Origin of the sequence: Streptomyces sp. (assembly GCF_035645055.1) — a bacterium.
Classification (GTDB): Bacteria; Actinomycetota; Actinomycetes; order Streptomycetales; family Streptomycetaceae; genus Streptomyces.
In genome coordinates this window covers 167,363-222,388 of the sequence record NZ_DASQNH010000031.1, presented here as the reverse complement: position 1 = coordinate 222,388, position 55,026 = coordinate 167,363, and the positions used below count along the sequence as shown (strand labels likewise).

50 protein-coding genes (1 of these 50 running past the window's edge) are annotated in these 55,026 nt (G+C 72.0%); 33 read left to right on the top strand and 17 right to left on the bottom strand.

Annotated elements, in window-relative coordinates:
* The 6 genes from sucB to VE614_RS10680 form a co-directional block, all read left to right on the top strand.
* Positions 1–1,039: 2-oxoglutarate dehydrogenase, E2 component, dihydrolipoamide succinyltransferase (sucB, locus tag VE614_RS10705; protein ID WP_324935090.1), on the top strand; the 1,039-nt coding region annotated here is incomplete at its 5' end.
* 242 nt (positions 1,040–1,281) lie between these two features.
* Positions 1,282–1,905 (top strand): GntR family transcriptional regulator, encoded by a 624-nt coding sequence (locus VE614_RS10700; RefSeq protein WP_043500230.1) that lies wholly within the window; start codon positions 1,282–1,284, stop codon positions 1,903–1,905.
* A gap of 42 nt (positions 1,906–1,947) precedes the next feature.
* Positions 1,948–2,991, top strand: coding sequence for an ABC transporter permease (locus tag VE614_RS10695; RefSeq protein ID WP_324935088.1), 1,044 nt, complete (start codon positions 1,948–1,950; stop codon positions 2,989–2,991).
* Between the two features lie 270 nt (positions 2,992–3,261).
* Positions 3,262–5,964 (top strand): pyruvate dehydrogenase (acetyl-transferring), homodimeric type, encoded by a 2,703-nt coding sequence (gene aceE / locus VE614_RS10690; RefSeq protein WP_324935086.1) that lies wholly within the window; start codon positions 3,262–3,264, stop codon positions 5,962–5,964.
* A 62-nt stretch (positions 5,965–6,026) separates the two neighbouring features.
* Entirely contained in the window at positions 6,027–7,013 is a 987-nt protein-coding gene (locus VE614_RS10685) for a helix-turn-helix transcriptional regulator (RefSeq protein WP_324935084.1), read from the top strand.
* 49 nt (positions 7,014–7,062) lie between these two features.
* Entirely contained in the window at positions 7,063–7,581 is a 519-nt protein-coding gene (locus tag VE614_RS10680) for a DUF4240 domain-containing protein (protein WP_324935082.1), read from the top strand.
* A 63-nt stretch (positions 7,582–7,644) separates the two neighbouring features.
* On the opposite strand, the gene VE614_RS10675 is transcribed toward VE614_RS10680, so the two are convergent.
* Positions 7,645–8,541, bottom strand: coding sequence for a peptidoglycan recognition protein (locus tag VE614_RS10675; RefSeq protein WP_324935080.1), 897 nt, complete (start codon positions 8,539–8,541; stop codon positions 7,645–7,647).
* Between the two features lie 187 nt (positions 8,542–8,728).
* On the opposite strand from VE614_RS10675, the gene VE614_RS10670 reads away from it, so the two are divergent.
* Positions 8,729–9,913: a MarP family serine protease gene (locus VE614_RS10670; protein WP_324935078.1), complete on the top strand. Its 1,185-nt coding sequence runs from the start codon at positions 8,729–8,731 to the stop codon at positions 9,911–9,913.
* 48 nt (positions 9,914–9,961) lie between these two features.
* On the opposite strand, the gene VE614_RS10665 is transcribed toward VE614_RS10670, so the two are convergent.
* A complete protein-coding gene (locus VE614_RS10665) occupies positions 9,962–10,450 on the bottom strand; it encodes a GNAT family N-acetyltransferase (protein ID WP_324935076.1) in 489 nt (162 codons plus the stop codon).
* A 72-nt stretch (positions 10,451–10,522) separates the two neighbouring features.
* Between VE614_RS10665 and VE614_RS10660 the strand changes: the two genes are divergently transcribed.
* Positions 10,523–11,419: a TIGR01777 family oxidoreductase gene (locus tag VE614_RS10660; RefSeq protein WP_324935074.1), complete on the top strand. Its 897-nt coding sequence runs from the start codon at positions 10,523–10,525 to the stop codon at positions 11,417–11,419.
* 139 nt (positions 11,420–11,558) lie between these two features.
* Here VE614_RS10660 and VE614_RS10655 read toward each other — a convergent pair whose 3' ends face one another.
* On the bottom strand, positions 11,559–11,681 hold the full coding sequence (locus VE614_RS10655) for a hypothetical protein (protein WP_324935108.1): 123 nt from the start codon (positions 11,679–11,681) through the stop codon (positions 11,559–11,561).
* Between VE614_RS10655 and VE614_RS10650 the strand changes: the two genes are divergently transcribed.
* Positions 11,631–12,983, top strand: coding sequence for an NAD(P)/FAD-dependent oxidoreductase (locus VE614_RS10650; RefSeq protein ID WP_324935106.1), 1,353 nt, complete (start codon positions 11,631–11,633; stop codon positions 12,981–12,983). The genes VE614_RS10655 and VE614_RS10650 overlap by 51 nt on opposite strands.
* Before the next feature lie 25 nt (positions 12,984–13,008).
* On the opposite strand, the gene VE614_RS10645 is transcribed toward VE614_RS10650, so the two are convergent.
* Positions 13,009–14,442 (bottom strand): regulator, encoded by a 1,434-nt coding sequence (locus VE614_RS10645; protein ID WP_324935072.1) that lies wholly within the window; start codon positions 14,440–14,442, stop codon positions 13,009–13,011.
* A gap of 233 nt (positions 14,443–14,675) precedes the next feature.
* On the opposite strand from VE614_RS10645, the gene lipB reads away from it, so the two are divergent.
* The 4 genes from lipB (at position 14,676) to VE614_RS10625 (ending at position 17,862) form a co-directional block, all read left to right on the top strand.
* Positions 14,676–15,473 (top strand): lipoyl(octanoyl) transferase LipB, encoded by a 798-nt coding sequence (gene lipB / locus VE614_RS10640; protein ID WP_324935070.1) that lies wholly within the window; start codon positions 14,676–14,678, stop codon positions 15,471–15,473.
* Positions 15,474–15,590: 117 nt separating this feature from the next.
* Complete coding sequence (gene lipA / locus VE614_RS10635) at positions 15,591–16,556, top strand: lipoyl synthase (protein ID WP_324935068.1); 966 nt, start codon at positions 15,591–15,593, stop codon at positions 16,554–16,556.
* 240 nt (positions 16,557–16,796) lie between these two features.
* Positions 16,797–16,997 (top strand): hypothetical protein, encoded by a 201-nt coding sequence (locus tag VE614_RS10630; RefSeq protein ID WP_324935066.1) that lies wholly within the window; start codon positions 16,797–16,799, stop codon positions 16,995–16,997.
* A 160-nt stretch (positions 16,998–17,157) separates the two neighbouring features.
* Entirely contained in the window at positions 17,158–17,862 is a 705-nt protein-coding gene (locus VE614_RS10625; RefSeq protein ID WP_324935064.1) for a DUF4191 domain-containing protein, read from the top strand.
* A 117-nt stretch (positions 17,863–17,979) separates the two neighbouring features.
* Here VE614_RS10625 and VE614_RS10620 read toward each other — a convergent pair whose 3' ends face one another.
* Entirely contained in the window at positions 17,980–18,447 is a 468-nt protein-coding gene (locus VE614_RS10620; RefSeq protein WP_324935062.1) for an RDD family protein, read from the bottom strand.
* 220 nt (positions 18,448–18,667) lie between these two features.
* Between VE614_RS10620 and glnA the strand changes: the two genes are divergently transcribed.
* Both glnA and VE614_RS10610 read left to right on the top strand, forming a co-directional pair.
* Positions 18,668–20,077, top strand: a complete 1,410-nt coding sequence (gene glnA / locus VE614_RS10615) for a type I glutamate--ammonia ligase (RefSeq protein WP_324935060.1) — start codon at positions 18,668–18,670, stop codon at positions 20,075–20,077.
* 136 nt (positions 20,078–20,213) lie between these two features.
* Positions 20,214–20,471, top strand: a complete 258-nt coding sequence (locus VE614_RS10610) for a hypothetical protein (protein ID WP_324935058.1) — start codon at positions 20,214–20,216, stop codon at positions 20,469–20,471.
* Positions 20,472–20,540: 69 nt separating this feature from the next.
* Here VE614_RS10610 and VE614_RS10605 read toward each other — a convergent pair whose 3' ends face one another.
* Positions 20,541–20,810: a hypothetical protein gene (locus VE614_RS10605; RefSeq protein WP_324935056.1), complete on the bottom strand. Its 270-nt coding sequence runs from the start codon at positions 20,808–20,810 to the stop codon at positions 20,541–20,543.
* A 124-nt stretch (positions 20,811–20,934) separates the two neighbouring features.
* Here VE614_RS10605 and VE614_RS10600 point away from each other — a divergent pair, with 124 nt between their 5' ends.
* Positions 20,935–21,174, top strand: a complete 240-nt coding sequence (locus VE614_RS10600) for a hypothetical protein (RefSeq protein ID WP_414719553.1) — start codon at positions 20,935–20,937, stop codon at positions 21,172–21,174.
* Between the two features lie 62 nt (positions 21,175–21,236).
* Here the strand turns inward: VE614_RS10600 and VE614_RS10595 are convergent, their stop codons facing one another.
* Positions 21,237–22,622 carry a DUF2252 domain-containing protein gene (locus VE614_RS10595; RefSeq protein ID WP_324935054.1) on the bottom strand — a complete coding sequence of 462 codons (1,386 nt, stop codon included), beginning with the start codon at positions 22,620–22,622 and terminating at the stop codon, positions 21,237–21,239.
* Between the two features lie 287 nt (positions 22,623–22,909).
* On the opposite strand from VE614_RS10595, the gene VE614_RS10590 reads away from it, so the two are divergent.
* Complete coding sequence (locus VE614_RS10590) at positions 22,910–24,100, top strand: winged helix DNA-binding domain-containing protein (RefSeq protein ID WP_324935052.1); 1,191 nt, start codon at positions 22,910–22,912, stop codon at positions 24,098–24,100.
* 114 nt (positions 24,101–24,214) lie between these two features.
* On the opposite strand, the gene VE614_RS10585 is transcribed toward VE614_RS10590, so the two are convergent.
* On the bottom strand, positions 24,215–24,529 hold the full coding sequence (locus VE614_RS10585; protein ID WP_324935050.1) for a hypothetical protein: 315 nt from the start codon (positions 24,527–24,529) through the stop codon (positions 24,215–24,217).
* 247 nt (positions 24,530–24,776) lie between these two features.
* On the opposite strand from VE614_RS10585, the gene VE614_RS10580 reads away from it, so the two are divergent.
* The 8 genes from VE614_RS10580 (at position 24,777) to VE614_RS10545 (ending at position 32,893) form a co-directional block, all read left to right on the top strand.
* Positions 24,777–25,136: an ArsC/Spx/MgsR family protein gene (locus VE614_RS10580; RefSeq protein ID WP_324935048.1), complete on the top strand. Its 360-nt coding sequence runs from the start codon at positions 24,777–24,779 to the stop codon at positions 25,134–25,136.
* 66 nt (positions 25,137–25,202) lie between these two features.
* A complete protein-coding gene (locus tag VE614_RS10575; protein ID WP_324935046.1) occupies positions 25,203–25,844 on the top strand; it encodes a hypothetical protein in 642 nt (213 codons plus the stop codon).
* Between the two features lie 98 nt (positions 25,845–25,942).
* Positions 25,943–26,629: a hypothetical protein gene (locus tag VE614_RS10570; RefSeq protein WP_324935044.1), complete on the top strand. Its 687-nt coding sequence runs from the start codon at positions 25,943–25,945 to the stop codon at positions 26,627–26,629.
* A gap of 390 nt (positions 26,630–27,019) precedes the next feature.
* Positions 27,020–28,051, top strand: coding sequence for a glutamine synthetase (gene glnII / locus VE614_RS10565; RefSeq protein WP_324935042.1), 1,032 nt, complete (start codon positions 27,020–27,022; stop codon positions 28,049–28,051).
* A 219-nt stretch (positions 28,052–28,270) separates the two neighbouring features.
* Positions 28,271–29,191: a DUF6891 domain-containing protein gene (locus VE614_RS10560; protein ID WP_324935040.1), complete on the top strand. Its 921-nt coding sequence runs from the start codon at positions 28,271–28,273 to the stop codon at positions 29,189–29,191.
* Positions 29,192–29,512: 321 nt separating this feature from the next.
* The gene (locus VE614_RS10555; protein WP_324935038.1) at positions 29,513–30,148 is read left to right on the top strand and encodes a winged helix-turn-helix domain-containing protein; all 636 of its coding nucleotides are present in this window, start codon (positions 29,513–29,515) and stop codon (positions 30,146–30,148) included.
* 59 nt (positions 30,149–30,207) lie between these two features.
* Positions 30,208–31,221 carry an SDR family oxidoreductase gene (locus VE614_RS10550; RefSeq protein WP_324935036.1) on the top strand — a complete coding sequence of 338 codons (1,014 nt, stop codon included), beginning with the start codon at positions 30,208–30,210 and terminating at the stop codon, positions 31,219–31,221.
* A 118-nt stretch (positions 31,222–31,339) separates the two neighbouring features.
* Complete coding sequence (locus VE614_RS10545; RefSeq protein WP_324935034.1) at positions 31,340–32,893, top strand: DUF1996 domain-containing protein; 1,554 nt, start codon at positions 31,340–31,342, stop codon at positions 32,891–32,893.
* A gap of 64 nt (positions 32,894–32,957) precedes the next feature.
* On the opposite strand, the gene VE614_RS10540 is transcribed toward VE614_RS10545, so the two are convergent.
* Positions 32,958–33,365 carry a hypothetical protein gene (locus VE614_RS10540; RefSeq protein WP_324935032.1) on the bottom strand — a complete coding sequence of 136 codons (408 nt, stop codon included), beginning with the start codon at positions 33,363–33,365 and terminating at the stop codon, positions 32,958–32,960.
* A gap of 111 nt (positions 33,366–33,476) precedes the next feature.
* Between VE614_RS10540 and VE614_RS10535 the strand changes: the two genes are divergently transcribed.
* The 5 genes from VE614_RS10535 (at position 33,477) to VE614_RS10515 (ending at position 38,789) form a co-directional block, all read left to right on the top strand.
* A complete protein-coding gene (locus tag VE614_RS10535; RefSeq protein WP_324935030.1) occupies positions 33,477–33,977 on the top strand; it encodes a tetratricopeptide repeat protein in 501 nt (166 codons plus the stop codon).
* 49 nt (positions 33,978–34,026) lie between these two features.
* Positions 34,027–35,949, top strand: a complete 1,923-nt coding sequence (locus VE614_RS10530) for a hypothetical protein (RefSeq protein WP_324935104.1) — start codon at positions 34,027–34,029, stop codon at positions 35,947–35,949.
* Positions 35,950–36,079: 130 nt separating this feature from the next.
* Positions 36,080–36,997, top strand: coding sequence for a metal-dependent hydrolase (locus VE614_RS10525; RefSeq protein ID WP_324935028.1), 918 nt, complete (start codon positions 36,080–36,082; stop codon positions 36,995–36,997).
* Positions 36,997–38,043, top strand: coding sequence for a PDR/VanB family oxidoreductase (locus VE614_RS10520; protein ID WP_324935026.1), 1,047 nt, complete (start codon positions 36,997–36,999; stop codon positions 38,041–38,043). The genes VE614_RS10525 and VE614_RS10520 overlap by 1 nt, the downstream gene beginning before the upstream one ends.
* 56 nt (positions 38,044–38,099) lie before the next feature.
* Entirely contained in the window at positions 38,100–38,789 is a 690-nt protein-coding gene (locus tag VE614_RS10515) for a TetR/AcrR family transcriptional regulator (protein WP_324935024.1), read from the top strand.
* Between the two features lie 11 nt (positions 38,790–38,800).
* On the opposite strand, the gene VE614_RS10510 is transcribed toward VE614_RS10515, so the two are convergent.
* The 7 genes from VE614_RS10510 to VE614_RS10480 form a co-directional block, all read right to left on the bottom strand.
* Positions 38,801–39,157, bottom strand: coding sequence for a 5-carboxymethyl-2-hydroxymuconate Delta-isomerase (locus VE614_RS10510; RefSeq protein ID WP_324935023.1), 357 nt, complete (start codon positions 39,155–39,157; stop codon positions 38,801–38,803).
* 32 nt (positions 39,158–39,189) lie between these two features.
* Positions 39,190–44,592, bottom strand: coding sequence for a pullulanase-type alpha-1,6-glucosidase (gene pulA / locus VE614_RS10505; RefSeq protein WP_324935021.1), 5,403 nt, complete (start codon positions 44,590–44,592; stop codon positions 39,190–39,192).
* Positions 44,593–44,722: 130 nt separating this feature from the next.
* Positions 44,723–46,102: an alpha-amylase family protein gene (locus tag VE614_RS10500; RefSeq protein ID WP_324935019.1), complete on the bottom strand. Its 1,380-nt coding sequence runs from the start codon at positions 46,100–46,102 to the stop codon at positions 44,723–44,725.
* 118 nt (positions 46,103–46,220) lie between these two features.
* Positions 46,221–47,903: a glycoside hydrolase family 13 protein gene (locus VE614_RS10495; RefSeq protein WP_324935018.1), complete on the bottom strand. Its 1,683-nt coding sequence runs from the start codon at positions 47,901–47,903 to the stop codon at positions 46,221–46,223.
* A 164-nt stretch (positions 47,904–48,067) separates the two neighbouring features.
* A complete protein-coding gene (locus VE614_RS10490; protein ID WP_324935017.1) occupies positions 48,068–48,964 on the bottom strand; it encodes a sugar ABC transporter permease in 897 nt (298 codons plus the stop codon).
* A 13-nt stretch (positions 48,965–48,977) separates the two neighbouring features.
* Positions 48,978–49,979 carry a sugar ABC transporter permease gene (locus VE614_RS10485; protein ID WP_324935016.1) on the bottom strand — a complete coding sequence of 334 codons (1,002 nt, stop codon included), beginning with the start codon at positions 49,977–49,979 and terminating at the stop codon, positions 48,978–48,980.
* A gap of 95 nt (positions 49,980–50,074) precedes the next feature.
* Positions 50,075–51,343 carry an extracellular solute-binding protein gene (locus tag VE614_RS10480; RefSeq protein WP_324935013.1) on the bottom strand — a complete coding sequence of 423 codons (1,269 nt, stop codon included), beginning with the start codon at positions 51,341–51,343 and terminating at the stop codon, positions 50,075–50,077.
* Positions 51,344–51,770: 427 nt separating this feature from the next.
* Here VE614_RS10480 and VE614_RS10475 point away from each other — a divergent pair, with 427 nt between their 5' ends.
* Together VE614_RS10475 and VE614_RS10470 are read left to right on the top strand one after the other, a co-directional pair.
* Positions 51,771–52,805 (top strand): LacI family DNA-binding transcriptional regulator, encoded by a 1,035-nt coding sequence (locus VE614_RS10475; protein WP_324935011.1) that lies wholly within the window; start codon positions 51,771–51,773, stop codon positions 52,803–52,805.
* Positions 52,806–52,936: 131 nt separating this feature from the next.
* Entirely contained in the window at positions 52,937–53,815 is an 879-nt protein-coding gene (locus VE614_RS10470; protein WP_324935010.1) for a phosphatase PAP2 family protein, read from the top strand.
* A gap of 44 nt (positions 53,816–53,859) precedes the next feature.
* Here the strand turns inward: VE614_RS10470 and VE614_RS10465 are convergent, their stop codons facing one another.
* Positions 53,860–54,759: a LysR family transcriptional regulator gene (locus VE614_RS10465; RefSeq protein ID WP_324935102.1), complete on the bottom strand. Its 900-nt coding sequence runs from the start codon at positions 54,757–54,759 to the stop codon at positions 53,860–53,862.
* Positions 54,760–54,851: 92 nt separating this feature from the next.
* On the opposite strand from VE614_RS10465, the gene VE614_RS10460 reads away from it, so the two are divergent.
* Positions 54,852–55,026 carry the beginning of a DMT family transporter gene (locus VE614_RS10460; protein ID WP_324935008.1) on the top strand. Its footprint extends 749 nt past the window's final position, so 175 of the gene's 924 nt are visible here — the first part of the coding sequence; its start codon is at positions 54,852–54,854; its stop codon lies beyond the right edge, outside the window.

Sequence of the window (55,026 nt, the reverse complement as noted above, 5' to 3'; positions counted from 1 at the left end):
GGCTCCGGCTCCGGCCCAGCCCGCCGCCCCGGCGCCCGCCCCGGCTCCGGCCGCCCCGGTGGCCCCGGCCGCTCCGGCGCCCGCCGCCGCGCAGCCGACCGACGAGGGCGCCTACGTCACCCCGCTGGTGCGCAAGCTCGCCGCCGAGAACGGCGTCGACCTGGGCACCGTCAAGGGCACCGGCGTCGGCGGCCGGATCCGCAAGCAGGACGTCGTCGCCGCCGCCGAGGCCGCGAAGGCCGCCGCCGCTCCGGCTCCCGCCGCTGCCGCGCCGGCCGCCGCCCCGGCCAGGAAGGCGCCGGCCCTGGAGGCGTCCCCGCTGCGCGGTCAGACCATCAAGATGCCGCGGATCCGCAAGGTCATCGGCGACAACATGGTCAAGGCGCTGCACGAGCAGGCCCAGCTGTCGTCGGTCGTCGAGGTCGACGTCACCCGCCTGATGAAGCTGCGCGCCAAGGCGAAGGACTCCTTCGCGGCCCGTGAGGGCGTCAAGCTCTCCCCGATGCCGTTCTTCGTCAAGGCCGCCGCGCAGGCGCTGAAGGCCCACCCGGTCATCAACGCCAAGATCAACGAGGCCGAGGGGACCATCACCTACTTCGACACCGAGAACGTCGGTATCGCGGTGGACTCCGAGAAGGGCCTGATGACCCCGGTCATCAAGAACGCCGGTGACCTCAACATCGCCGGTATCGCCAAGGCCACGGCGGAGCTGGCCGGCAAGGTCCGCGCCAGCAAGATCACCCCGGACGAGCTGTCCGGCGCGACCTTCACCATCTCCAACACCGGTTCGCGCGGCGCGCTGTTCGACACGATCATCGTGCCGCCGGGCCAGGTCGCGATCCTCGGCATCGGTGCCACGGTCAAGCGTCCGGCCGTCATCGAGACGGAGGAGGGCACGGTCATCGGCGTCCGCGACATGACGTACCTGACCCTGTCCTACGACCACCGCCTGGTCGACGGCGCCGACGCCGCGCGTTACCTGACCGCGGTCAAGGGCATCCTGGAGGCCGGCGAGTTCGAGGTCGAGCTGGGCCTGTAACACGCCCTTTCGGTGCGCATCGGTGCCCTCGTCCGGAAACTCCGGGCGAGGGCACCCACCTTTCAGGGGCGCGGGGAACCGCGCGGACGGCCACCCACGGCCCGCGGCCGCCCGACCACGGAGACCCCCGCCCCCTAGGCGTGTAAGCCTCGTCTCACCTGCACCAAAGCGTCGCCGCACACCCCTCGCCCCCGGTGGACCGGGCTTATTGTCTAAGCGTCGACGCGCCCTAAGGAGCCCACATGACCGCGCCCGTCATCCACTCGCTGCGCGAACAGATCCGCGAGCACATCCTCGAAGGGATCATCAGCGGGCGCTGGCAGCCGGGCGAGCGGATCGTGGAGCGGCGCATCGCGACCGAGCTGGAGGTCAGCCAGACCCCCGTCCGGGAGGCGCTGCGCGAGCTGGAGTCGCTGCGCCTGATCGAGTCCGCGCCGAACAAGGGCGTACGGGTGCGCAATCTGACGGCCGCGGACCTGGAGGAGAGCTACCCGGTCCGGGCGGGCCTGGAGGCGATCGCGGCGGAGCTGGCGGCCGAGCGGCTGGCGGAGGACTGCTCGGCGCTGGAGCCGCACGTGGCCGCGCTGTACGACGCGGACCGGGCTGCGGACGGCACCGCGCAGGTGCGGCACACGGTGGGCTTCCACCGGGAGCTGGTGCGCGCGGCGGGCAACTCGGTGCTGCTGCACACCTGGGAAGGGCTGGGCATCGAGGTGTTCACCGCGCTGTCCATCCGCTGGCTGGGCACCGTCCAGCAGTCGTACGCGGAGGAGCACGAGGAGCTGGTGGCCGCGTTCCGCCGCCGTGACCCGCGGATCGCGGAGATCGTGAAGGCGCATGTCCTGGGGTGCGCGCCACGAGCGTGAGCCTGCGGGCGGGCACCCGGCGCCTGTCCTAGGGTGACCGGCATGTCCGGTACGCGGCCGTCGTGGAAGCGGTTCGAGGAGTCGCCGTTCCTGCCGGCGACGGTGCTCGTGCTGATCCTGAGCGCGGCGGCGGGCCTCTTCGCCTGGTCGTACACGTATGCGATGGCGAATCCGACGCCGCACTCCATCCCGGCGGCGGTGGTGGGGCCGTACGAGCACGCGCGGGGCCGGGTCTTCCTGGAGGACCTGGAGCGGGCTCTGAACGCGTCCGTGAAGGTGCGTGCCTACGACCGTCCGGCAGCCGCCCGCGCGGCCGTCGACGAGCAGGAGGTCTTCGGGATCTTCGAGGTGCGCGACGAGGGCCGGGCGGTCACCCTCGACGTCTCGGGCGCGTCCGGGGCGTCCGTGGCCGACGTGCTGTCGGAAGCGGCGCTGGAGGCCGGCGAGCGGACCGGGGTGTCGGTCACCGTCCGGGACGTCAAGCCGCTCCAGCCGGGTGATCCGCGCGGGCTCGCGGTCTTCTACATCTCGCTGGCCGCCGTGATCATCGGTTTCGTGGGCGCGATCCAGCTCAGCGTGCACGCGCGTGCGCTGAACCCGCTGGAGCGGATCGCCTTCACGGCGGCGTACGCGCTGCTGGGCGGGTTCGCGATCGCCGCGGCGGTGGACTGGCTGCTGGGCTCGGTGGATCTGCCGTTCCCGGAGTCGTGGCTGATCCTGGCGCTGACGATGTTCACCAGCGGCATGGTCTTCACGATGTTCAACACGCTCATCGGCCGCTGGGCGATGCTGCCGACCTGGGGCGTGATGGTGCTGGTGGGCAACCCCTCCTCGGGCGGGGCGGTGTCCTGGCCGCTGCTGCCCTCGGTGCTGGGCGCGGTCGGCCGCTGGCTGCCGCCGGGCGCCTCGGTGAACGCCCAGCACACGGCGGTGTACTTCCCCGGGCACCAGCACGCCCTGCCGTTCCTGGTACTGGCGGGCTGGTCGCTGCTGTCCTGCGGGGTGTTCCTGAACTGGTCGCACCGTCATCCCGGCGGGCGGGAGAAGGAAGCGGCGGGCGTGGAAGCCGGTGGCGCAGCGGGGTGACACCCGAGCAAACCTCCGCTCAGGCGCGTCCTCACCTGCGAAAACAAGGCAAAAACGCGTCACCCGGTGCCATCGCCGAAGGCACCGCGTGCCTACTTTCTCGGGATCGAGAGGTTTTCGCCGTCCACCCTTTGATCGATCATCGATCAGGGGGTTACAGTCGCCGACGGACTTCCACCGAAGTCTCCGCCCTGTCCTGCCAAAGACCTAGGGCACCCCCGAACCCTTACGCAGATGAGGGAACCCCCTTCGACTGAGGAAGGCGGCGACATGACCGACCCCAACGCCATCCAGCCGAGCGCGCTCGACCAGCTCCCTGACCGCGACCCCGAGGAGACCGCCGAATGGCAGGCCTCGCTGGACGCGGTCGCCAAGGCGGCCGGCCCGCACCGCGCCGCGTACCTGATGCGGCGCACGCTGGAGCGCGCCGAGGGCGCCGGCATCGCGCTGCCGAAGCTCCTCGAGACGGACTACGTCAACACCATCCCCACCGCCGCCGAGCCCGCCCTGCCGGGTGACGAGGCGATGGAGGCCCGGATCACCGCCTGGAACCGCTGGAACGCGGCGGCCATGGTGACCCGCGGCTCGAAGTACGGCGTCGGCGGCCACATCGCCACCTTCGCCTCCGCGGCCTGGCTGTACGAGACCGGCTTCAACCACTTCTTCAAGGGCAAGGAGGCCGACGGCTCGGGCGACCAGCTCTACATCCAGGGCCACGCCTCCCCCGGCATCTACGCCCGCGCCTTCCTCGACGGCCGGCTCAACGAGGACCACCTCGACAACTTCCGCCGTGAGTCCGGCGGCAACGGCCTGCCGTCCTACCCGCACCCGCGCCGCCTGCCCTGGCTGTGGGAGTTCCCCACCGTCTCCATGGGCCTCGGCCCGCTCTCCGCGATCTACCAGGCGCGGTTCAACCGCTACCTGACCAACCGCGGCATCAAGGACGTCTCCGACTCCCACGTGTGGGCCTTCCTCGGCGACGGCGAAATGGACGAGCCGGAGTCGACGGCGGCGCTCGCGCTCGCCGCGCGTGAGGAGCTGGACAACCTCACCTTCGTCATCAACTGCAACCTGCAGCGCCTCGACGGCCCGGTCCGCGCCAACTTCAAGATCGTGCAGGAGCTGGAGGCCCAGTTCCGCGGCGCCGGCTGGAACGTCATCAAGACGCTGTGGGGCTCCGCCTGGGACGAGCTGTTCCGGCTCGACACCACCGGCGCGCTGGTACGCCGGCTGCGCGAGGTACCGGACGCGCAGGTCCAGACGTACCAGACCCGCGACGCCGCCTACATCCGCCAGGACTTCTTCGGCAAGGACCCGGCGCTCGCCGAGATGGCGAAGCTGCTGAGCGACGACAAGATCCTGGAGATCTTCCACTTCTCCCGCGGCGGTCACGAGCCGCGCAAGGTGTACGCCGCGTACAAGGCCGCCGTCGAGCACAAGGGCGCCCCGACCGTGATCCTGGCCCAGACGGTCAAGGGCCACACCCTCGGTGAGGGCTTCGCGTCGAAGAACGCCAACCATCAGATGAAGAAGCTCTCGGTGGACGAGTTCAAGGCGATGCGCGACCTGCTCGACCTGCCGATCAAGGACAGCGACTTCGTCGACGGCGTCGTCCCCTACGGCCACCCGGGCGCCGACTCCCCCGAGGTCCGCTACCTCCAGGAGCGCCGCGCCGCCCTCGGCGGTCCGGCCCCGGCCCGCCGCGTGCACCCGCTGCCGGCGCTGCCCGCCCCGGCGGAGAAGGCGTTCACCTCCTTCGACAAGGGCTCCGGCTCCCAGAACGTCGCCACCACCATGGCCTTCGTCCGCCTGATCAAGGACCTGGTCCGCGACAAGGAGACCGGCAAGCGCTGGGTGCCGATCGTCCCCGACGAGGCCCGTACCTTCGGTATGGAGTCGCTCTTCCCGTCGCTCGGCATCTACTCGCCCAAGGGCCAGACGTACGAGCCGGTCGACCGCGACCAGCTGATGTACTACAAGGAGGCCGAGAACGGCCAGATCCTCAACGAGGGGATCACCGAGGCCGGCTCGATGGCCGACTTCATCGCCGCTTCGACGTCGTACGCGACGCACGGCGAGGCGATGATCCCGTTCTACATCTTCTACTCGATGTTCGGCTGGCAGCGCACCGCCGACCAGATGTGGCAGCTCGGCGACCAGCTCGGCCGCGGCTTCCTCGTCGGCGCCACCGCCGGCCGCACCACGCTGACCGGTGAGGGCCTCCAGCACGCCGACGGCCACTCCCCCGTCATCGCCGCGACCAACCCGGCCGCGCTCACCTACGACCCCGCGTTCGCCTACGAGGTCGCGGTGATCGTCCGTGAAGGTCTGCGCCGGATGTACGGAGAGGCCAAGCCGGGCGAGGACCAGGACGTCTTCTACTACCTGACGGTCTACAACGAGCCGCTGCCGCAGCCGGCCAAGCCGCAGGGCCTCGGCATCGACGAGGGCATCGTCAAGGGCCTGTACCGCTTCAACACGGCGGAGTCGGCGGGCGTCGAGGTGACGGCGGGTGCCCCGCGCATCCAGCTGCTGGGCTCCGGCACCGCGATCCACTGGGCCCTCGAAGCGCAGAAGCTGCTCGCCGGGGAGTGGGGCGTGGCCGCCGACGTGTGGTCCGCGACCTCCTGGTCGGAACTCCGCCGGGACGCGCTGGAGGCCGATGAGGCGCTGCTGCGCGGCGAGGAGCGGGTGCCGTTCGTCCGCCAGGCTCTCCAGGGCGCCGAGGGCCCGGTGCTGGCGGTCTCCGACTACATGCGCCAGGTCCCGGACCAGATCGCGCAGTGGGTCGAGCAGGACTGGTCCTCGCTGGGCGCCGACGGCTTCGGTCTGTCGGACACCCGTGAGGCCGCCCGCCGCCACTTCGGCGTCGACGCCCAGTCGATCGTCGTCGCGGCCCTGGCCCAGCTCGCCAAGCGCGGCGAGGTCAAGGCGACGGCCGTGAAGGAAGCGCGCGAGCGCTACGGCCTGTAGGGCTCCCGCTCTGCAGGAAGGCCCCCGCTCCTCGGCGGGGGCCTTCCTGCATCATGAGCTGCATGCGTGCTGCCCGGCTGATCAAGATGGTGCTGCTGCTCCAGTCCCGGCCCTCGATGACCGCCGCCGAGCTGGCGCGGGAGCTGGAGGTGTCGGAACGGACCGTGACCCGGGACGCCCAGGCGCTGTCCGAGGCCGGGGTCCCGGTCTACGCCGACCGGGGGCGGGCCGGGGGCTACCGGCTGATCGGCGGCTACCGCACCCGGCTGACCGGCCTGCACCGCAGCGAGGCCGAGGTGCTGTTCCTGTCCGGGGTGCCGGGGGCGCTGCGCGAGATGGGTCTGGAGGACGCCGCGTCGGCGGCCCGGCTGAAGGTGTCGGCGGCGCTGCTGCCGTCGCTGCGGGACGCCCCGCGCACGGCGGCCCAGCGGTTCCACCTGGACGCGCCGGGCTGGTTCAAGGAGCTGCGGACGCCCGAGCTGCTGCCGGCCGTGGCCGACGCGGTGTGGGACGACCGGCGGATCACCGCCCGCTACCGGCGCGGGGGCGGGGAGCGTGGGCGGGAGGTGGTCCGGGAGCTGGAGCCGTACGGGCTCGTGCTGAAGGCGGGCGTCTGGTACCTGTGCGCGCGGGTCGCCGACGCCGGTGCCTTCCGGACGTACCGCATCGACCGCTTCACGGCCGTCGAACCCGGCGCGGAGCGCTTCACCCGCGACGAGGAGTTCGACCTGCCCGCGTTCTGGCAGGAGCAGGCCGAACGGTTCGCGCGCTCGCTGCTGCGCGCGGAGGTCGTCGTACGGCTCACCCCGGACGGCGCGCGCAGGCTGCCGTACGCCGTCGACCCGCTCGCCGCCCGCGACGCACTGGCCGCGACGGACGAGCCGGACGCGGAAGGCCGGGTCACCGTCACCCTGCGCGTGGAGTCGGAGGAGGTCGCGCACACCCAGCTCACCGCGCTCGGCCCGGAGGCCGAGGTGCTCTCCCCGCCGTCGCTGCGCGAGCGGCTCGCCGCCGACGCGCGGCTGCTGGCGCAGCGGTACGGCGAGTAGGGCGCTCCGGGGTGCGTCCGTCCCGCGCAGGGCCGATGCTGGAGCGGTGATGGACGAGACGGAGTTCTGGGAGCTGATCGACTCCACCCGGGAGGCCGCGGAGGGCGACCCGGAGGAGCAGGCCGAGCTGCTCGTGGAGCGGCTGCTCCAGCTGGACCCGGAGGCCGTGCTCGACTTCGCCCGTCACTTCGAAGCCCGCTACAGCCGCGCCTACCGCTGGGATCTGTGGGGCGCCGCCTGGGTGCTGCTCGACGGGGCCAGCGACGACGCCTTCGACTTCTTCCGCTGCTGGCTGATCGGCCAGGGCCGCGAGGTGTTCGAGGGCGCCCTGCACGACCCGGACTCGCTGGCCGACCTGCTCGACGAGTTCGACGAGGAGATCGACGGCGACGGCGAGGAGCTGGGCTACGCGGCCGACGAGGCGTACGAGCAGCTGACCGGCACCGTCGCCCCGGACCTCGGCGTCCCGCCCGCCCCCGCCGAACCGGAGGGCGCCCCGCTCGACTTCGAGAACGAGACGCTGCTCGCCGAGCGCTATCCCCGGCTCTGGTACCGCTTCAGGGAGTGATCCGGTGCGGCGGTGCCGCGTCGGCCTCGTCGAGGGCGGCAGCGGTGGCCGCTGCCACCGCTGTCACCGCCGCCGGCCCTGATCCCCGCCTCCGGTCGAGCGCCCCGCGGACACGCTGTGCCGCGCCGGCGCATCGCGCGGGCGGTTCTGGAGGCGGGCCGCCAGGTCGCGGATCTCCGGGAGGCGGGCGGTGAGGGCGGCCCCGGGGCAGCTGGTCATGTAGCCGTCGCCGTGACCGGCGACGGCGGGCAGGCCGGCGCGGGTGCCGGCGGCGTACCGGCTGCCGCTGTGGCTGGAGACGAGGCGGACCCGGGCCCGCGGATCGGTGCCCGACGGCCCGAGCTTCCAGGCGGCCAGCGCGGCGATCGCGTCGGTCATCACGCGCGGCACCTCGACGCCGGCCGTGAAGGTGCCGATGGCGGCGATGCCCACGGTGCGGTGGTTGAACCCCTGGGTGTGGGCGCCGGTGACGGGGCGGTCCACCCCGCCCGCGCGGCCCTCGTAGATCACACCGCAGCGGTCCACGAGGAAGTTGTAGCCGATGTCGTCCCAGCGCCGGACGCCGGTCTGACCCGCGTGCAGATAACGGATGATGCGGGGCGTCTCGGCGCAGCTGTAGGCGTTGGGCGAGTCGGTGTGGTGCACGAAGACCGCGACGACCGTGTCGTCGTAGCGCGGGGGCGGCTGGCCCGGCGGGGTCTCCGCCAGCCATGCCGAGCGGGGCACGATGGGCGGCCGGGGCGCGGTGTGCGTGCCTGTCGCGCGGGCGGTCGCGGACCGGTGGTCGGCGTGCTCCTGGACGGCCTCCTCGACGCCGTGGGCGCACAGGGCCAGCGCGGCCGCGGCGGCGAGCCCGGGGAGCGCGCCCAGCACGGCCCGCGCCGGGCGGGGCAGGCGCGGGACGGGCCGGCGCGCCTTCCGTGTCCGGCCGGCTCTTCGGGCTCCTGTGAAGACACGCATGATCCCACTGTCCGCAGGATCCCCGCCGCCCGCGATGTGTGCTGTGCCACCCGGCGGAACCATCGTCCCGGTGCGCGACGTTCTCCCGGGTAGCCGCCCGTGTGGCCGGTTCGACGGCGGCGCTCCGGGCACGGTTGATCACTGGGCCCGTCCCCCGCGTACAGGGGGCCGAGAGAAAGGCGGCTCGGTGGACCTCCTCGACATCCTTCTGCTGCTCGCGGTCCTGCTCTACGCCGGCTCCGGCTACCGGCGCGGGCTGGTGGCCGGCTGTGTCTCGCTGGCCGGGTTCGTGGGCGGCGCGGCGATCGGCGTGTGGGTGCTGCCGTGGGTGATGGACCTGGTGGCCCGGGGCAGTACGGCGGCCACGGTCACCGCGGTGCTCACGGTGCTGGTCCCGGCCGCGGCGGGCCACGAACTTGCGGGCCGGCTGGCGCTGCGGCTGCGCCGTGAGCTGGACCGGGGGCCGCTGCGGGTGGCCGACGGCCTCGGCGGGGCGGTGGCGAACGCGGCGGCCGTGCTGATCGTGGCGTGGGTGGCGGCGAGCGTCCTCGCGGCGTCCTCGTCCGCCCTGCTGTCGTCGGCGATCCGCGACTCGCGGGTGCTGGGCGCGGTGCAGGAGGCGATGCCGGACACCACGCCCGCCTGGTTCTCGCGGGCCACCTCGGCGCTCACCGAGGCGGGTTTCCCGCAGGTCTTCAACCCGTTCGAGAACGAGTCGACGGCCGAGGTGGCGCGGCCCTCCGGGGACAGCGTCACGGTGGCCGCCACGACCGCCGCCCAGCGCAGCACGGTGAAGGTGGAGGGCGTCGCGGGCACCCAGGGCCGCGAGGGCAGCGGGTTCGTGTACGCGGCGGAGCGGGTGATGACCAACGCGCACGTGGTGGCGGGCATCGACGAGCCGACCGTGCGGGTCGGCGGGATCGGCCCGGCGTACGAGGCGACGGTGGTCCTCTTCGATCCGGAGAAGGACGTCGCCGTGCTCCGGGTGCCCGGGCTGCGCGCGCCCGTGCTGCGGTTCGAGGACGACGCGGAGCGCGGCGACGCGGCGGTGGTCGCCGGATATCCGCAGGACGGCGGCCTGGACGTGCAGGCGGCGACGGTCGCGAACCGGGTCCGGGCGACGGGCCGGGACATCTACAGCGACGAGACGGTCACCCGCGAGATCTACGCGATCCGCTCCACGGTCCGCCCCGGCAACTCCGGCGGCCCGCTGCTGACCACCGAGGGCCGGGTGTACGGGGTGGTGTTCGCCCGGTCCACCTCCGACGCGGAGACGGGGTACGTGCTCACGGCCGCCGAGGTCGCCGACGACGCCGAGCGGGCGGCGCGGGCGACGGCACGGGTGGACACGGGCGAGCTGATCACCTCGTAGCGCTGCGCGGGGGCGGGGTGCCCGGGGGCGGGGTGCCCGGGGGCACCGTCAGACCAGCTTCTGCCCCATCATCACGTCGTCGACGTACGTGCCGTCCAGGAAGAACTCCTCCGGCTGCACGCCCTCGACGACGAAGCCCTCCGACTCGTAGAGCGCCCGGGCGCGGGTGTTGTGTCCCAGCACGCGCAGGGTGATCCGGCGGAAGCCACCGGCGCGCGCCTCCTCGACGGCCGCGCGCACCAGGGCCCGTCCGACGCCCCGGCCGCGGGCCTCCTCGGCGACGCCGAGGCCGCGGACGTGCCGGACGTGGGAATTGGAGGGCACCGGAGTGGGAAAGCCCAGGCGGATGTAGCCGACGACGCGGCCGTCGAGTTCGGCGACCAGGTGGTCGGCGGGGCCGGCGGTGTCGCGGAAGAAGGGCTCGTCCGGCGCGGGCGGACCGGTGACCGCGTGCACCCACGACCAGATGGCGTGGTCGAGGCGGCGCAGCTGCTCCTCGTCGTCGGGGCGGCCGGGACGTATGGACGGTTCAGGCATGCCGGTCACCCTACGGCGGGAACGGCCGCGTCTCACACGGGTTTCCACGGGCGCCGGGGGCAGGATGTGGCCATGCAGCGTTCGAGGATCGCGGTGGCCGGCGCGTCCGGTCTCATCGGCGGCGCCCTGGTGCGTTCCCTGGTCGCGGACGGACACGACGTGGTGCGGCTGGTACGCCGTATGCCCCGGTCCGCCGACGAGGCGCACTGGGATCCGGGGCGGGGGCAGGTGGATCCGGCGGTGCTCGCCGGGTGCGACGCCGTGGTGAACCTGGCGGGGGCGGGGATCGGCGACCGCCGCTGGACGGTGGCGTACAAGGCGCGCATCCGGGCCAGCCGGGTGGACGGCACGGCGGCCCTGGCCCGGGCGCTGGCCGCGCTGGACCGGCCGCCGCGGGTCTTCCTGAACGGCAGCGCCATCGGCATCTACGGCGACACCGGCGACCGCCCCGTGGACGAGGACTCCCCGCCGGGTTCGGGCTTCCTGCCGGAACTGTGCGTGGAGTGGGAGCGGGCCGCGGCACCGGCCGAGGAGGCGGGCGTCCGCACGGCGTTCGCCCGCACCGGGCTGGTGGTGTCCCGCCGGGGCGGCGCCTGGGGCCGGCTGTTCCCGCTGTTCAAGGCCGGGCTCGGCGGCCCGCTGGGCGGCGGCCGGCAGTACTGGTCGTACATCGCGCTGCACGACGAGGTCGCCGCCCTGCGCCACCTCCTGGACCGCGAGGACCTGTCCGGGCCGTTCAACCTGACCGCCCCGGAGCCCCTGACGAACCGTGAGATCACGGCGGCGATGGGCCGGGTGCTGCACCGGCCGGCGGTGATCGCGGTGCCCGCGCCGGCGCTGCGGGCGGTGCTGGGCGAACTGGCCGGGGATGTGCTGGGCAGCCAGCGGGTGCTGCCGAAGCGGCTGCTGGAGTCCGGGTTCCGGTTCGCGTTCCCCGGCATCGAGGAGGCGATCCGGGCGGCGCTGTGAACCGCCCGGCGAAACAGGGCGGCCCGGCCGTATGCGACCGCTGTGCGACCGTGCCCTGCCGGTGCGCGACTGACCCCGACCGGCTCACGCTGCCTAACCTCGACGCGAACCCGGGCATCCCGGAAGCCGGTTGGGGGCATCACGTCTCCACCGGCCGCTCAACGTCGAGGAGGGGCACGTGCTTGAGCGCGCGTTTCAGGCGGACGTCGTCGTGGTGGGAGCCGGGGTCGCCGGTCTCTCCGCGGCGCTTCGGCTGGCCCATGCAGGAGTGACGACCACGGTCCTGGAGGCCGGCCCGTGTGTGGGCGGGCGGATGTCGACGGAGAAGGTCGACGGCTTCCGCCTCGACCGGGTCGGACAGCTGCTGTTCACGTCGTATCCGGAACTACGGCTGACGCCGGGGCTGGACGCGCTCGCGCTGCGTCTGTTCGCCCCAGGCGTCCTGCTGCACAGCGACGGCCGCCGGCACCGGGCGGGCGCCCCGGTGCACGGGCGGAGCGCGAGGGGCGCACTCAGTGCGGTGCGCGCCCTTGCGAGCGCCCCCCGGGCCACACCGGGCCGCTGCCGAGGCGGCACCGCTGCCGTGCCCCCGCCCCGGAACCGGTCCGCCGCCCCCGTGGGCGGCGCCGTCGACCAGGCCCGGCTGGGCAGCGCGCTCGCCCGGATCGCGGGCACGCCCCTGGAACGCCTGCTGACCCGCCCGGAGCTGCCGGCCGGACAGGCGCTGGCCGGCCGGGGACTGCCCTCCCGCACCGTCGACGGCTTCCTGCGGCCCCTGCTCGCCGCACTGCTGTGCGATCCGGAGCTGACCACCTCCAGCCGGTGCGCGGACCTCGCGCTGCGGGCGTTCGCCGCCGGGCGGATGGCCCTGCCGGAGGGCGGGGCGGAGGTGCTGCCGGAGCTGCTGGCACGGGGGCTGCCGCCGGGGAGCGTGCACACCGGGGTGCGGGTCACCTCCGTCTCCACGACCTCGGTGACCACCGCCGAGCACGGCGAGTTCCGCTGCCGGGCGGTGCTGCTCGCCACCGACGCGGGCACCGCCGCCGGACTGCTGCCGGGCCTGCGGGTGCCCGGCTTCCATCCGGTGACCGTCGTCCACCACACCACCGACGAGCCGCCGGGCACCGGCGCCTCCCTGCTGCTGGACTCCGACCGGGGCGGGCCGGTGGCGCACACGGCCGTGGTCAGCGCGGTGGACCCGAGCCGCGCGCCGGCCGGCCGGGCACTGATCTCCTCGACGGTGCTGGGCCCCCCGGCGTCCGACATCGACGCCGCCGTACGCACGCACCTGTCCCGGCTGTACGGCACCTCGACGTCCCGCTGGGAGACGCTGGCCGTCCACCACACCCCGGAGGCGGTGCCCGCCATGCGGCCCCCGCACGACCTGCGCCGCCCGGTACGCCTCCTGGCCGGTCTCTACGTCTGCGGCGACCACCGCGACATCAGCACCGTCCAGGGCGCCCTCCACTCGGGCCACCGCGCCTCGGCCGCCATCCTGGCCGACCTGGGCACGACGGGCTCGATGCACAAGGCGGACCCGGCACCAACAGCCCGGGCGGCCTGAGCGCGCACCGCCGGAACCCACGGCGCTACCCGTACGCAGCCACCTTGTCCCGATACGACCGCACAGGAGCCGCGTCCTTGTACGGCTCCAGCCGACGCTCGAAGTCCCGCACGTACTCCACCGCCCGCACCGACCGCATCTCCGCCGCCTGCCCCGCCGCCTCCGCGGCCAGCGCGCACGCCTGGTCGAGTTCGCCGAGACCGAGGCGGGCGGTGGCGAGCACGACCCGGCAGAACAGCCGGCTGCGGGCGTACGCGGGGGCGCGCAGTTGCAGCGAGCGCTCCGCGTGCTGGGCGGCGGCCCGGAACTGCTGGAGGTCGCGGTGGCAGTGACCGAACTCGTCGGCGAGCTGTGCCTCGTCGAAGAAGCGGGCCCAGTGCGGCACCTCGTCGCCGGGCCGGGCGGCCTCCAGGGCACGCTCGGCGCGGACGAGTGAGGCGGTGCAGGCCCGCACCTCGCCGAGCACGCCGTGCCCGCGCGCCTCCGCCGCGTGCAGCAGCGCCTGCACGACCGGCGGCGCCGAGCCGCCCACGCCCTGCTGGGCCACCCGCGCCAGCTGGACGGCCTCCCGCCCGTGCCCGAGGTAGACGGCCTGGCGGCTCATGGTGATCAGCACGTACGAGCCGTACGCCCGGTCACCGGCCGCCTGGGAGAGCCGCAGCGCCTGCACGAAGTACCGCTGGGCGAGACCGTGCGCGGCGATGTCGTACGAGGTCCAGCCCGCGAGCCGGGTGAGGTCCGCGGCGGCGGCGAACAGCCGGCGGCCGGTCTGCTCGCCGTAGGTGCCGCGCAGCATCGGCTCGCACTCGTGCTCCAGGTAGCGCACGAGGGCCTGGCGGGCGTGGCCGCCGCCGTAGGCGTCGTCGAGGGTGCGGAAGAGCTCGCCGACCGAGCGGAGCGCGGCGATGTCGCCGCCGGTGACCTTGTGGCCGGGGCCGCGGTCGACGGCGCGCTGCCGGGGCACCACCGGGCGGCCCTGGGCGGGCACCCGCGCGGGCTCGGCGCCGCGGGCGACCTTCTCGTCGGCGCGGCCGATCAGCCAGTCCCGGCTGGGCACCACGAGTCCGGCCGGAGTGAACGCGATCTTGCGCAGTTCGGCGTGGCTGCCGGAGTCCTTGCGCCACAGGCCGCTGACGATGTCGACGGCCTCCTCGGGGCAGGCGGCGAACTCCAGGCCCGCGTAGACGGGGGCGCAGGCGTCCAGGCCCAGGTCCTGGGCGGTGAGCCGGCGGCCGAGGCGGCGGGTGAAGACCTCGGCGATGAGGGCGGGAGTGGTGCCCCGGGGCTGCTGACCGCGCAGCCAGCGGGTGACGGATGTCTTGTCGTATCTGAGATCGAGCCCGTGCTCCAGGCCGAGCTGGTCCACTCGACGGGCGAGACCTGCGTTGGAGAACCCCGCTTCTGCGATGAGTGCGGCGAGCTGACGGTTGGGGGTGCGCTGCGCGGGTCGTTCCGTCATCTGCGGTGCGATCTCCTGCCTGACGGGCTTCTGAAATGCCCGGACTGCCGGTGAGCAGCCCATATGGCCTAGTGAACGGCGCGAATGTAGCGGAGAGTAAACACCCGATCGCACACTTCGACGCTCATTCATCCGATCGTGTGAGGATTGCCCCCGAGGCTGACGTGCGGCCGGCGGTCGTACAGTGACGTAGGCGCGTTTCACGCCTTACGACCTTCGAGGAGGGGCTCGCCGTGAGTGAATTGCGGTTCGTCCGTATGGGATTCGGTGCCGAGGCCGTCGACTACCAGGAGGCCTGGGACGAGCAGCGCCGGGTGCACGCGGCGCGCTTCGAGGACCGGATCCCGGACACCGTGCTGCTGCTGGAGCACCCCCCGGTCTACACGGCCGGCCGGCGCACCGAGCCCGGCGAGCGCCCCCTCGACGGCACCCCCGTCATCGACGTGGACCGCGGCGGCAAGATCACCTGGCACGGCCCGGGCCAGCTCGTCGGCTACCCGATCCAGAAGCTGCCGCGCCCCGTCGACGTGGTCGCGCACGTCCGCCGCCTGGAGGAGGCGCTGATCCGCACCTGCGCCGAGTTCGGTCTGGAGACCACCCGGGTCGAGGGGCGCAGCGGGGTGTGGGTGCTCGGTGACCCGGTCGAACAGCGCCCGGCGCTCGGCGGGCTCTCCCTGGACTTCGACCCGCGGCTCACCGACGACGAGTTCGACCCCCGGCTCAACGGCCCGGAGTACGCCCCGTCCAACGCGGGTCAGCGCCGCGAGGACCGCAAGATCGCGGCGATCGGCATCCGGGTCGCCAAGGGCGTCACCATGCACGGCTTCGCGCTCAACGTGAACCCGGACAACGCCTGGTTCGACCGGATCATCCCGTGCGGCATCCGCGACGCCGGGGTCACCTCGCTCGCGAACGAGCTGGGCCGGGACGTCACGATCGACGAGGTGCTGCCGGTCGTCGAGCGGCACCTGCGGGAGATCCTGGAGAACGCGGACCTCAAGCCACGGCTGATCGAGAAGACACCGGCCTGATCCACGACAGGCCCCGGGAATGGGCCCCGCGCTGTGCGGGTTGGCCCGGTCGGAGGGCCATCAAATCCACGGGCGTACCCTTGAGGGCGCCGAAGAATCAACGCTAGGGAGCCGGTCGTGTCCGCAGTCGCACCCGACGGACGCAAGATGCTGCGCCTGGAGGTCAGGAACAGCCAGACCCCCATCGAGCGCAAGCCCGAGTGGATCAAGACCCGGGCGAAAATGGGTCCCGAGTACACCAAGATGCAGAACCTCGTGAAGAGCGAGGGCCTGCACACGGTCTGCCAGGAAGCCGGCTGCCCCAACATCTACGAGTGCTGGGAGGACCGTGAGGCCACGTTCCTCATCGGCGGCGACCAGTGCACCCGGCGCTGCGACTTCTGCCAGATCGACACCGGCAAGCCCGAGGCCCTGGACCGTGACGAGCCCCGCCGGGTCGGCGAGTCCGTGGTCACCATGGACCTGAACTACGCCACCATCACCGGCGTCGCCCGCGACGACCTGGAGGACGGCGGCGCCTGGCTGTACGCGGAGACCGTGCGCCAGATCCACGCGCAGACGGCGCAGCGCGAGGGCGGCCGGACCAAGGTCGAGCTGCTGGCCCCCGACTTCAACGCCGTTCCGGAGCTGCTGCGGGAGGTCTTCGACTCCCGCCCCGAGGTCTTCGCGCACAACGTCGAGACGGTCCCGCGGATCTTCAAGCGGATCCGCCCCGGCTTCCGCTACGAGCGCTCCCTGCGGGTGATCACCGAGGCCCGCGACTTCGGCCTGGTCACCAAGTCGAACCTGATCCTCGGCATGGGTGAGACCCGCGAGGAGGTCAGCGAGGCGCTGAAGCAGCTGCACGAGGCCGGCTGCGAGCTGATCACCATCACCCAGTACCTGCGCCCGTCCGTGCGCCACCACCCGGTGGAGCGCTGGGTGAAGCCGCAGGAGTTCGTGGAGCTGAAGGAGGAGGCCGAGCAGATCGGCTTCTCCGGTGTGATGTCGGGCCCGCTGGTCCGCTCCTCGTACCGCGCCGGGCGCCTGTACCAGATGGCGGTCGAGAAGCGCGGGACGTACATCGCCGCCCAGGCTGTGTGAATTCGGGCACAAGGTATTACCGGCCAGTAGAAGCCGGTTCGTCGCGGCCCCGACCGTCCTCCCAGCTGAGGACCCCGGTCGGGGCCGCGCCGTCGTCCGGGGGACGCCAACTCCTCGGCCAACTGGGCGCATCGGGCCTTCATGTCTGTTTGACCGGCCGGTCACGCCCTGGTAACACCAAACAGTGACCCTGGTTTCACACCCCGTGAACCCACGCACTGACCCCTAGGGGGATCCACCATGCAGGCCGCGCCTGTCCGCGCCACCGCGCTTCCCTCCGTCACCGACGCACTGCGTGCGGTCGAGTCCCTGCTCATGAGCGGCGGTCAGCGCACCGCCCGGCGCAACGCCTGGACCTCCGTCCTGGAGGACCGCCAACGCGCCAAGGCCCGCGTCGAGGCCGAGCGCGTCCTGGAGCAGGCGCACACCGTCCGCGCCTGAAACCGCCCGCGTCCGACACCGCCGCGCCCGACACCGCCACGTCCGACACCGCCGCGCCAGACACCGCCACGTTCGGCCCTCGCCGTCGCCGGCCCCGCCCGCGACGGCCGCCGGGGCACTGCCGTCGAAGGCGCTCCCGGAGCCACGTAGACTTCGTGGCATGGCGAGGAAGGACACGGCAGCCGAGGCTGCGAACCCCGGGCGACTGAAGCAGATCGCCCTGACCTACAAGATGACCCGCAAGGCCGACAAGAAGATCGGCCTTGTGCTCGCGGCTGTCGGAATCGTCACCTTCGGTGTCTTCCTCGCGATCGGTTTCTTGATCGGTCACCCCATCTATCTCGGCATCCTGGGCCTCCTGCTCGCCTTCCTCGCGACGGCGATCGTGTTCGGGCGCCGGGCCGAGCGGGCCGCCTTCGGGCAGATGGAGGGCCAGCCGGGCGCCGCCGCGGCCGTGCTGGACAACATCGGCCGGGGCTGGACCACCACCCCCGCGGTGGCGATGAACCGCAGCCAGGACGTGGTCCACCGGGCCGTCGGCAAGGCCGGCATCGTGCTGGTCGCCGAGGGCAACCCGAACCGGGTCAAGAGCCTGCTGGCCGCCGAGAAGAAGCGGATGAACCGCATCGTCGCGGACGTCCCCGTGCACGACCTGATCGTCGGCACCGGCGACGGCCAGGTCGAGCTGAAGAAGCTGCGCACCACCATGCTGAAGCTGCCCCGGGTGCTGACCGGCCCGCAGGTCACCGCCACCAACGACCGGCTGCGCGCGCTGGGCGACCTGATGAGCAACATGCCGCTGCCGAAGGGGCCCATGCCCAAGGGCATGCGCCTGCCGAAGGGCGGCGGACCGAAGGCCCGCTGACCCGCAGCGAGCCGATCCCCCTCGTACGAGAAAGGGGGCGCCCGGAAATCTCCGGGCGCCCCCTTCGTCGTACCCGACGTGTCCCTCCGCCGTACCCGGCCGCCGTACCCGGCGCTCTCAGATCCGCACTTCCACCGTGCGGGCCAGCCGGTCGTGCAGGCCGCGGCCGTCGCGGTCCCAGATCAGGGCCGGCACGGCGAGGCAGAGCAGGACCGTGCGGGCCAGGGCGCGGCCCGGGTGGACGGTGCCGGTGTCCAGGGCGACGACGCGCAGGCCCAGCAGCCGCTTGCCCGGAGTGAAGCCGACGGTGCCGACGGTGAGCAGGCTCATCAGGAAGTAGACCAGCAGGGCCCAGTTGCCCGTCGCCTGGCCGTAGCCGTCCGTGATGAGACCGTATGCGATCAACAGGCACAGGCCCCAGTCCACGGCCAGCGCGCCGAGCCGCCGTCCCGGGCGGGCCAGGGAACCCGGGCCGTCCTCCGGCAGACCGAGCTGCTCGCCCCGGTATCCGAAGTCGGCACCGGCGTCCTCCATGGCCGCGCGCGGCCCGGAAAGCCATGATCCGATTGCTTGCCTCTTGTCCACCCGTACACGGTACTGCGCCCGTATATGACCGAAGGACGGCGGGGTGTTTCCGGCCGGTATGCGGACTAGGGTGGAAGCCGAGCCGGTTAACTTCGGCGAAACAAATGGGTCACGCCAGAGAAATCACGCCTCCCTAGGGTCGAGGGCAGCGTGTGCCACCGCACTGGCCGCACGAACGATCTACCACCCCGGCGGGATGGTCGGGAGTAGGAGGAGCTGGATGTTCCAGAACGCCGACGAGGCCAAGAAGTTCATCGCGGAAGAGGACGTCAAGTTCGTCGACGTCCGATTCTGTGACCTGCCGGGCGTCATGCAGCACTTCACGATTCCCGCTGCGGCGTTCGACCCGGACGAGGAGCTGGCCTTCGACGGGTCCTCGATCCGCGGCTTCCAGGCCATCCACGAGTCCGACATGGCGCTCCGCGCCGACCTCTCCACCGCACGGGTGGACCCGTTCCGCCGGGACAAGACGGTCAACATCAACTTCTTCATCCACGACCCGATCACGGGCGAGCAGTACTCCCGTGACCCGCGGAACGTGGCGAAGAAGGCCGAGGCCTACCTCGCCTCCACCGGTATCGCCGACACCGCCTTCTTCGGCCCCGAGGCCGAGTTCTACGTCTTCGACAGCGTGCGCTTCAAGACGTCCGAGAACGAGTCCTTCTACCACATCGACTCCGAGGCGGGCGCCTGGAACACCGGCGCGATCGAGGACAACCGGGGCTACAAGGTCCGCTACAAGGGCGGCTACTTCCCGGCCCCGCCGGTCGACCACTTCGCCGACCTGCGCGCCGAGATCTCCCTGGAGCTGGAGCGGGCCGGCCTGCAGGTCGAGCGCCAGCACCACGAGGTGGGCACCGCCGGCCAGGCCGAGATCAACTACAAGTTCAACACGCTGCTCGCCGCCGCCGACGACCTCCAGCTCTTCAAGTACATCGTGAAGAACGTCGCCTGGCGCAACGGCAAGACCGCGACCTTCATGCCGAAGCCGATCTTCGGTGACAACGGCTCGGGCATGCACGTCCACCAGTCGCTGTGGAGCAACGGCGAGCCGCTGTTCTACGACGAGCAGGGCTACGCGGGCCTGTCCGACACCGCCCGCTACTACATCGGCGGCATCCTCAAGCACGCCCCGTCGCTGCTGGCCTTCACCAACCCGACGGTGAACTCGTACCACCGCCTGGTCCCCGGCTTCGAGGCCCCGGTGAACCTGGTGTACTCGCAGCGCAACCGCTCCGCCGCGATGCGCATCCCGATCACCGGTTCGAACCCGAAGGCCAAGCGCGTCGAGTTCCGCGCGCCCGACTCCTCCGGCAACCCGTACCTCGCCTTCTCGGCGCTGCTCCTCGCGGGCCTGGACGGCATCAAGCACAAGATCGAGCCGGCCGAGCCGATCGACAAGGACCTCTACGAGCTGGCTCCCGAGGAGCACGCGGGCGTCCCGCAGGTCCCGACCTCCCTCGGCGCGGTCCTGGACCGCCTGGAGGCCGACCACGAGTTCCTGCTCCAGGGCGACGTGTTCACCCCGGACCTGATCGAGACGTGGATCGACTACAAGCGCGCGAACGAGATCGCGCCGCTGCAGCTGCGTCCGCACCCGCACGAGTTCGAGCTGTACTTCGACGTGTGATCGACCCGATCCGGTCGTTCCCCGGTCGTTCCGGCGCCCCCGTCCCTGAGTCGCGTTCCTCAGGGCGGGGGCGCCGCCGTATGGTTTTCCTGTACAGCTGTTCGAGACACGGCAGGGACCGACGGGGAGACGGGGAATGTCCGAACGGGACGATCAAGAGCGGGAGTTCGACCTCCGGTGGGCGGAGAGCGCCGAGCACAAGGAGCCCTCGGCCCGGGCCCGCATGCTCGCCGCGCGCTGGAAGCACAACCCGCCCGGGCCGGTGCCGTTCCGGGCCGATCCGGAGCACGTGACGCGGCGGCGGTCGTCCTGGGTGTCGACCGCGGTGGTCCTGGGGTGTGTTGCCGCGGTGATCGTGCTGCTGGGGTACATCAACTTCCGGGCGCCCTACTGACGCGCCGGGCACCTCCCCGGGCCGGGCAGGCCCTGGCAGGGGAGGTGCCCGGATCTGATCCAGGCCGGCTCACCGGCTGCGTTCGCGCTCCTGGCGGCGGGACTCCAGGGGGCGTTCTCGGCGGTAGCGGCGTTCCCACTCGGCCTGCTGGTCGCGTCGGGCGCGGTACGCCCGGTAGGTGGTGGGGGCGGACGCCGGGCCGGTGGGAGGCGGCGCGGTCGGTTGCCGGCCGTGGCGCACGCAGAGGAAGAGCAGGGCGACGGCGGCGAGCCAGTAGAGGGGGTTTCCGAAGCCCAGGACGACCAGGACGACCGCCCCGGAAAGCACGATGGTGCCCATGACAGGGCCTCCTTCCCTGGGACGTTGGTTCGGGGTGATGTCCTTGAGAATGCCCGGTGCCGACGGGGCGTCGCATCCGCTTTTCCGGGGCGGCCGGCGGGCCCGCCATGAGGGAATGGCGGGCATGAGCACGCCGCTTCCCTTCACGTCCTTCCGTCACGGCCACGACGGCGAACGGCTCAGCGGGGTGTACGGCGGTGACGGCACGGACTCCGCCGCGCCCACCGCCGTGCTGCTGCACGGAGCGGGCAGCGGCGGCAAGGAGCGGTTGCTGCCGCTGCTCGGCGAGTTCGTCGCCCAGGGCTGGCTCACCGGCTGGGCCTGTGGTTCCGTGACCACGCGGATGACCGGCCGGCGTTCGTGACCGCCCTGCTGGCCGGGCTCGGCGCCCCGGCTCCGCACTCGGGCCACGGTCGGTCCTGAGGATCACACGTCCGGTGCGGCCGTGACCACGCCCGCCGCGACGGCCGCGCCCAGGGCGGTGTGGTCGGCGGCGGTCTGGTCGGCGTAGGCCAGCGCGAAGTCGGCGATCGCGCGGTCGAAGGTGTCGGCGCCGCCGAGGTAGGCGGCGATGGCGATGCGGTCGCCGGAGCGGGCGTGCGCGCGGGCCAGGGCGGTGCCGCACAGGGCGGCGTAGGCGCGCAGTTCGGCGGGGCTCATCCCGGCGACGTCGGCGGAGCCCTTCATGTCGCGCAGCTGCCGCCAGTAGTAGGAGCGGCCGTGGGGTCCGGTCATCCAGCCGAGGAAGATGTCCCCGGCCGCCTGGAGCAGCCGTTGCCCGGCGACCACCCGATGGCCGGGATGGTCGTACGGCCCGCTCGGCAGGTGTTCCTCCAGGATGGACGCCCCGGCCTCCTTGACCTGGAGGAGCAGCGGGTCGTCGGGGTCGCGCCCGTCCAGCAGCACGAGGAAGCAGCGGGTGCCGACGCCGCCGACGCCGACCACCTTGCGGGCGGCGTCGGCGAACCGGTAGCGGTCGAGGAGCATCCGCCGCTCCTCGGCGAGGGTGGAGCGGTAGTCGCTGAAGATCTTGCGCAGGGCGGCGGCGTCGGGGGCGCCGGCGGGTTCGAGCAGTGGCGGGTCGTGGACGATACGGCGCCGGCCGTCGACGACCTCGGTCAGCTTGCCGAGGGCCTGGAGACCGGTGTGGCGGCGGGCCCGGGTGAGGCTGGCCTCGACCCGCCGGCGGCGGCGCGCGGAGCGGACCAGGGGCAGCAGCCGGTCCGCCTCGATCCGCTCGTACCAGGCGTCCAGCTCGCCCATCCGGGCCAGCCGCCGCATGGCGGTGCGGTAGGCGGTGGCCGACTCCAGAGTGGCCCGGTGCGCCTTGGCGTCGGTGTGGCCGTTCTCCCGGGCGGCGACCGCGACGCTGGCGGCGAGCCGTTTGACGTCCCACTCGAAGGGGCCGGGAAAGGTCTCGTCGAAGTCGTTGAGGTCGAAGAGGAGGCTGCGTTCCGGGGAGGCGTAGAGGCCGAAGTTGAGCAGGTGGGCGTCACCGCACAGCTGCACGGTCAGGCCGGTGTGCGGCTGGGTGGCGAGGTCGGCGGCGAGCACGGCGGCGGCGCCGCGCAGGAAGGCGAACGGGGAGGCGGCCATGCGTCCGTACCGGATGGGCAGCAGCTCCGGCAGCCGGTCGCGGCCCTGCTTCTCCAGTACGGCGACGGGGTCCTGCCGGTCGACGGGCGCGAGCCAGCCGGCGTGCGCGGTGCGGGGGACGCGTTTGCGGGCGGCCCTGCCGCGGTCGGCACGGTCGGCGGGGCTCGAGGGGCCGGTGGGGCTGTTGGGGCCCGCCTGGCCGGACCCGGTAGTCATGGCGCGGCGGCCGATGGCCGTGTGCGGTGGTCGTTGCCGTTGCGGTGCATCGCTCGCCCGTCTCCCTGGGTCGCCGCCTCCTGTTGGCAGTGAACGGCCGGGTGCGGGGGTGCCGCATGCCCAGTACGGCGAACGGGTGACCCCCGCGCGGTGCCGGCGTGGGCCGGTTGTCAGTGGCGTCGGGCAGGATCGGCGCTGCGGGACGGCCGGGACGGCCGACGGAACGGGACGGCCGGGACGGCCGGCAGTACGGGACGGCAGTACGGATCGACGGTGCGGAGGTCGGGATGAGCGGCGGGGCGGCACGGCGGCACATCGGGGTGGCGGAGCGGCGGACCCGGCTGGGGGTGCGGCACCGGCTGGCGGCGGGGGCGCGGGCCGCGCGCCCGGAGGAGGTGGCCGAGACGCTGGTGGCGCTGCACGGCTCGGATCCCGCGACGGTGTATCTGGCGGTGGGCGCGCGGCTGGCGGAGCCGGTGAAGACGGTCGCGGAGACCGAGCGGGCGCTCTACGAGGACAGATCCCTGGTCCGGATGCACGGCATGCGCCACACCGTGTTCGTGTTCCCCACGGAGCTGACCGCCGTGGTGCACGCCTCGACGGGGATCACGGTCGCCGCCCGGGAACGCGCCTCGCTGGTGAAGGACATGGCGAAGGCGGGCGCGCCGGACACGGCATGGCTGGCCGAGGTGGAGGCGTCGGCGCTGGCGGCGCTGGCCCGGCGCGGGGAGGCCACGGCGGCGGAGCTGGCCGCGGACGAGCCACGGCTGCGGGAGCAGTTCGTGTACGCGGCCGGGAAGAGCTACGAGGGCCTGCACACCGTCTCCGGGCGGCTGCTGCGGGTGCTGGGCGTTGAGGGCAAGGTGGTCCGGGGCCGGCCGCTGGGCTCCTGGACGTCGTCGCAGTTCCGCTGGGCCCCCGCGCCGGACCATCCCGAACTGGACGTCGCCGGGGCCCAGGCGGACCTGCTGCGCCGCTGGCTCGCCGTCTGCGGACCGGCCACCGAGGCCGACCTGAAGTGGTGGACGGGCTGGCGGGTGACGGAGGTGCGCCGGGCGCTGGGAGCGATCGGAGCGCGCGAGGTGGTGCTGGACGAGGGCACGGGGTACGTCGTCGAGGGCGACGAGGGGCCCGTGAGGGAGTCCGCCGAACCCTGGGCGGCGCTGCTGCCCGCCCTGGACCCGACGGCGATGGGCTGGCAGCTGCGGGACTGGTATCTCGCGCCGGAGCTGCGCCCGGCGCTGTTCGACCGCAGCGGCAATGTCGGGCCGACGGTGTGGTGGGACGGGCGCGTGGTGGGCGGCTGGGCCCAGCGCCCGGACGGCGGCATCGTCTGGCGGATCCTCGACGGCACCGGGGTGGGCCGGGAGGCCGAGGCGGCGATCGGGGCGGAGGCCGAGCGGTTGCGGGAGTGGGTGGGGACGACGCGGGTGACGCCGCGGTTCCGGACGCCGTTGGAGCGGGAGCTGGCGGGGTGACGCAGTGACATCCGGCCGAGCGCCCGCGCCGACTCCGGCCGGCATTCTCAGCGCCTCCGGACGCACGAAGACGCCGGGCACCGCGAAAGACACGGCACCCGGCGTCACGCCACCTCAGCGGCTGTACTTCATCAGCGCCCGCACCATGTGACACGTCGTGTCCGACGGCGGGTGGACGCCGATGAGCCGCGCCGCGTCACGGATCGTCTCGTTGCGGGCCTGGCCCGGCAGGAGGACGCCGGAGTCGAGCAGCGCTATGGCCAGGCGCATGGCCTTGAGCCGGCGGTTGTGCGAGATGTACCACTCACGGGGCCGCCCGGGCGGCAGCGGGCTCTTGAGGACGGGGGCGTACGGCAGGTCGAGCTGGACGGCACGGCGGGCGGTGGACTGGGTGGGCAACGGCTTGGGCTTCAGTGCGGCAGCGGGCACAGGCATCCTCCTGTCGCGGTCAGGGAACCGCCCGGAAGCCCCCGGCGATCCCCTCGAACACTGCTTCAATTCTACTGCCCGCCACTGACAGTCGAAGGTCCGCGAAGGCCATCAAACTCCCAGTTGAGAAGGGGAATTGCCGGTGTGTCGGACCGGTCTGGCGGGGCTCGTGGGACTCCCTGCCAAAATCGAACAGGCCAGGGTGCCGGCCCGGTGCCCGAACGGCCCCCCGCGTACCGTGTCCGGCATGGAAATCTGGATCAACCCCGCCTGCTCCAAGTGCCACAGCGCGGTTCAGCTGCTCGACGCCGAGGGCGCCGACTACACCGTCCGCCGCTACCTGGAGGACGTCCCGACCGAGGACGAGATCCGCGCCGTACTCGACCGCCTCGGCCTCGAACCGTGGGACATCACCCGCACCCAGGAGCCGGCCGCCGAGGAACTGCGCCTGAAGGAGTGGCCGCGGGACGCCGCCTCGCGCGATCGCTGGGTGCGGGCGCTGGCCGAGCACCCGAAGCTGATCCAGCGTCCGATCATCACCGCGGACGACGGCACGGCCGTGGTAGCCCGCACGGAAGACGCCGTACGGGACGCCTTGTCCCGTTAGGGGGTTTCTCGGCCCTTTGTCGTGCGGCGGGAGTCGGAGCGGTCCACGCTGTTACCCTCCGCCGCCATGACCTCAGGCGATCAGGGAATCGACCCGTACGTCCGGATGGCCGTGGCCGGTGTCACCGGCGCCGTACTGCTCGCCACCGTCGCCGCCGGGACCGCCGTGTGCGCCGGCGGCGACGACGGCTCGGCCGCCCCCACGCCCGCGCTCTCCCCCCTCGACACCCGCCCCGCCATCCGCCCCGCCATCCGCCCCGAGCGGGCGTTCCCGGAGACGGGCGTACGACTGGGAAGCGGCACCCGCTACGAGCGGGTCGACCTGGCCACCACCCCCGACTGCGCCCAGGGCATGTCCGCGGAGCCGGCGGCACGGATCGAGCGGGGTGAGGGCTGTCTGCGACTGACCACCGCGCTCTTCACCGACGTGGAGCGGCGCTCCCGGGTGACGGTGACCGTGCTCAGCTTCCGGCGGGCCGAGGACGCCTCGACGGTGTTCGCGGCGGGGATGCCGACGGTGCCGCCCGGATCGGTGGGGGTGTTCCGCCGGCTGATGACGGTCCGCTCGGTGGTGTTCGCCCACGGCCGGTGGAGCGACGGGGCGGAGACGGCCGAGGCCGCGCTCGCCCGGCAGACCGAGGAACTGCTCCGGTACGCCGGCGGCAACGTGACGGCGTACGAGGAGGGCGCCTCCGCAACTGCCTTGTGACGCAGGCCACTTCAACCTGCGGGCGGGCCCACTGAGTAACCTCGTTCGGGATCTCGTACATAGCGGCGTACGCACCCCGACCTCTTCAGGAGGCGCGCATGTCGCGCAGGAGAACTCTCAGCACCAAGAAGAAGATCGCGCTGCTGGTCGGCGCTGCCACGGTGGCGGGCGGCGGTGCCTTCGTCATGGCGAGCACGTCGAACGCCGCGCAGTCGGCGAAGGACTCGACCGTCTGCCAGGGCCTGGCCACCGCCCTCGGCAACAACCAGCGGTTCATCGCGGAGCAGCGGGCCCAGCCGGACGCGCAGTCGGAGGCGCGGATCGCGAACCGCGAGGCGGTCATCGCGGAGATCCAGCGCAAGCAGCAGGCCTCCGGCTGCGAGGTGGGCGAGGCGGTCGGGGGGCCGGCTCAGGGCTCCCAGCCGGCACAGCCCTCCGCACCCGCCGGGGCCGGGCAGCCGTCCGCACCCGCCGAGGAGGCGCAGCCCTCCGCACCCGCCGAGGAGGCGCAGCCGTCGCAGCCCGTGGAGGCGGCCGGTGAGCAGGTGTGCAACGGGTCGACGGTCACCCTCTCCGGTGAGGGCGGCGCCCCGGCCGCGTCCAGCAACCAGTTCCCGGCGGGCACGAAGCTGAAGGTGACCAACCTGGACAACGCCAAGTCGACGACGGTGGAGGTCACCTCGGTCTCCGGCAGCTGCGTCCTGCTGAACAACGCGGCCTTCGAGCAGGTCCGCGAGCCCGGCAAGTTCCTGATCCGCCGGGCGCTGATCGAGAAGGTGGGGTGAGACTCGGGCAGCTCGGGTCCCGCTGCTCCCGGCCGGGAGCAGCGGGACCGGCCACCGGCCTCGCGGAAGGAAATCCGGCCTCGGCGGCCGACGGAGGGGACGGCCGCCGGGCCGGACGCCGCGCCTACCCCTGCGGGGGCGGCGTACTCCCATCGCATACGAGCCGCCCCGCGGCTCCCCGCCCCCGCGCGCAAGCGGTGAGGTCTCGCATCCGCGCTCCCCTCACGCTGTGAGTCGCACCACAGCACCACCAGGTAACACGGGGTTCACATTCGAGCAATGACCGGGAAATCGCCTGTTGACAGGCTCGCGGACAACAGCGCGGCGCCCAGTGCCGCAGCGCCGCAGCACCCGCAAGCGCGCCCGACCCACCCCCGAAGGATGTGGCCCGTGACCTTCAAGGCTGAGTACATCTGGATCGACGGCACCCAGCCGACCGCCAAGCTCCGCTCCAAGACCAAGATCATCACGGGCGGGCCCGCCGGTCTGGACGCGCTGCCGATCTGGGGCTTCGACGGGTCCTCCACGAACCAGGCCAAGGGCCACTCCTCGGACCGTGTCCTCAAGCCGGTCTTCAGCTGCCCGGACCCGATCCGCGGCGGCGACGACATCCTCGTCCTGTGCGAGGTGCTGAACATCGACATGACGCCGCACGAGTCCAACACCCGTGCCGCGCTGGCGGAGGTCGCCGAGCGGTTCGCGGCCCAGGAGCCGATCTTCGGCATCGAGCAGGAGTACACCTTCTTCGACGGCGCCCGTCCGCTCGGCTTCCCCGAGGGCGGCTTCCCCGCCCCGCAGGGCGGCTACTACTGCGGCGTCGGCGCCGACGAGATCTTCGGCCGTGACATCGTCGAGAAGCACCTCGACAACTGCCTGGCCGCGGGCCTGGGCATCTCCGGCATCAACGCCGAGGTCATGCCGGGCCAGTGGGAGTTCCAGGTCGGCCCGCTCTCCCCGCTGGAGGTCTCCGACCAGCTGTGGGTGGCCCGCTGGCTGCTCTACCGCACCGCCGAGGACTTCGGCATCTCCGCGACCCTCGACCCGAAGCCGGTCAAGGGCGACTGGAACGGCGCGGGCGCGCACACCAACTTCTCCACCAAGGCGATGCGCGAGGGCTACGACGCGATCATCACCGCCTGCGAGTCGCTGGGCGAGGGCTCCAAGCCGCTCGACCACGTCAAGAACTACGGCGCGGGCATCGACGACCGTCTGACCGGCCTGCACGAGACCGCCCCGTGGGACAAGTACTCCTACGGCGTCTCCGACCGCGGTGCCTCGGTCCGCATCCCGTGGCAGGTCGAGAAGGACGGCAAGGGTTACATCGAGGACCGCCGTCCGAACGCCAACGTCGACCCGTACGTGGTGACCCGCCTGCTGGTGGACACCTGCTGCTCCGCCCTGGAGAAGGCCGGCCAGGTCTGATCCGCACAACGGCTCCGGAAGGGGGGCGCCCGCCGTATTGGCGGGCGCCCCCCTTCCGCGTGTCGCGCGCCGTCATGGGGCCAGGGTGACCGACTGGGCGGAGCCGCAGCACGCGTACGGCAAGGCGGAGGACACACAGGCAGCGCATGCCACGCGGTGTGCGGGACGCCGTACGGCGGCTGCCGTGGCGTTGTCAGTGCCCCGTGTCATCGTGGGGTCATGGAGAACGGCGGCGGCCTGGACATCAAGGCCGAGACGGAGAACTGGCAGACGCACACGCGGATTCCGGCGGACGGACTGCGGGCGCTCGTGGCGCGGATCGGGGAGCCCGGGGACCGTTTTTTGGTGCTGAAGCGGATACCGGACCTGCCGGACGTCTTCGCCCAGGTGTGGCACGAGCGGGGCGGCGACTACCGCCTGGAACACCGCGCCGGCGCCGACGCCTTCTTCGGTACGAACCTCGCCGACCGGGACCGGGTCGCCGCCCTTCTGACCGGCTGGGCCCGCCGGGCGGAGGGCTGGGACGCGGGCGTGGCCTGGGAGCCGATCGACCTGGGGCCGCGGGAGGAGGTCCCCGAGCTGCCGGACGACGTCCGCGCGACGCTCGAGGAGCGAGTGCGGCTGGCCCTGCGCTGCGGGTACGACGACCGCGACCAGCTCGCCGAACTGGCGGAGGACTACCTGGCCGACGGCGACGAGCGGCCGGTGTCCAAGGCCCAGGCACGGCAGTTGGCCGACCGCTTGTGGCTGGAGCGGCTGGCCGAGCAGGAGACCTGGGAGGGCGTCACCGACCCCGAACGCCTGGCCGGGGCATTCGCGGCGCTGGACGCCGGCGGCATCACCGCCCGGGAGAACTTCACCTGCTGCCGGAGCTGCGGCATGGCCGAGATCGGCGCCGAGCGCGAGGAGGCGCGCGGCTTCGTCTTCTTCCACCGGCAGAGCACCGAGCACGCCGTCGAGGGCTTCGGCCTCCCGCTGTACTACGGCGGTCTCGACGGCTCTGAGGAGACCACGGCGTCCGTCGGCCGCGAGGTGGTGGCGGCGCTGGCCGCCGCCGGCCTGTCGGCGGACTGGGACGGCGACCCGGGCCGTTCGATCACCGTCACGGGCCTGGACTGGCGCAGACGGCTGGAGGGATGAGGCCGTCGGCCGGAGAGCGCCGGCTTCCCGCCGCGTTCCGGCCGGGGGCGTCCACGCGGTGAGAGAGCGGTGACAGAGGGGTCCGGTCCGCGGCCCGCGCGTGCTTGAATGGAGGCATGGCCAGCTTCCAGAAGTACTCCGCGACGGGTCGCCATGACCTCGAGCCCTTCTGGCCTTCCCGTCAGCACCACGACTACGACCGGGTGTGTTGCCGCGCGACGAACGCGCCGGCCCTCTAAAGCCGTACACCCCGGCCTTCGGTCGGCGCGACGACGTACGTCCCTTCCCGACGGACTCTCGCGCGAAAAGAGCTGACCTCTCATGGCGACCACTCGTTCCCTGTCCTCCCGGTCCACCCTCTCCTCGGCTGCCGCCACCGGCACCGCCACGGGCACGGCCACCGCCCACGGCGCCCGGCACCGGCTGCGCGCCGTCGACCGCGACGAGGTGATCGACGTCGCGGACTTCCTGCCGCCGGGCGCCACCTGGCTGCCGGCCCCGCAGCACGCCCTGCCCGTCCTGCCGGGCCGCCCGCCGATGGTCGGGTATCTGGTGCTGGTCCCGGCGGACCAGCAGCCGCCGTTCCCGCCGGTGGCGGTGCCGGACCAGCGGGCCCGGGAGGCGTCCGAGGAGGGACCGGCGGACACCGAACCCACCCTCGGCGAACCCCTCATCCGCATCGACTCCGTCCGCCGCACCGCGGAGGTGGACGGGCGCGAACTGGACCTCACCTACCTGGAGTTCGAGTTGCTGGCCCATCTGGTGACCCACCCCCACCGGGTGCACACCCGCGACCAGCTGGTCGGCACGGTGTGGGGCTACGGGCACGTCGGCGACGGCCGCACGGTCGACGTGCACATCGCCCGGCTGCGCCGGAAGCTGGGCGCCGAGCACCGGGACACCATCCGCACCGTGCGCCGGGTCGGCTACAAGTACACCCCGCCGGCCGGCCGCTGACCGTCTGCCCTGGGCAGATTCGCTGTCCTCCCGCACCGCGAGCGGGCAGAGTCACCGGCATGAGACTTCTGGTGCTGGGCGGTACGGAGTTCGTGGGGCGGGCGGTCGTGGAGGCGGCCGTGGAGCGGGGCTGGGACGTGACGGTGTTCCACCGGGGACGCCACGCGGCGCCCGCCGGGGTGCGGGCGCTGCACGGCGACCGCACCGCGCCCGACGGGCTCGCCGCGCTCGCGGACGGCGAGTGGGACGCCGTCGTCGACACCTGGTCGGCGGCGCCCCGCGCGGTGCGGGACTCGGCGCGGCTGCTGCGGGGCCGCGCCGGGCGGTATGTGTACGTGTCGAGCTGCTCGGTGTACGACTGGGCGCCGCCCGCCGGATACACCGAGGACGCGCCGCTGGTCGGGGGCGCCGATCCGGATGCCGAGCAGACCGAGTACGCGCGCGACAAGCGGGGCGGCGAGCTGGCCGTGCTGGACGCGTTCGGCGCGGACCGCTCGCTGCTGGCCCGGGCGGGGCTGATCATCGGTCCGTACGAGAACGTGGGCCGGCTGCCCTGGTGGCTGACCCGGATGGCCCGCGGGGGCCCGGTGCTGGCGCCGGGCCCCCGGGATCTGCCCGTGCAGTACATCGACGTCCGTGATCTCGCCGAGTGGATCCTCGGCGGTGTCGAGCGCGAGCTGAGCGGGCCGTACAACCTCGTCTCCCCGCAGGGCCACGCCACCATCGGCAGTTTCCTGGAGGCCTGCGCCCGGGTCACCGGGGGCGGTGCCGAGCTGTGCTGGACCGACCCGGAGGTGATCCTGGAGGCCGGGATCGCGCCGTGGACCGGGCTGCCGGTGTGGGTGCCGCCGGGCAGCGATCTGCACGACGCCCTGCACTCCTCGGACGTCTCCCGCGCTGTCGCGGCGGGCCTGCGCTGCCGTCCGGTCGAGGAGACCGTCACCGACACCTGGAGCTGGCTGCGGTCGCTCGGCGGGGTGGCCCCGCAGCGCCCGGACCGGCCGGAAAAGGGGGTGGACCCGGAGACGGAGGCGAAGGTGCTCGCTCAGGCGCACGGCCGTCAACTGCCGTGACCGACAGGCAATTTCAGCGACGTTTGAACACCCGTGGGACTCCTTCCGTATGGAGGGGGGCCGCTTCACTCCTGTCGGGCGCCTCGATGCTGCCCCGCAAGGAAGTCAGAGGAGTTCCATGGGACGCAACACACGAAAACGCCGTACGCCGCTGGCCACCAAGGCCATAGCCGCATCGGCGGCCCTAGCGCTCGGTGGGGGCGGGCTGATCTGGGCGAACTTCTACGCCTCGGCGCACGAGGACGAGGACCGCTGGCCGAACCGGACCCGGTCGGCGACGGCACAGATCGCCACCATCGACTGCCCGGACGTCGGCCAGCGGCTCTACGACGTGCCGGACCGGGCCCGGGGCGAGGTGGACGGCGAACTGGCCACCCTGGACCAGCAGATCACCGAGGCCTACCAGCGGCTGGCCACCACCCGGGACGCGCAGGCCCAGGACGCGAGCTTCGTCCAGAACGCGATCCTCCAGCCGCTCAAGGACCGCCGCAAGGCGATCATCGACCGCATCCAGCTGGAGATCAGCCGGGCCGGCGGCAACGTCTCCGAGGACCTGGACACCCTCTCCGGCTGCGCCGGCACCCCGTCGGAACAGCCGCAGACCACGGACGGCCAGAACGGCGACGGACAGAACGGCGACGGACAGCAGGACGGCGGAGACCAGAACCAGGACGGCAACGGCGACGGACAGCAGGACGGCGGACAGCAGGACGGCGGACAGCAGGGAGGCAACGGCGGTCAGGCCGGCAACGGCCCGGTGGCGGCGGACTTCCAGGACATCACCACCGTCCAGCCGAACTCCCGCAACCTGCCGAACGGCCTCGCCGCGAACGGCCGGTCCGGTTCGCGCGGCGTCTTCATCACCAAGTGCGGCACCAACGGCAACGACAACCACAACACGGACAACGTGATCGTCGCCCCCGGTGTCACCAACGGCGCCCACCACCTGCACGACTACGTCGGCAACCAGAACAACGACGCCTTCGCGAGCGACGAGGACCTGGCCCGCGCCGACACCAGCTGCCAGAACCCGGGCGACCGGTCGTCGTACTTCTGGCCGGTGCTGCGCCTCCAGGACGGTTCGCAGGACTTCGACCAGAACGACGCCGGCGGCGGCACCGAGGGCAACGTCGGCCGGATCCTGGAGCCCGCGCAGGCCCAGCTGAAGTTCGTCGGCAACAGGCGCGGCCCGGTCGTCCCGATGCCCCCGGCCCTGCGCATCATCACCGGTGACGCCAAGGCCTTCGTGAACGGCCTGGCGAACGCCAACACCTCCTGGAGCTGCACGGGCTTCGAGGACCGGCAGCTGACGGACAAGTACCCGCTGTGCCCCGAGGGCAGCGACGTGGTGCGCACGTCCAAGTTCCAGAGCTGCTGGGACGGCCAGAACATCGACAGCGCCAACCACCGCACCCACGTGGCGTTCGTCCGGCCCGACGGCTCCTGCCCCGGCGGCTTCAAGGCGATCCCCCAGCTCCAGGTCCGGCTGGTCTACGACGTGCCGGCCCCGACCATCGAGAACGGGGTGGTCCAGAACCCGTTCGCGGTGGACACCTTCCCGGAGCAGCTGCACAAGCCGATCACCGACCACAACGACTTCATCAACTTCTTCTCCCCGGAGCTGATGAACAAGATGGTCACGTGCATCAACACCGGCCGTAAGTGCCAGTAGCCGCGAGTGCGTCCACACGAAGGCCGGCGGTGGGAGACCCACCGCCGGCCTTCGCCGTGTCAGCTCAGTGCGCGCCGTGGGAGGCCCCGTGGTCCTTCCCCTCCTCCAGCGTCCCCCCGAGCGTGCCGCGCAGCGCCGTCACCACCGCCGGCTCTCCCACGGCCACCCACTTGCGGCCGACCAGGTAGTGACCGCCGTAGTCCTTCGCCCCGTTGATCCACTCCCGCTGGCCGCGATCGGTGGCGAACGTGGCGAGGATGAACCGGCCGTTCCCGTTGCGGCAGATCGCCTGCCGGATCTCGTCGGCGTCCGTCTGGATGTCCGGCTCGCAGCGCGCCTCGGCGGCCAGCTGCTCCAGGCTCCCCTCGGCGGTCCTGGGCACCTCGGCGCGCTCCCGCTCCCCGCCGGAGCCGCAGCCCGCGAGCGCCAGTACGGCCAGGGCCACGGCGAGCATCGGTCGGGTCAGCCTCATCAGTTCCTCCGGTCGGGGCGTCGGACAGCACTGCCTTTCGTCGATACGGCTGCCGGGCCCCGCGCGCTCAAATCACCTGCGTCGCACGTCCGTCCGTGCGAAGGTGACCTGGTGAACCAGGACTGGGAAGACCGCGTGTCCGCGGCGTGGGCCGGCTTCGACAGCTACCCGGAGGACCGGGCGGCCGAGTTCCGCGCGGTGATCGACGCGCTCGTCGCCGAGCTTCCCGAGGGCAGCCCCGACGCGCCGTTCGAGCGGGCCTGCGCCTGGGACTCCACGGGGCACTCCGGCGAGGCGGTGCCGCTGTACCGGGAGGCGCTGGCGCGCGGGCTCACCGGTTACAAGGCTCGGCGCGCCAAGATCCAGCTGTCCAGCTCCCTGCGGAACACCGGTCACCCGGAGGAGGGTGTCGCGCTGCTGACGCCGGAACTCGACGCGCCGTCCGACGAGCTGGACGACGCCGTGCGCGCCACGCTCGCGCTGTGCCTGTCCGCTCTGGGCCGCGACCGGGAGGGCCTGTCCCTGGTGCTCGGCGCCCTCGCCCGCCATCTGCCCCGTTACCAGCGCTCGATGGCGAACTACGCCCGCGCCCTGGTCGAGCCGGGGGCCTGAGTCCCCCGAACGGCGGTGACCATCCGCCGTGCCGCTCGTTCTCCCGGACGTGCAGTCACAGGATGTCGCCCAGCGTCACAGCTCCGCAGCCGCCGATCCGGTGGTCGACGTCGAGCGGGCCGAGGCCGCGCGCGTCGAGCACTACCCTCGGCTGGTCCGTCTCGCCTATCTGGTGCTGCCGCCGAGTCTTGGCCGCAACCGGCGGGTGCTGACCGCTCACGCGCTCACCCAGCGGGCGCTGCCCCGCAAGCGCGCCCGCGCCTCGGTCATCCCGTCCCAGTCCACGGGCCGGGAGAGCGACCCCGGCTATGCCTACGTCCGCCTCCGGGTGCTGCGGACGGCGCTGGAGGCGGGCCTGCCGGTGCTGCGGCGCCGGGCGTGGCCGAAGCGGTCCCAGCTGCCGCCGCTGCTCCCCCAGGTGTGGGGCCTGCGGCTGTTCCCGCGCTCGGGCGGCGCCGACGAACTCGCTCTGGACCAGCGGCTGTCGGCGCTGTCGGCTCCGGCCCGCGCCGCGTATGTGCTGCGCGGCCTGGAGCGTCTGGCCGACGCGGACGTGTGTACGGTGCTGACGGCCGCCGGGGTCGGGGACGCGCAGGCCGCGCTCGCCGAGGCCGACACCCTCGCCGCGCAGTACGCGCTGCTGGACTCCCCCGAGTTCGACCCGTGCTCGCTCCAGGCCCGGCCCACCGATCTGATGCGCCGCCGCCAGCATCTGAAGGCCGCGCTGGCCGCGACCGCGGCGATCGCCGTGTGCGGGGCGCTGCTCGCTCTGCCCGGTGACGGCTGGGGCCCGGACGGCGCCGCGGCCCCCGTGTACGCGCAGAACCCGTCGGCCCGGGCCGCTCTCGACCCGGCCCGGCTGACCAAGGTGCCCGCGGCGGCCTGGCAGTCGGCGACCCGTACCGATTTCTCCGTGTGGCCCGCGCGCGGCGACCTCGTCGACGACAGCGCGCTGCTGCGCCGCGCCCTCGCCGTGTGGGCCCGCCCCGGCGAGACCGTCCGCGTCTCGGTGACGCCGGGCACGCCGTCGGGCGGCCCGGCCGGCCCGCCGCAGCTGCTGTACGCGGGGACCGTGGACCGGGCGCGCGTGGTGATCCTCCACGACGGTCTGCGCATCGCCCGGTACGCCGAGCCGATGGACGGCACGGCGGGCGCGGCCCTGGACTTCGCCCGGACGGACGGCGCGTCCCGGGGCGAGGCGAGCGCGGTGGTGCTGGCCCGCACCGACGGCAATGTCCGGTATCTGATGGCACCGTGGGTGAAGAAGGCCGCCGAGCGGGATCTGGTGAAGCCGGGTTCCGGCACGATGGAGCTGACCCTGACGGACGGGATCGCCTCGCCCCTGGCCAGTCCGGTGACCCGGTCCGGTGCCTGCACGTCGTGGAACGCGCTGGAGGTGACCGACGGTTCGGGCACCCGGCTGCTGACGGACCTGGGTGAGCTGGTGCCGGCCCGGCTGACCAGTGGCCGGCCGGGCTCGGTGCGGGACGCGACCGGTGCGCAGGCGCGGCGGACCTGGGCGCCGTTCGCCTGCTCGCTGGCGAACGCGCGGGGGCAGGGCGTGCGATCGGTGAACGCGTGGGCGTACGCCCGGCAGCCGCTGCCGGACGGCAGTGGCGCGGCGGCGTGGGTGTGCACCCGGGCCGAGACCTGGCGGGGCGGCGGCGAGCGGGTGCTGGCGCAGTTCCAGTCGCCGGGCGGGACGTACGGCGCGGTGGTCGCCAAGGCGGACGGCGATCCGGCGTGCGGGGCGAAGGATCCGCATGTGCTGGCCGGGGTGCTGTGGAAGTCGGCGGGCGGTGAGTGGTATCTGCTCGCCGCGAGCAGCCGGGACACGGAGTCGGTCAGCGCGACGGGCGGGGTGAACGGCTCGGCGGAGGGCCATCTGCTGACCGTGCGGACGAAGCAGGGCGCGCACGCGGAGCTGAAGGCCACGTTGGAGAGCGGGCGGTCGATCAGCGGGCTGCGGTAGGCGGCGCCTTGGCCCGCCCCTGAAGGCTTGGCCCGCCCCTGAAGGCTTGGCCCGCCCCTGACCGGCACCGGCATCAACAAGCCGGCGCAGAGGGCTTCACCCCTGGCTTACCCGTCAGTACATTGACGCCATGTCTAACAAGCAGGTCCGGGTGCCCGGCCCCGTCGAATCCGAGCGCATCCCGCTCAAGGCGCGCAACGTGTCCTTCTCGTGGGAGGGCACCCCGCTGCACTGGGTGCCGGGCGACCCGTTCACCACGCACACGATCAATGTGCTGCATCTGCTGCTGCCGGCCGGTGAGCGCTGGTTCGTGCACGTCTACAAGCAGGTGCTGCCGTACATACGCGACGAGCGGCTGCGCGAGGACGTCATCGGGTTCATCGGCCAGGAGGCCATGCACTCCCAGGCCCACGACGAGGTGCTGCCGCATCTGAAAGAGCAGGGGCTCGACCCGGCGCCGTACACCGCGCAGGTCGACTGGCTCTTCGAGAAGCTGCTCGGCGACCGCACCCTGCCCCCGGGCCGGGCCCGCCGCTGGTGGCTGCTGGAGCGGGTGGCGCTGATCGCGGCCATCGAGCACTACACCGCGTTCCTCGGCGACTGGGTGCTGGGCGCCGAGGAACTGGACCGGCGGGGCGCCGACCCGACCATGCTGGATCTGCTGCGCTGGCACGGCGCGGAGGAGGTCGAGCACCGCTCGGTCGCCTTCGAGCTGTTCCTGCACGTCGACGGCGGCTACCGGCGCCGGGCCCGGACCTGGGCCACCGCGTTCACCGCGCTGGTGTTCCTGTGGCAGCGCGGGATCCGCTTCTTCATGGAGAACGACCCGACGCTGCCGGCCGGGAAGGCCACCTTCAAGGATTTCCATGTGCGCGGGCGACAGGGCCTGCTGCCGTCGACGGGCGACATGCTGAGGTCCATTCCGCGGTATCTGAGCCGCGACTACCACCCCTCGCAGGAGGGTTGCACCGAGCGGGCGGTCGCCTACCTCGCCTCCTCCCCCGCCGCCGTCGCCGCCCTCGCCGCGGAGAAGAGGAGCGCCGTCTGATGCCGACGCCGAAGCTGAAGACCGCCGTCCTCGTCGCGGGTGCCGCGCTGCTCGCCCGGCGGGCGCTGCGGCGCCGGATCCAGGCCTCGCCGCTGTGGCCGATGCCGGCCCTGGAGGAGCCGGTCTCCGGCCGTCCCCGGACGCGCGCGCTGCGGCTGCTGGTGACCGCGCGCGAGGAGATCGCCGACGGGGTCGTCCGGCTGCGGCTGGAGGGGCACGACCTGCCGCGCTGGGAGCCGGGCGCCCATCTCGACCTGGTGCTGCCCTCGGGGCTGGTGCGGCAGTACTCGCTGTGCGGGGATCCGGAGGACACCTCGTCGTACACGGTGGCCACACGGCTGGTGCCGGACGGGCGGGGCGGGTCCCGAGAGGTGCACGAACAGGTGCGGGAGGGCATCGAGCTGGAGGTGCGCGGGCCGCGCAACCGGTTCCCGCTGGTCGAGGCGGAGTCGTACGTCTTCGTCGCGGGCGGCATCGGGATCACGCCGATCCTACCGATGCTGCGGGCGCTGCCGGAGGGCAGCGAGTGGCGGCTGCTGTACGGCGGGCGGACGCGGGCGTCGATGCCGTTCCTGGAAGAGGTCGTGAAGATCGGGGGTGACCGGGTGAGCGTCGTGGCGGAGGACGAGGAGGGGCTGCCGGACCTGGACGCGCTGTTCGCGGACGTGCCGGGGGACGCCGCCGTCTACTGCTGCGGTCCGGAGGGACTGATGGCCGCCGTGGAGGAACGATTCCCCGAGGTCCGTCTGGAGCGGTTCGCGCCGCGTACGGGGGCGGACGGCGACGGTGCCTTCGAGGTGGAACTGCGTCGCAGCGGGGTGACGTTGACGGTGCCGGCCGACCGGAGTGTGCTGGCGGCGGTGCGGGACGAGCTGCCGGACACCGCGTACTCCTGCGAGCAGGGCTTCTGCGGGACCTGCCAACAGCGGGTGCTGGAGGGCGAGGTGGACCACCGCGACGAGCTGCTGACGGACGCGGAGCGCCACGACTCGATGCTGATCTGTGTGTCGCGGGCCCGAGGTGAGCGAATCGTGCTGGATATGTGAATACCGGTGGCCGATCGAGGCCGTTCTCGGCCGGATTCGATCGGTAAGGTGTTCGTATGACTACCGGGGTTCGCCGCAGAATGGGTGTCGAGGAGCGGCGGCAGCAGTTGATCGGCGTGGCCCTCGAACTCTTCAGCCGCCGCTCTCCCGACGAGGTCTCCATCGATGAGATCGCGTCGGCCGCGGGCATCTCCCGCCCGCTGGTCTACCACTACTTCCCCGGCAAACTCAGCCTGTACGAGGCCGCGTTGAAGCGCGCGGCGGAGGATCTGGCGGGCCGGTTCGTGGAGCCGGCCGAGGGTCCGCTGGGCGCGCGGCTGCTGCGGGTGATGGCCCGGTTCTTCGACTTCGTGGACGAGCACGGACCCGGTTTCTCCGCGCTGATGCGCGGCGGCCCGGCGGTCGGCTCCTCGACGACCAACGCGCTGATCGACTCGGTGCGCCAGGCCGCCTACGAGCAGATCATCGCGCATCTGCGGATGCCGGAGCCGCCCGCCCGCCTCGAGCTGGTGGTGCGCTCCTGGATCTCGCTCGCCGAGTCGACGGCGCTGATCTGGCTGGACGGGCGGCGCATACCCCGCGAGGAGTTGCAGGCGCAGCTCGTGCACGACTTCGCCGCGCTCATGGCGGTGAGCGCGGCGTACGACGAGGAGATGGGCGCGCTGCTGCGCCGCGTCCTGGAGGACGAGCCGGGCGACGGCCCCTTCGGGGACCTGGTCGCCCGGCTGATCACCCTCGCTTCCTGAGCGCGCCCGCCCTAGGCGTCGTACTTCCGGTAGGACGCGTCGAGGTCGCGGACCTCTGCCGAGGCGTGCAGCGCCAGGCCCTCGGCGGGCTTCACATACTGCCGCAGCAGCTCCAGCACCTGCTCCGTGAGCCGGGCCTTCGTCTCGTCGGTCCGGCCCGCCAGCAGGCCGATGGTGACGTGCACGATGGCGTGGCCCTCGGCGTCCGGGCCGACGACGGTGTCCTCGGTCCGGCGGAACTGCGTCTTGCACGCCGGCGGCTTCGCCGCCGCGATCTCGACCGTGGCCGTGTGCAGCGCCTTGGCGAAGCCGGGCCGGTCGAAGTGGCCGGCGAGGCGCTCGGAGTAGTCGACGGTGATCTGCGGCATGGGCACTCCTGTTCTAGGCGTCGGGCCTCACCCTAGTGACGGAAGACCGCCACCGTCCGCGCCGGTACGGCGAAGGTGCCGGTCGCCGACTGGAAGGACGCGCTCTTGACCACCGGGTCCCCGCCCGCCGCCTGCACCGGGTGCAGCCGGTAGGACTGGCCCGCCAGCTCGGCGATCCGCTGCTCCTGGCGCTCCGGCGTCGCGTTGAAGACGACGACCAGGTCACCGAGGCGCATGGTGATCACGCCGGGCGTCTCCCCGGTCCCGGAGAGCGGGAAGGAGAGCGCGGACTGCACCTGGGCGGCCGTGTCGAGGGAGAACGCCCGCTCCGTCGTACGGATCCTCAGCAGATCCCGGTAGGCGGCCGAGGCGCCTTCGATCTGCGGGCAGCCGACCCCGATCTTCGTCAGCAGCGGCTTGGCGTACGGCCACTTCGCCTGGTTGTCGGCGGCCGGCGGCAGTCCGCGGCCGAAGCCGTTGCCGTCGGCGCAGTTCCAGTGGATGGCGTTGAACCAGTCGCCGCTGTCGTAGGAGTTGCGGTCCAGCGACTTCGAGCGCAGCAGGTCGGTGCCCGCCTGGGAGAGGGCCGGGCCCTGCGAGAGGGTGGCCGTCGCCATGGCGAGGACCTGCATGCGCGCGCGGTCCGAGGCGCTCACCGACGCGGGCAGTTTGAAGGCGAGCGCGTCGAAGAGGGTCTCGTTGTCGTGCGCGTCGGCGTAGGCGAGGGCGTCGCCCGGGGCCGCCGCGTATCCGGCGGGGGCGCCGTTGTAGTCGACCTCGGATCCCTTGACCCGCTTGCCGCTGGTGTCGGTGAAGGTGTAGCCGGAGAGGTTGCCGGACAGCCCGACCTTGATCAGGTCCTGGTAGTGCAGCAGCCGGGCCCTCTGCTCGGCCGGGGTGCCGTTCTCCGCGTTCGGGTTGGGCTCGGTGTAGAGGCCGGAGGCGAAGCCCTGGACGCCCGGGTCGGCGTCGAAGGGGCCGCCGCCGCGCACCGCGTCCCGGGCCCGGTCGGAGAAGGTGGCGATGCCGGTGCCGGCCATGTTCTTCTGGGTGGCCTGGACGAAGCGGGCGTCGTCGGCGATCTCGCCGAAGTTCCAGCCCTCGCCGTACAGGATGATCTTCTTGCCGTCGACGCCGTCCTTCTCGACGGTGAGCGCGTCGAGGGCCTTGCGGACGGCGAGGATGTTCTCCTTCGGGTGGTGGCCCATGAGGTCGAAGCGGAAGCCGTCGACCTTGTACTCCTTGGCCCAGGTGACCACCGAGTCCACGACCAGCTTGCCCATCATGGCGTTCTCGGTGGCCGTGTTGGCGCAGCAGGTGCTGTTGGCGACCGAGCCGTCGGCGAGGAGCCGCTGGTAGTAGCCGGGGACGATCCGGTCCAGGACGCTGGTGTGCGCCTGGCCGGAGGCCGCCGTGTGGTTGTAGACGACGTCCATGACGACCCGCAGGCCGTCCTCGTTGAGCGCCTTCACCATCTCGCGGAACTCGACGGTGCGGGCGGTGCCGTCCGGGTCGGTGGCGTAGGAGCCCTCGGGGACGGTGTAGTGGTACGGGTCGTAGCCCCAGTTGTAGGCGTCCCTGGCGGCGGCCTTCGCCACGCACTCCTGCTGCTTGCCGGAGTCGGCCGGGTGGGAGGCCAGGTCGCAGTCGACGGTCGCCTGGTCGGACTTCTTCTCCGGGATGGTGGCGATGTCGAAGGCGGGCAGCAGGTGGACGTACGAGGTGCCCGCCTCGGCGAGCTTCCTCAGGTGCCGGCTGCCGTCGCTGTCCTCGTCGGTGAAGGCCAGGTAGGTGCCCGGGTGCTTCGCCGTCCGGTCCTCGACGGAGAAGTCGCGGATGTGCAGCTCCTGGATCTGGGCGTCCTTGAGCGGCACCGCCTTCGGCTTCTCGTAGCTGTTCCAGCCGCTCGGCGCGAGGGACTTGTCGGCGAGGTCGGCGACGAGGCTCTGCTTCGAGTCGGTGGTAAGGGCGACCGCGTACGGGTCGGTGACCTTGTTGGTGACGATCTCGCGGACGCTGGGCGCCCAGACCTTCACCACGTACCGGTACGGCTTGCCCTTCCAGGACGCCGGGCCGGTGACGGACCAGACGCCGGTGGCGGCGTCGCGGCGCATCGGCTTCGGGGAACCGTCCAGCTCCAGGGACACGCTCTGGGCAGTGGGGGCCCAGACCGCGAGGGTGGGTCGGCCCTGGTGGAAGGTGGGACCGAGGTCCGCCTCGGTGGCGTCGTAGAGATCGTCGAGTACTCCGGCGATCTGCACGCCGGTCGCCGAGAGCACCGCGCCGTTGGCCGCCAGCTGGGAGGCGACGAGCTGGCCGCGCAGGGCCTCGCGGACCCGGTCGCGGTCGCGCGGGTCGACGGACCAGGCGGTGTAGCCCTTCAGGTGCGGGAACCTCGCCTTCTGGGCGTCGGTGAGGGTCGCCTTGTTCAGGCGCAGCCGGCGCTCGTCGGTGCTGGTCAGGACCCCGTTCTCGGCCTTGATGGAGCCGGTGCGGGAGTACCGCAGCTGGGTGGAGGCGGCGGCGTCGGAACCGTTCCAGGCGACGGTGTCCCGGTCGATCCAGACCGCCTTGGAGGTGGTCAGGTCGACGGCGGCGGCGGAGCCCGCGGGCTGCGGCAGCAGGGGCTTCTCCTGGCCGCTCAACAGCCACACCTCGTGGCCGCTCGCCCTGAGGTCGAGCGACTGGTCGGTGGGCAGGTCCTTCTCGTCGCCCTTGTGGATGATGTAGCTGAGGCTGGTGGCACCCTCGGTGAGCGGCACCTCGAAGACCGCGCCATAGGCATCAGTCTTCACCGGCTTGAGGGGGTTCGACCAGTCGGTGGGGTTCGCGGCGCCCGCCCAGACATGCAGGCCCCACCCGTCGTAGTCGCCGTCGGCGCGGTGGTAGTGCAGGACGGCCTTGGACGTGTCCGGCGCCGGGTAGTCGGCCGCGGGCCGCTCGGTGCGGACGGTCTCCTTGCCCTGCTCGATCCAGATCTCGCCGGTCCTGGTGACGTCGATCGCCCGGTCGGCGGCGACGTCCTTGTTGCCCTGCTTGTCGATGACCAGGAAGCCCACGTTCGAGGCGCCCGGCTTCAGCTTGACGTAGGCGAAGGCGCCGTAGGCGTCGCGGCCGGTGAAGGGGTGGCTGTTCGGCCATTCGGTGGCCTCGCCGTCGGCGAGGTCGCCCCAGGCGTACAGGCCCCAGTCGGCGTAGTTCCCGTCCGCGCGCTTGTAGTGGACGATCGCGTGGTCGCGGGAGGAGGCGGTGGGGATCTCCTCGGCGGGCGGGGTGCCGGTGGCGGAGGCCGCGGTGGCGCTCGCGGTGCGGCCCTCGGAGTCGATCACCACGGCCTTGTAGCGCAGGGCGGTACCGGGCGGTACGTCCTTGCCGATGGTGTGGGTGACCTTGTACGGGGCGTGGTCGGCGGAGCCGAGCGTCTTCCACTTGCCGTTGCCCGCCTGGGCGGCGAAGACGACGCGGTTCAGCTGTCCGCCCTCGACGTCGGCCGTGACCTCGACGGTGCCGGTGGCGCCGGGGGCCGGGGCCCTCAGCGTCAGCGAGGGCCTGGCGGCGGGGGCGGGGAGCTTGCCGGACGCCTTGTAGACGACGGCGGATCCGGCGGGGACGGTGAGGGTGACCTTTCGGTCGGCGTCCGACTTCAGGTAGCGGCCGGTTCCGTAGATCGCGTGGAAGCCCCTGTTCGCGGAGCCGGTCGCGAAGGTCGCCGTCTTCGCCTCGCCCGCGTTGTTGAAGGCGACGACGTACTCGGTGCCGGTCTTCGCGTCGGTGCGGGAGACGGCGTAGACGCCGGGGCCGTCGGCGGCGTAGCGCTCGGTCTGGACGCCGTCCGCGAGGGCCGGGTGGGCCTTGCGGAGCTTGGCGAGAGCACTGATCTGCCGGTAGAGCGGTGCTCTCGGGTCGTAGGCGTCCACCGCGTGGGTGCGGTCGGTGCCCAGCTGGTCGTCGTCCAGGTAGTCGGCGACCTCGGAGGCGAACATCGTCTGGCGGGCGTCCTTGTCGCCGCCCGCGCCGGTGAAGCCCTGCTCGTCGCCGTAGTAGATCACCGGGTTGCCCCGGTTGAGGAACATCAGCTCGTTGGCGAGCCGGGCCTTCTTCAGCAGCTCGGCGTCGCTCGCGCCCGCGTTGTCCTGCTTGAGGAAGGTCCCGATGCGGCCCATGTCGTGGTTGCCGAGGAAGGTGACCTGCTCGTAGGCGTTGGCCTTGTCGGTCGTGTACTTGTAGTCGTCGCCGAAGACCGACGCCAGCTTCTTGGCGCTGCCGCCCTGGGAGGCGTAGGCGCGGGCCGCGTCCTGGAAGGGGAAGTCCAGGGTGGAGTCGAGGCGGCCCTCGGTGACGTACGGGGCGGTGACGTCCGTGTCGGCGGAGTAGACCTCGCCGAACATGAAGAAGTCGTCCCGGCCCTTCTTCGCCGCGTAGGCGTCGAGGGCGGTGGCCCACCGGGTCCAGAACTCCGTGTTGACGTGCTTCACGGTGTCGATCCGGAAGCCGTCGATGTCGAAGTCGCGGACCCAGCGCTGGTAGATCTTCTCCATGCCCTCGACGACCTCGGGACGCTCGGTCCACAGGTCGTCGAGGCCGACGAAGTCGCCGTAGGTGGCGGACTCGCCGGCCCAGGTGGAGTCGCCGCGGTTGTGGTACATCGCCGGGTCGTTGAGCCAGGACGGAACCTTCAGGTTCCGCTTGTCCGGGGCGACGACCGGGGTGTACGGGAAGGTGCCGGAGTCCACCGCGGGGAATCTCCGCTTGCCGTCCGCGTAGTCGGCGTCGTCGAAGGGCTCGCCGTTCTTCGTCAGATACGGGAAGGCGCCCTTGGCGAGGTAGCCGTAGGACCTCTCCTCGTAGTCGACGACGTCGGCGGTGTGGTTGGTGATGACGTCGAAGAAGACCTTCATGCCCTTGGCATGGGCCTTGTCGATCAGGGTCTCCAGGTCCTTGTTGGTCCCGAAGTGCGGGTCGACCCGGGTGAAGTCGGTGATCCAGTAGCCGTGGTACCCGGCGGAGGCGTTGGCGCCCTCGCCCTGCACGGGCTGGTTCTTGAAGAGGGGGGCGAGCCAGATGGCGGTGGTGCCGAGGCCCTTGATGTAGTCGAGCCTCTGCGTCAGGCCCTTGAGGTCGCCGCCCTGGTAGAAGCCCTTGTCGGTGGGGTCGTATCCGGTCGCCAGGCGTGATCCGGTCAGACCGCCCCTGTCGTTGGCCCGGTCACCGTTGGCGAACCGGTCCGGGAGCACGAAGTAGAACTGCTCGCGGGTGAGGTCGTGCCGGGCGGGCGCCTTGGCCAGGGCCGCGTCCGAGGGCGGAGGCGGCGGGGTGGCGGCGCGGGCGGCGAGGGGCTGCACGAGGGCGGCGGCGAGCGCTGCGACGGTGACGGCCGCGACCCGTCTGCCTCGTGCGGTGCGGCGCTTGGCAGGCGCCGGCCTTGTGGGTATCAAGGTGTGAACTCCTTGCGATGACGGCTCATTGGGTCCGACCCCGGGCGCGACGGTAGCGCCGCGCAAGTGTTGCAGCAAGGGCCGTGAAACCAACAGCAAGAGGTTTCACGACCCTTGGCCGACTGCTCGGCTAGCAGCTGGACTTGCCGGCGTGGACCGCCAGCGCGGTGTTGGCACCGAGGGTGGCGGTGAACTGGCCACTGGAGTTCACCGTCACGCGGGTGTTGCTCTGCACGTCGCAGTACGTCCCCGCGGGCAGCGAGGTCTGGTAGGTGCGGGTCAGCGAGCCGGATTCGTGGTTGATGGCCACGAAGCCCTTGCCGCCGCGCCCGAAGGCGATCGCGTCACCGCCGTTGTCCCACCAGTTGGTGACGGCCTCGCCGCGGGTGGCGTTGCGGAAGGCGACCATGCGCTGGATCTCCGGCCAGGCGTGCTGGCACTTCCAGCCGCTCTGCCAGCAGGCGTCGACCCGGCCGCCGTTCGGCGGTCCGGCGTCGTGGTCGGTGAACTCGTAGCCGGAGTTGATGTCGGGCGACCCGTAGGGCCAGGCCAGCATGAAGACGTTGGCCAGGGTGTAGGTGGCGTTGTCCTTGTAGCTGAGGGTGGAGCCGTTGCGCTCGGTGTCGTGGTTGTCGACGAAGACACCGGCGCCGGAGCTCTTCAGGTAGCCCCAGCCCTCGCCGTAGTTCTTCAGGTAGGCGAGGTTCTCGTTGTTGAAGACCCGCTTGAGGTCGTAGGCGTAGCGGAACTCCTGGACGTCGCCGTTGCCGGTGTACTCGGTGGGCTGGACGGCCTCCCCGGCGCCGTGGATGACCTCCTGCTTCCAGTAGACGGAAGGGTTGGTCAGGCGGGACTTGATGTTCGCCAGGTCGGCGGCGTCCATGTGCTTGGCGGCGTCGATGCGGAAGCCGTCGACGCCGAGCGAGAGCAGGTCGTTCATGTACCCGGCGATGGCGCCGCGCACGTAGTTCTCGCCGGTGTCCAGGTCGGCGAGGCCGACCAGTTCGCAGCGCTGGACGTTCCAGCGGTCCTGGTAGTTGGTGATCTGGGCGGTGCAGTCGTCGAAGTCGTACGACGAGTAGAGGCCGGGGTAGTTGTACTTGGTGTACGCGGAGCCGCCGGTGCCGGTGCCGTTGCCCGCGGCCATGTGGTTGATGACGGTGTCGACGACGACCTTCACGCCGGCCGCGTGACAGGTGTCGACCATGTTCTTGAAGGCGGTGCGGTCGCCGAGCCGTCCGGCGATCTTGTAGCTGACCGGCTGGTAGGAGGTCCACCACTGGGACCCCTGTATGTGCTCCGCGGGCGGGGAGACCTGCACGAAGCCGTAGCCGGCGGGGCCGAGGCGGGTGGTGCACTCCTTCGCCACCGAGGCGAAGTTCCACTCGAAGAGGACGGCGGTGACGTCCTTGGTGCCGGGAGGGGCGGCGTGGGCGGCGGTGGCGGGTGCCAGGAAGGCGGCCGCCGCGGCGAGCGCGAGAGCGCCCGAAACGGTTCTGCTGCTGGCCATGTGGGGATCCTTCACCGTTGAAGGGGTGGTTGAAATCTTGCAGAAACCTTGCGGTGGCCAGATGTTAAAGGCCCGCTGCCCAAAAGGGCAGCGGGCCGTGTGAAGTTGCTGCAAGAAGTTACACAGCCGTGCTGAACCACACCGTGGTGTCGGCGGGCAGCTTCACATCCCCGTCACCCTCCAGCACCTCACCGCTGGCGAGCAGCAGCCGCCCGTACGCCGGGGTGGTCACCGATTCGCCGCCGGTGTTGGCGACGCAGGTGAACTCCCCGCGCCGGAAGGCCAGCACGCCCTCGGGCGCCTTCAGCCACTCCACCGCCTCGCCCGCGCCGAGGTCCGGCTGGTCGCGGCGGACGGCCAGCGCCGAGCGGTACAGCTCCAGGGTGGAGCCGGGCACGCCCTGCTGAGCCTCGACGCTCAGGTCGGCCCACTCGGCCGGCTGGGGCAGCCAGCTGCCGCCGCTGCCGAAGCCGTACGACGCGCCGGTGCGGGTCCACGGGATCGGCACCCGGCAGCCGTCGCGGAAGCCGTCCTGGCCCTCGCCGCGGAAGTACGCCGGGTCCTGGCGCACCTCGTCGGGCAGGTCGACGACGTCCGGCAGGCCCAGCTCCTCGCCCTGGTAGATGTAGGCCGAGCCGGGCAGCGCCAGCATCAGCAGGGTGGCCGCGCGGGCCCGCTTCAGGCCCAGCTCGCGGTCGCCGGCGGTGCGGATCTGGGTGCCGAGGCCGGGCGGGTTGGCGAACCGGGTGGCGTGCCGGGTGACGTCGTGGTTGGACAGCACCCAGGTGGCCGGGGCGCCGACCGGGCGCATGGCCTCCAGGGTGCGGTCGATGACCGTGCGCAGTTCCTCGGCGTCCCACTCGGTGCCCAGGTACTGGAAGTTGAACGCCTGGTGCAGCTCGTCGGGGCGGACGTAGTGGGCGGTGCGCTCGACGGTCGGCGTCCAGGCCTCGGCGACGAAGATCCGCTCACCGGCGTACTCGTCGAGGACGAGCCGCCACTGGCGGTAGATCTCGTGCACGCCGTCCTGGTCGAAGAACGGCATGACATCGTTGCCCAGCAGCTTCAGCTGGTCGTGCGAGCCCAGGTCCGGCAGGCCCTCGGCCTTCACCAGGCCGTGGGCGACGTCGATGCGGAAGCCGTCGACGCCCATGTCCAGCCAGAAGCGCAGGATCGAGCGGAACTCGTCGCCGACCGCCGGGTGGTCCCAGTTGAAGTCGGGCTGCTCGGGAGCGAACAGGTGCAGGTACCACTCGCCGGGGGTGCCGTCCGGCTCGGTGACCCGGGTCCAGGCCGGGCCGCCGAAGATGGACTCCCAGTCGTTGGGCGGCAGCTCGCCGTTCTTCCCCTTGCCGGGGCGGAAGTGGTAGCGCTCCCGGAGCGGGGAGCCGGGGCCCTCCGCCACCGCGCGCTTGAACCACTCGTGCTGGTCGGAGGAGTGGTTGGGGACCAGGTCGACGATGATGCGCAGGCCCAGCTCATGGGCGTCGCGGATCAGCGCGTCGGCGTCCAGGAGGTTGCCGAACATGGGGTCGACGGCCCGGTAGTCGGCGACGTCGTATCCGGCGTCGGCCTGCGGGGAGGCGTAGAAGGGGCTGAGCCACACGGCGTCCACGCCGAGGTCGCGCAGATACGGGAGGCGGGAGCGTACGCCTTCCAGGTCGCCCATGCCGTCGCCGTTGCTGTCGGCGAAGCTGCGCGGATAGACCTGGTAGATCACCGCGTCCCGCCACCAGTCGCGGCGCTTGGCGACGGTGGCGACGGCGGAGTTCGGTGCCGGGTCGGCAGTGTGCTGGCTCATGGCGTCCTTGATGTGTAACCGATTCGAGGTCATGGAAGCGTGGGTACGGCAGCAGGGGGCGTGGGGTGACGAGGCGGCCCGGCCACGGCGACAGCGGGGTCGGAAAGACGCCGCGGCCGGGCCGCCGCCCGCGCGGACAGCGCGGGAGTCTCCTGGGACGGGCGTCAGCCCTTCGTGCCGCCCGCGGTGAGTCCGGTCACCAGGTTCTTCTGCACGAGGTAGAAGAACGCGGACACCGGTATCGCGATGAGTACCGCGGTCGCGGCCATCAGGTTCCGCTGGGCGTCGTGCTCGCTGACGAAGCTCTGGAGACCGACGGCGAAGGTGTACTTCTCGTCGTCCAGCAGGAACGTGGTGGCGAAGGCGACCTCGCCGAAGGCGGTGATGAAGCTGTAGAACGCGGCCACCGCCAGGCCCGGCCGGGCGAGCGGCAGGATCAGCCGGAAGAAGGTGCCGAACGGGGAGAGCCCGTCGACCCGGCCGGCCTCGTCGATCTCGAAGGGGATGGTGTCGAAGTACCCCTTGAGCAGCCAGGCGCAGTACGGGACCGCGGTGGAGCAGTAGACGAGGATCAGGCCGAGGTAGGTGTCGATGAGCCGGAGCTCCGACAGGATCTGGTACATCGGCACGATCAGCACGGCGATCGGGAACATCTGGGTGACGAGCAGCACCCACATGAACTTCTTGTAGCCGGGGAAGCGCATGCGGGAGACCGCGTAGCCGGTGGTGGCCGCGATCATCACACCGATGACGGTGGTACCGAGCGAGATGATCAGCGAACTCTTCAGCCACTCGAAGAAGTTCGTCTCCTGGAGCACGAAGCTGTAGTTGTCCAGGGTCATCGTCGACCAGATGCGCCCGGGGTGCAGATAGTCGTCCTTGTCCGGGCCGAGGGACAGGAAGACCAGCCAGGCGATCGGGAAGAGCGCGATCAGGCTCGCGACGGTGAGCATGCCGTGGGAGGCGAGGGTCCCGGCCAGGCCGCGCCCGCGGGCCTTGCGGGGCGCGGCGGGGGTGGCCTGGTCCGCGGTGGCGGACTTGGTGATGGTCGTGGTGCTCATGGGGGCTCCTGCCTCAGATCGCGGCTTGCTCATCGCGGTTCAGCCAGCGGCGGTAGAAGGAGGTGAAGACGATCAGGATGCCCAGCAGCAGCATGCCGTAGGCGGCCGACTCGGCGAATTCGCGCGGCTGCTGTCCGAAGCCGAGCTGGTAGGCCCAGGTGACGAGGATCTGCGCGTCCGGGGCGGTGTTCCCGAACAGCAGGAAGATGATCGCGAACTGGTTGAAGGTCCAGATGACGCCGAGCAGGATCACGGTGGAGCTGACCGAGCGCAGGCCGGGCAGCGTGACGTAGCGGAACTGCTGCCAGGCGCTCGCGCCGTCCATCTCGGCCGCCTCGTAGAGGGTGCGGTCGATGGACTGCAGGCCGCCGAGCAGCGAGACCATCATGAAGGGCACACCGCACCAGGTGTTGACCATGATCGCCGCGAACCGCTGCCAGAAGGTGTCCTCCAGCCACGCCGGGGTCGGCAGGTGCAGGAACTCCAGGGCGGAGTTGATGATGCCCGTGTCGGCGAGCATGAAGCGCCAGCCGAAGACGGTGACGAAGGTCGGCACGGCCCACGGCAGGACCAGGATCAGCCGGTAGAAGGTGCGCCCGCGCAGCTTCTGGTTGAGCAGCAGGGCGAGGCCGAGCCCGATGGAGTAGTGCAGGGCGACACAGGCGGCCGTCCAGACGATCGTCCAGATGAAGTGCGACCAGAAGCGGTCATAGGCGGTCTCGCCCCACAGGATGTCGGCGTAGTTGTCGATGCCGATGAACTTGTAGGTGGCCTCGATCTCGTTGACGCCGATGGTGCGGGCCGAGTTCAGGCTGTCGGCGTCGGTGAGCGTCAGGTAGAAGCCGTAGGCCAGGGGGTACAGCACCAGGGCGCCGAGCACGACGATCACCGGGGCGATCATCGCGTAGGCGTACCAGTACCTCTGGTAGCTGTTCTTGAGACGCCGGCCCGGCCCGGGCCGGGGACCGCGGTCACCGCTCCGCTTGCCGGTCGCACGGTCGATGGCGACTGTCATGGTTCGACACCTTCTGGAAGTTCCGATACGGCTCACAGGCCGATGGCCGCCGGATCCTTCCCCCTCTGTCCGGAGGATCCGACGGCCACGCGGGCTTACTTGCTGAAGTCCGGGACCAGCTTGGCGATCGCGGTCTCAGCGTTGCCCAGCCCCTCGTCGAGGGACACCTTGCCGCCGGCGATCTTCAGCAGTTCGTCGTCGAGCGGGCCCCACAGCGAGCTGTACTCGGGCAGCGCGGGGCGCGGCTGGGCGGCGGCGAGCACCGTCTGGTAGCCGGCGATGCCCGGGTCGGCCTTGACCTTGGCGGTGTAGGCGTCGTCACGGGTCGGCAGCGTGTTGTTCTTCAGGGCGATGGTCTCCTGGGCCTTCGCCGAGGTCATGAAGTTCACGAACTTCAGCGCGGCCTTCTGGTGCGCCTCGTCCGAGCCCGCGTAGACGGACAGGTTGTGTCCGCCGGTCGGGGCGCCGGCCTTGCCGGTGGAGCCGGCCGGGACGGTGGCGATGCCCAGGTTCTGCTTGTCCTTGAAGGCGGAACCCTTGTAGAAGTTCGTGATCTCCCACGGGCCCTGGATGATCGAGGCGACCTTGCCGTTGACGAACGCCTCCTGGATGTGGGCGTAGGCGTCGGCGGTGGTGTCGGCCTTGTGCAGACCCTTGCCCTCGAACAGGGACTCCCAGGTCGCGTAGCCCTTCTTGGCGGCGGGCGAGGTGACCGTGATCTTCTTGGCGTCGACGTCGACGGTGTCGGCGCCCTCGCCGTAGAGGAAGGACTGGGCGTAGTAGGCCTGGGTGGAGCCCCAGTAGCCGTCGACGCCGGTCTTCTGCTTGATCGTGGCGGCGGCCTTCTTCAGGTCGTCCCAGGTCTTGGGGGCCTCGACGCCGGCCTTCTCGAACAGCGCCTTGTTGTAGACGAGGGCGAGGGTGTCCGTGGTGAAGGGGACGCCGTAGGTCTTGCCCTCGTACTTGGCCTGCTCGATCAGGTTGGGCTTGAACTTGTCCTGCTCGGCCAGGGCCTCGGTGCCGTCCAGCGGCAGGAAGAAGCCCTTCTTGGCGAACGCCGGGGTCCAGCCGACCTCCGAGCGCAGCACGTCCGGGGCGCCCTTGGAACCGGCGGCCGTGTCGAACTTGTTCTGCGCCTGGTCGAAGGGGACGTTGACGTACTTGACCTTGACGTCCTTGTTGGCGGCCTCGAACTCCTTGACCAGAGCCTGGTACGTCGGCGCCTCGTTGGTCGCGTTGGAGGTGTCCCACCAGGTGATGGTGACCGGCCCGTCCGAGCTGTCGCTGCTGTCGTCTCCGCCGCAGGCCGTCGCCGCGAGGGCGAGGGACGCCACCAGCGCGGTGGCCGCTATGCCACGCCGCATGAGTTCTCCTTGAGGGTGAAAGCCCGAGTGCTGGGCCGCCAGGGCCCTGGCAGAGCGCGGCCCCGTCTGCCGTTCCCTGCCACTTGCCGACTGCGCCGATGGAGACACCCCCACGCCACTGAGGCAGTGGAGGAGGCCGCCGGGCGACGTGAACGTAACAGCGATGCAATAGTTGCGAAAGACCTTGCAGAAAAAAAGTGCAAGGCATCACCGAAGTTATCCGTGCGTGACCTCTCGTAGACCGCTGTGAGACCGTTGTTCTGCGGGGTTGAGCGGGTACGGTCGGTGTTGTGCAAGACTTGCAAGCTCTTGCCGTTCGTTTCAACGAGGGGACGCCATGTCGCAGCAACCCGCAGTGCGCCGGTCAACTCGCACCCGGCGTCCGGTTGGTGGGCAAGCCGACACCCGGCCGGTACAGTCCCACCCTGTGACCACACGGCTTGCGGACATCGCTGCGCAGGCGGGGGTGAGCGAAGCGACCGTCAGCCGCGTCCTCAACGGGAAGCCCGGCGTCGCCGCCACCACCCGCCAGTCCGTGCTGGCCGCGCTCGACGTGCTCGGCTACGAGCGCCCCGTACGGCTGCGGCAGCGCAGCGCCGGCCTGGTCGGGCTGATCACGCCCGAGCTGGAGAACCCGATATTCCCGGCCCTCGCCCAGGTCATCGGACAGGCGCTGACCCGGCAGGGCTACACCCCGGTGCTCGCCACCCAGACCCCCGGCGGCTCGACCGAGGACGAGCTGACCGAGATGCTGGTGGACCGCGGGGTCGCGGGCATCATCTACGTCTCCGGACTGCACGCCGACACCACCGCCGACATGCAGCGCTACGAGCAGCTGCGGGCGCAGGGCGTGCCGTTCGTCCTCGTCGACGGCTTCTCGCCGAAGGTGCAGGCGCCCTTCATCTCCCCCGACGACCGCGCGGCGATGACCCTCGCGGTCACGCACCTGGTCTCCCTCGGCCACACCCGGATCGGGCTGGCCCTCGGCCCCAAGCGGTTCGTGCCGGTGCAGCGGAAGATCGACGGGTTCGTCCGGGCCGTGCAGGACCAGCTGGGGCTGGCCGCCGCCGTGGTCGAGACGGAGCTGATCCAGCACTCCCTGTACACCCTGGAGGGCGGCCAGGCCGCCGCCATGGCCCTGATCGACCGGGACTGCACCGCGGTGGTGTGCGCCAGCGACATGATGGCGCTGGGCGCGATACGCGCGGCCCGCCAGCTCGGCCTCGACGTGCCCCGGGACATCTCCGTCGTCGGCTTCGACGACTCCCCGCTGATCGCCTTCACCGATCCGCCGCTGACCACCGTGCGCAAGCCGGTGCCGGCCATGGGCCAGGCCGCGGTGCGCACGCTGCTGGAGGAGATCGGGGGGACGCCCGCGCCGCACAGCGAGTTCGTGTTCATGCCGGAGCTGGTGGTGCGCGGTTCGACCGCTTCGGCCCCTGGGGACCGGAATCGTCCGTAGGACGGAGGACGCCGGGCCGGGCGCCGTACGCGCGCAGTACGGCGGGTTGTCCGGTGGTGGTAGAACATGCGACCAGGACCCGACCGGGGGATGATCGGGGAGGGAACGCTTTTCTGGCAGACTCTGTGCCCATGAGTGAGACGACCGTGACGACCCCGGAAGGCCGAGAAGAGGCCGTTCCGCAGACCGTCGCGGACGATGTCGTGGACGAATCGGGACAGAGCGCGCGGAACGTGCTGCGCCGTCTGCGCGTCCCACGCCGTCCGCGGCTGTGGTTCGAGATCCTGCTGATCGCGGTGAGTTACTGGACGTACTCGCTGATCCGCAACGCCGTGCCCGAGCAGAAGGCGCAGGCGCTGCGCAACGCGGACTGGATCTGGCAGGTCGAGCAGCAGCTCGGCATAGCCGTCGAGCAGTCGGTCAACCACGCGATCAACGCCGTGACTTGGCTGATCGTGGGCATGAACTACTACTATGCGACGCTCCACTTCGTGGTGACGCTCGGGGTGCTGGTCTGGCTGTACCGCAGCCATCCCGGCCGTTACGCGGCGACCCGTCTGGTGCTGTTCGCGACCACCGGCGTCGCGCTGGTCGGTTACTACCTGTTCCCGCTCGCCCCGCCCCGCCTGATGAACGGCGGCGGCTTCATCGACACCGTCCTGGTCCACCAGACCTGGGGATCGATGGCCTCCGGCGACCTGAAGAACATGTCCAACCAGTACGCCGCGATGCCGTCGATGCACATCGGCTGGTCCCTGTGGTGCGGGCTGACCCTCTTCGCGCTGGCCACCGTCCCGTGGGTACGGGTGCTCGGCCTGCTGTACCCGACGGCCACCCTCGTCGTCATCGTCGCCACCGCCAACCACTTCTGGCTGGACGCGGTGGGCGGCATCCTCTGCCTGGCCTTCGGCTACGGGGTGGTACGCGTCTGGTACGGCGCGCTGCCGCACGCCCTGCCGAGACTGGTCCACGCGCCCGCCCCCCGGGCCCTCGTACCGACCAAGGCGTAGCACCGCCCGCGGGCGCCACGCGCCGTCGCGGGCGGACGGCTCGGCTACGGCAACGCCGGCCCGCCCCTCGCCGCCTCGCGCAGCGCTTCCAGGAACGCTGTCAGGGCCGGCTGGGCGGGGGTCGCCGGGCGCAGCGCGGCGTGGATGGTGCGGGCGGGTTCGGGGGCTTTCAGGCGGCGGACGACGACGTCCGGATGGCGGCCGCCGAGACCGAGGCGGGGGATCAGGGTGACGCCCAGGCCCGCCGCGACGAAGCCCTGGGCGGTGACGTAGTCCTCGCTGTCGACGACGAACCGGGGGCGGAAGCCCGCCGCCGCGCAGGCCGCGAGCTGGGCGTCCAGGCAGGGCCCGGGCCACTCGCTGCCCACCCACGGCTCCTCCGCCAGTTCCGCCAGGTCCAGGCTGCGCCGGGCCGCCAGCGGGTGCCCCTTGGGGAGGACCGCGAGGTAGGGGTCGTCCAGCAGCCGCAGCAGCCGGACGCCGTCCTGGACGCCGTCCCCGGCGGGCTCCGGCCGGCCCACCACCAGGGCCAGATCGGCCCGCCCCTCGCGCACGTCCGGCAGCGGGTCCTGGGGGTCGGCCAGCCGCAGTTCCACCCGCACTCCCGGGTGCAGCGCCCGCAGCCGGGCCACCGCCGGGGCGACCAGCGCGGCCCCGGCCGTCGCGAAGTACCGCACCGAGAGCCGGCCCGTGCGCCCCGCCAGCAGATCGGCGAGCGCCGTCTCGGCCTCGGCGACCTGCCGGGCGATCGCGTCGGCGTGCTCGGTCAGCAGCACGCCCGCCGCCGTCGGCCGCACCCCGCGCCCCGCCCGCTCCAGCAGTTCCGCGCCGGCCTCCTTCTCCAGCGCCGCGATCTGCTGGCTGACCGCGGACGGGGTGTACCCGAGCCGGGCCGCCGCCGCGGTCACCGAGCCGCTGCTCACCACGGCCCGCAGTACCTGCATCCGTCGCATATCAAGCTGCATGTAGTCCAGCTTAACCATACGTCCAGAACTCTTCACTTGTACTCAAGCCGACATGCGCGGACCGTGGTGGCATGCCCCTCGCCTCCAGCCTCCGTATGGCCGTCCTCGCCCTCCTGTGGGGTTCCGGCTTCCTCTGGATCAAACTCGCCCTCAACCACGGCCTCTCCCCCGCGCAGATCACCATCACCCGCTGCGCCCTCGGCACCGCCGTCCTGCTGCTCCTGGCCCGCTGGGCCGGCCAGCGGC

Coding starts and splice junctions, on each gene's coding strand:
- VE614_RS10700 (WP_043500230.1), top strand. CDS start 1,282: ATGACCGCGCCCGTCATCCACTCGCTGCGCGAACAGATCCGCGAGCAC.
- VE614_RS10695 (WP_324935088.1), top strand. CDS start 1,948: ATGTCCGGTACGCGGCCGTCGTGGAAGCGGTTCGAGGAGTCGCCGTTC.
- aceE (WP_324935086.1), top strand. CDS start 3,262: ATGACCGACCCCAACGCCATCCAGCCGAGCGCGCTCGACCAGCTCCCT.
- VE614_RS10685 (WP_324935084.1), top strand. CDS start 6,027: ATGCGTGCTGCCCGGCTGATCAAGATGGTGCTGCTGCTCCAGTCCCGG.
- VE614_RS10680 (WP_324935082.1), top strand. CDS start 7,063: ATGGACGAGACGGAGTTCTGGGAGCTGATCGACTCCACCCGGGAGGCC.
- VE614_RS10675 (WP_324935080.1), bottom strand. CDS start 8,541: ATGCGTGTCTTCACAGGAGCCCGAAGAGCCGGCCGGACACGGAAGGCG.
- VE614_RS10665 (WP_324935076.1), bottom strand. CDS start 10,450: ATGCCTGAACCGTCCATACGTCCCGGCCGCCCCGACGACGAGGAGCAG.
- VE614_RS10660 (WP_324935074.1), top strand. CDS start 10,523: ATGCAGCGTTCGAGGATCGCGGTGGCCGGCGCGTCCGGTCTCATCGGC.
- VE614_RS10655 (WP_324935108.1), bottom strand. CDS start 11,681: ATGGGCCAGCCGAAGCGCCGCGGAGAGACCGGCGACCCCGGCTCCCAC.
- VE614_RS10645 (WP_324935072.1), bottom strand. CDS start 14,442: ATGACGGAACGACCCGCGCAGCGCACCCCCAACCGTCAGCTCGCCGCA.
- VE614_RS10630 (WP_324935066.1), top strand. CDS start 16,797: ATGCAGGCCGCGCCTGTCCGCGCCACCGCGCTTCCCTCCGTCACCGAC.
- VE614_RS10625 (WP_324935064.1), top strand. CDS start 17,158: ATGGCGAGGAAGGACACGGCAGCCGAGGCTGCGAACCCCGGGCGACTG.
- glnA (WP_324935060.1), top strand. CDS start 18,668: ATGTTCCAGAACGCCGACGAGGCCAAGAAGTTCATCGCGGAAGAGGAC.
- VE614_RS10610 (WP_324935058.1), top strand. CDS start 20,214: ATGTCCGAACGGGACGATCAAGAGCGGGAGTTCGACCTCCGGTGGGCG.
- VE614_RS10605 (WP_324935056.1), bottom strand. CDS start 20,810: ATGGGCACCATCGTGCTTTCCGGGGCGGTCGTCCTGGTCGTCCTGGGC.
- VE614_RS10600 (WP_414719553.1), top strand. CDS start 20,935: ATGAGCACGCCGCTTCCCTTCACGTCCTTCCGTCACGGCCACGACGGC.
- VE614_RS10595 (WP_324935054.1), bottom strand. CDS start 22,622: ATGACTACCGGGTCCGGCCAGGCGGGCCCCAACAGCCCCACCGGCCCC.
- VE614_RS10590 (WP_324935052.1), top strand. CDS start 22,910: ATGAGCGGCGGGGCGGCACGGCGGCACATCGGGGTGGCGGAGCGGCGG.
- VE614_RS10580 (WP_324935048.1), top strand. CDS start 24,777: ATGGAAATCTGGATCAACCCCGCCTGCTCCAAGTGCCACAGCGCGGTT.
- VE614_RS10575 (WP_324935046.1), top strand. CDS start 25,203: ATGACCTCAGGCGATCAGGGAATCGACCCGTACGTCCGGATGGCCGTG.
- VE614_RS10570 (WP_324935044.1), top strand. CDS start 25,943: ATGTCGCGCAGGAGAACTCTCAGCACCAAGAAGAAGATCGCGCTGCTG.
- VE614_RS10560 (WP_324935040.1), top strand. CDS start 28,271: ATGGAGAACGGCGGCGGCCTGGACATCAAGGCCGAGACGGAGAACTGG.
- VE614_RS10555 (WP_324935038.1), top strand. CDS start 29,513: ATGGCGACCACTCGTTCCCTGTCCTCCCGGTCCACCCTCTCCTCGGCT.
- VE614_RS10550 (WP_324935036.1), top strand. CDS start 30,208: ATGAGACTTCTGGTGCTGGGCGGTACGGAGTTCGTGGGGCGGGCGGTC.
- VE614_RS10545 (WP_324935034.1), top strand. CDS start 31,340: ATGGGACGCAACACACGAAAACGCCGTACGCCGCTGGCCACCAAGGCC.
- VE614_RS10540 (WP_324935032.1), bottom strand. CDS start 33,365: ATGAGGCTGACCCGACCGATGCTCGCCGTGGCCCTGGCCGTACTGGCG.
- VE614_RS10525 (WP_324935028.1), top strand. CDS start 36,080: ATGTCTAACAAGCAGGTCCGGGTGCCCGGCCCCGTCGAATCCGAGCGC.
- VE614_RS10520 (WP_324935026.1), top strand. CDS start 36,997: ATGCCGACGCCGAAGCTGAAGACCGCCGTCCTCGTCGCGGGTGCCGCG.
- VE614_RS10515 (WP_324935024.1), top strand. CDS start 38,100: ATGACTACCGGGGTTCGCCGCAGAATGGGTGTCGAGGAGCGGCGGCAG.
- VE614_RS10510 (WP_324935023.1), bottom strand. CDS start 39,157: ATGCCGCAGATCACCGTCGACTACTCCGAGCGCCTCGCCGGCCACTTC.
- VE614_RS10500 (WP_324935019.1), bottom strand. CDS start 46,102: ATGGCCAGCAGCAGAACCGTTTCGGGCGCTCTCGCGCTCGCCGCGGCG.
- VE614_RS10495 (WP_324935018.1), bottom strand. CDS start 47,903: ATGAGCCAGCACACTGCCGACCCGGCACCGAACTCCGCCGTCGCCACC.
- VE614_RS10490 (WP_324935017.1), bottom strand. CDS start 48,964: ATGAGCACCACGACCATCACCAAGTCCGCCACCGCGGACCAGGCCACC.
- VE614_RS10485 (WP_324935016.1), bottom strand. CDS start 49,979: ATGACAGTCGCCATCGACCGTGCGACCGGCAAGCGGAGCGGTGACCGC.
- VE614_RS10480 (WP_324935013.1), bottom strand. CDS start 51,343: ATGCGGCGTGGCATAGCGGCCACCGCGCTGGTGGCGTCCCTCGCCCTC.
- VE614_RS10470 (WP_324935010.1), top strand. CDS start 52,937: ATGAGTGAGACGACCGTGACGACCCCGGAAGGCCGAGAAGAGGCCGTT.
- VE614_RS10465 (WP_324935102.1), bottom strand. CDS start 54,759: ATGCAGGTACTGCGGGCCGTGGTGAGCAGCGGCTCGGTGACCGCGGCG.